The following is a 57,671-nucleotide window of genomic DNA, read 5'->3' on the forward strand; positions in this document are numbered from 1 at the left end:
GACTCGCTCAAGAGCGCCTCGACCTCAACCTCGACGGCCCGCTGGATCAGCTGGCGTGCACCACGGCGCACCAACTCTTCCAGGGTCGTCGTCGGCAGCAGGCTTGCGCTGTCCTTCGGCTTGCTCGTATCGTCTCTCATGGCGCACCTCTTCGTTGCTGTTGTGTGTCTTGAACAACCACATTGTCAGCAACGGTGCGCCGCCTTCCAAGCCCCGATCAGCCCGCGCTTATACACCAGAATTCAGCATAGCTCGCCGCGTCTTGACCAGCCGCTTCGGGCGTACCGGTCTGGTGGGCAGGGGCGTGGATTATCTGAGTTTTTATCTGAGCGCAGCTTGGAGGCTGCGGCGTCTGGTGCGTCCGGATGATCTGGTCGTGGCCATGACGGATCCGCCGCTGTTGTCTGTGCTGGTGCGCTGGGCGCTGGTCGGACGGCGGGTGACGCAGGTCAACTGGTTACAGGATCTCTTTCCGGAGGTCGCCTCGGCTTTGCAGCTGCGACTGGCGAGCGGCTCATTTGGACGGATGTTGCAGCGGTGGCGGGATGTTTCGTTGCGGGCGGCGGCGTTGAATGTCGTGATCGGCGAGCGGATGGCGGAGCGGGTGCGGGAGGCTGGGGTCACGCCCGAGCGGGTGCGGGTGATTCACAATTGGGCGGATGACGAGGCGATTCGCCCCCTCTCCCCGGCGGCGAACCCGCTGCGCCACGAGTGGGGGCTGACGGATGCCTTCGTGTTGGGTTACTCCGGCAATCTGGGGCGAGCACATGATGTTGCGACGGTGCTGGAAGCCGCCGAGGTACTGCACGCGGATCCGGGTGTTGACGGGCAACGGGTCGTCTTGCTCTTCATCGGGAGCGGTCATCAGCTCTTGGAGCTCCGTGCGGAGTCGGTGCGGCGGGGGCTCGACACGGTGCAGTTTCGTCCCTACCAGCCGCGGGAACGTCTGAGCGAGAGTCTGGGGGTCGCCGATGTGCATTGGATCTCACTGCGCCCGGCACTGGAAGGCTTGATCGTTCCGAGCAAATTCTATGGCATCGCCGCCGCGGGGCGACCGGTGCTGTTCGTAGGCGATCACGACGGCGAGATAGCGCGCTTGTTGCGCACCCATGACTGCGGCACGGCTGTGGCGGAGAGGGATGGGCAGGCGTTCGCAGCAGCGGTGCGGCGACTGCGCGACGATCCAGGGTTGCGGCAGCGTCAGGGAGACAATGCCCGGCGGTTGCTGGAGGAGGGCTTCAAGCAGCGGTTGGCGTTAGGTGCGTGGGGGGGGATCGTCAGGGCATTATCGACGGGGGCGCAGTGATTCGCCGATATTGGTTGTTACCTCGAAGCAGGAACTGGCCCTATGCAGCAGCCAATTGCTCGATGTCGTCAACATTGAAGCGACCGGCGAAACGGCGAAACGTGGCCCAGCCCCCGGGCAACCCAGCCCCCCCTCGAACACTTCGCGATGCGACGCCCTCACCAATGCTCAAGCCGACGAATGTCGGTCCGGGCTCGGCGCAGATGCTGAACGAGGGATCGCGCGAGTCTGAGCACCAGGGCGAGGGCGGCGGCATCCGTGGTGCGGTCGGCGAGATCCCCGATTGCCGCGCGACTCAGCACCAGCAGCTCGGCGTCGCGGATGACCACGGCATCGGCCGAGCGGGGGCCTGGTTCGATGAAGGCGGTCTCGCCGAAATAGCCGCCGGGCCCGATGCTGCTCAGGCGCTTGTAATGGTAGTCGCCGCTCGGCAGGCGCAGATCGATCACGCCCTGGATGACGAAATAGACGGCATCGCCGGGGGCGCCAACCTCGAATGGCCTGGCCTTGCGCGGGAGTTGCAGCTCCAGCATCAGCGGGCGCAGGGTCTCCAACACGCTGGCCTCGATACCGCGGAAGAGCGCGTTGTCTGCGATCTCGATCCGCGTATCCATCGGCGTGGGCGGTCGGCCGAGCGCGCTCAAGAGCAAGTCTTCCGCGGCCTCTAGCGCCTTGTCGGTGCTCTTGAAGCTCGTCTTGATGTCAGGCTGGCTGTAGCCGAACGCAAATGCGCGCAGAAGCTTGTCCATCTTGTGAGCCTGCGCGGCGCCGCGATGGATGTTCGCGAACAGCATGTGGCCGCCATGGGCGCGCAGGCGCAGCTTCATCTGACGAAAGAGGTCAAGCGCTGTCAAATCGACGGATTGCACACGGCGCATATTGATGACGATCCAGACGGGGCGCTCGAGCAGCGTGGCTAGCTCGGTGAAGAGGCGATCGACCGTGCCAAAGAACAAGTGGCCGCGCAGCTCGATGTAGACGATGCGATCGCCGTGCTCGTCCAGCAGCGCATGGTCCTCCTTGCTGCGCAGGCGCAGTGAGCGCAGCTCGCGGCCGGTGCTGCGGGTATGGATCGTATGGGCGCGGATCTGGTCGCGGAGAAAGAGCACCATGGCCCCAAGTGCCCCGACGCCGACGCCGATGATCAGGTCGAAGTAAAGCGTAGAGGCAACGACCACCAGGGCGAGGAAGCCGTCGATGCGGGTTCTGGGCTGGCGCAGCCAAAGCAGCACCCGCCACTCCAACATGGTGAAGCCAACGTAGATGATGACGCCGGCGAGCACGCTGATGGGTAGGTAGCGACCGATCGGTCCGGCCACCGCGAGCAGTAAGATGAAACCGAGACTGGCGACCACGGCTGGCCAGCGCCGCCCCCCGGCGCCGATTGCCACCAGGGTTGATCCTTTGGTCCCGCCGCCACCAATTCCGCCGAGCAAGCCGGCAAGAATCTGGCCCACCCCCTGGCAGGCCAGCTCACCACGCGCCTTGTGACGGCATCCCGTTGCCGAATCTGCCACCACTGCCGTGACCAGACAGTCGATTGAGGCCAGCACCGCCAGTGCGATGGCGGCAGGGAAGAGCAGATCCCAGCGCAGTGCAGTCAGCGCAGCCCAACTCAGATCGAGATGGATGCCCTCAAGCTCTGGTATGGCGCCTACCATCCAGGCGTCCGGTAGCGGAACGGGCGCGAGCGCGGCCGCCGAATGAAAGGCGACCAATCCGACGATCAGCCCTCCGATGATGGCCGGCATCCGGGGTAGGAGCCGAGGCGTTAGCTTGATGGCGGCGAAGGTCACAATGGCGGTCGCTGCAGGCAGCCAGCTCCAGATCTCTGGGATCGCGTCGCCGGGTCTCGCCAACAAGGGCGAGAGCTGCGAGCGCATCATGAGGATCCCGATGGCGGTCACGAGACCGGCCACCATGGGGTAGGGGATGAACTTGATCAATTGTCCGCCACCGCTCAGCGCGATGACGAGTTGAATCAATCCGGCGAGCACGACCAGCACGGCGAGCGCGACCACGGCGCTCCCACCCGAGATCCCCTCGGCGCTGAGCGTTGCCATCGACGCGATCAGCAGCATGGTTACCGGACCGTTCGGGGCGCTGATCATGCCACGGGTGTAGCCGCCGATCCCGGACACGAGCGACAAGGCTGCGGCGCCGATGAGTCCTGACAGCGCCCCGGCGGCGGCGCCCAGCCCCATGGCGCTGAAGAGCCCGACGCCCAGGCCCATGGATTGCGGGAGCGCGACCGCAGCGCCCGCCAAGCCGCCAAGCCAGTCGCCGATCGTTAGCCGATTCTCGGTGCCGTTTTTCAAGTCGCCTAGTCGTATGCGTGCAAGAGGGATCCTCCGATTGTTACCATAAGATGACAGTTATGTTACGAAACGTCTAGGCTCTCGCCGCCCGTTTCGTCCGCAGGCCGAAGGTGGCGTACAGCTAGATGCGCGTCATTCCGCCGAGCGCGGATTGCACCCCGCAGTTCGCCTACGAGGTCATGACCAAGGGGAATGCCGCGAGGTTCAGTGGCGATGAGTGTTCGGCCGTCGATCTGGCGTTGGACGTGGATGACTTCGCCCGGTCCGACAACCTTCGAGTAGCTTGAGGCGACGCCTCAGCGCTCCTCGATCGCATGGAGACTGTACCGCTTCGAGGCGCGGCTCGGCCGGTCTGGGGTGATTCGAGTCGGCAGTCCCATTGCCTGAAGATAGGCGTCCGTGCTGGCCTCGATCTCATAGCGACGGATCCCCGTCTGCAGGGCGTGTCCGGGAAGCGGGTCATCCAGTGTCGCCAGAATGGCGTGTGCCAGGGCCTCATCATCGCCAACTGGAACCAGGGGGCCGTAGCCTCCCTGATCGAGAATCTCCCGCGGACCGCTCGGGCAGTCGGTGGAGACGACTGGTGTTCCGACCGCCATGGCCTCGATCAGCACGAAGCCAAGTCCCTCCCATCGCGAGCTGAGGACGAAAAGCGCTGCATGGGCCATGTAGGCATAGGGTTGCGGGACATAGCCCAGCAGGTCGACGTCCTGCGCGACCCCGAGAGACTCGGCCTGATCGAGCAGCCGCTCGCGCGCGGCACCCTTGCCGATGATCATCAGGCGGCACGGTCGCGCGGCGCGGACGCGGGCGAAGGCGCGCAGCAGGGTCGCGAAATCCTTTCGCCCGCAGAGTTCGCCGACACCCAGGATGACCGGGATGCCGGGCTGTTCGAACCAGGGATGATCCGGGCGCGGCTGTTCGGCGTCGAAGAGGCTGGCTGGCGCCACGGGCGATGGCACCGACCGGATCCGTTCACGGGCCAGCCCGGTGTAGGCGGCCATGTCGTCCGCGACGCCGTCGCTGGTGACGATGACCTGATCGGCCATCGGGTAGAGGTGTCCCATCGAATTGCGCTGGATCCAGCGCTCCAGTGGGCCACGGGAGGCCAGGTCGATCGAGATGGTCGTCCCGGAACTCAGCACGAGACGCGTCGGCACGCGCGCCAGCGCCCGCGCGAGCAAGGCTGTGCGGTTGACGCGGTCTTTGTCCGAAAGCATCACCACGGGCTGGGCACGGCGCAGATAGCGGACGATCGCCGGCAAACAGGCGTATGTGTGACGCGAGCCAAGGTCGACGATGGAGACGCCCTCCGGGACCTCGTCGAGATCCGGCCCATGCCGCCGCACCTTCAGAAGATCCACCCGATAGCCGCGTCGGGCGAGGGCAGGGATGAGATGCGCCGCCGCGCGGTCGACCCCGCTGTGCCCCGAGGTCGAGAAGAAGCAGGCAATGCGGTTCGGGTCCGACATCGCGGAGGAGGTTAGGGGTCGCTGCAACCACTGTGTCATGACGGCTGCCTCACTCAATGCCCCGACACGAACTTGAGACCGACGATGCCGACGACGATCAGCCCAACGAAGAAGAAACGCGCCAAGGTCGCGGGCTCATGGAACAGCAGGATCCCCAGCACGAAGGTGCCGACGGCGCCGATGCCGGTCCAGACGGCGTAGGCCGTCCCCATGGGGATGGTCTTCTGGGCGATCAGCAGCAAGGCGCCGCTGGCGACCATGCAGAGGCCGGCGAAGCCGATCCAGCCCCAACGCAGGCCGGACTCCGCCAGCCCGAGCTTGAGTCCGACCGGCCAGCCCCACTCGAACAGACCCGCGATCACCAGGTACAGCCAGGCCATGTTGTCCTCCGAATCGTGATGTCGAGAGACCCAGGCCGGCGTGATAGACGCCAAATAGGGTCGCTGATGTGGATGCTAGGCCGAGCTGGACGCGGAGGGCGTTGCCGCCGGCGGCGCAGACCAATGCCCCCTCGGCGACGGACTTGGGCTCGGGCGGATCGGCCGCATCGCCCGGTGTCATCATGGCCACGCCGTATTCGTTGAAGACGTCCAGGATGTTGCGGTTCAGCGCCGAGTAGACCCGTGGTGCGCTCGGCGGCCTGTTTCAGCATGGCTTTTACCCGGCGCCACGGGTCTCTTGGCCGATACCCGCGGTCGTATGCAGGATCAAGTCCCTGCCGGCTCGCCAACGCAGTGTAATTGATCACCTCGCTGGGCGGCACCATGGTATTCGGCCTCACTGACAAGGAACGACTGAGTCCTCCCAGGTTCCTTGGCGACTCGTGCGTGCATGTCCTGCTCTCAGACCCCGGCGGAGTTTCCCTGTGCAGGCTTCGCAGGCGAGATCGCTCCCGCACCAAGCAACACTCGGTTGCGCTGGATGGCCAGTCCTTTCCGGCTCGGGACTTGCCCCCGCCGGGTCGGTCGCAAGAAGGAGTTTCCGATTCGCTTATCCGTTCGCTATCTTCCTCTCCTTCCAGGCGTTGCCTGGCGCAACGAAACGACGACCAAGGCCCGATTTCTCGAAATTGATGAAATCCCCACGGCAAGATACAAAATGAAAAGGCCGCATTTCCGTCTGGATGCGGTTTAGGAGCCTCGCCATGTACGCAGACCTCACCATCGTCGGCCTGTTTGTCTTCATCTACAGTGCCATTGCTGGCGGTGTGGAGCGCACGCCACTCACCGGCCCCATCGTCTTCACCGCCTTTGGCCTGGCGCTCGGGCCCGTCGGGCTCGGCTGGCTGCATCTGGGTATCGACCGCGAAGGTCTGCGTACCCTGGCGGAGCTGACCCTCGCCCTGGTCCTGTTCACGGACGCGGCCAATGCGAATCTCTCGGTCCTGGGCAAGAGCTGGCGCATCCCTGAGCGACTGCTCGGCATGGGTTTGCCGCTGACCATCCTGCTGGGATTCGCGGTCGGGGTGCTGTTGTTCCCTGAACTCGGGTGGTTTGAGATCGCGATCCTCGCGACCATGCTCGCCCCAACCGATGCCGCGCTCGGCAAGGCCGTCGTCACCAATGCGTCCGTCCCGCCAGACGTGCGCGAGGGGCTCAACGTGGAGAGCGGCCTCAACGACGGCATCTGCGTGCCCATCTTGCTCGCCTTGCTGGCCCTGGCGACCGGCGTCGAGCAGTATCGGCTGGGGTTCAGTCTGGGGTATTTCGCCGAGGCGATCGGCATCGGCGTTGCCGTGGGCGTCGCGGTCACCTTGACCGCGATCGGGCTCTTGCGTCTCAGCACCCGTCACGGCTGGATCACCGAGACCTGGCGGCAGCTCCCCGTGGTGGCGCTCGCCTTGTCTTGCTTCGCCTTGGCCCAGTTGCTGGGCGGCAGCGGCTTCATCGCCGCCTTCGCGGGCGGCCTCCTGTTCGGCGCCTTGGCGAAGCAGGAGAAGCATGCATTGCTGCTCGCCGCCGAGGGCACCGGCGACACCCTGGCCCTTATGACCTGGGTGGTCTTCGGTGCCGGGGTGGTGGGCCAAACGGTGGGTTACTTCAGCTGGTCCGTGCTCCTCTATGCAATGCTCAGCCTCACCCTGATCCGGATGCTGCCGGTCTACCTTTCCCTGCGGGGGCTGCCGTTGCGGGCTAACGCCAAGCTCTTTATCGGCTGGTTCGGGCCTCGCGGCCTGGCCAGCATCGTGTTCGGCATCATGGTGTTCAGCGCCGACCTGCCCGGCGGCGACACCCTGAGCGTGGCCCTGGTCTGCACCATCCTGTTGAGCATCCTGCTACACGGCCTAACCGCCAATCCGCTGGTTGCCTTACTCGCCCGGGCCTCGCGCCGCGACGGGGAGATCCGATGAGCAAAGGGGATGGCCGCTACCAATTGTCATACTGCACGGGCGCCCGGACATGCGCTTCCAGCAGTTGCGGTTCCTGGCTCGCGGGTCCGTCACTCACCTGCTCAACGGTGAGTTCGAATCGCCATCTATCGCCAAAGTCGAACAGGAAGTCGATCCGCATCCCTGCGCGAAGCGCAAGGTCGCCGACCTTGATCTCATCGGCGACGTATTCGGACTCGCCCGCCAAATTGGGGTGATCGATCGCGATGGTGCGGCCGAAGCGGCCCTGATAGCTGAAGCGATACAGATGGTCACTGTCATCGAAGTCGAAGGCGGCGAGAATGGTGTCCGCGAGGTCGTCGACATCGGTCTCGCCCCCAATGGCGATCCGCCGCCAGCAATCCGCTCCCAGCGACACCTTGAACAGATGTTGGCCGGCTTGGAAAGGGGGCTCGGGGATCTCCAGTTCCTGGCGCCAGTCGGGGATCTGCGGGCGCACGAGCTGGCTCCAATGCTCGAAACGCGCCAGGGAGTCGAAAAAGTCTGCGGTGTCGAGGATTGGCATGTCCGATTCAGCCTCGGGCACCAGAGATTGTTGGCGCATGAAGGCCGCAAAGTGGCCCAGCAAGGCGCGTCCCCACGCGCTGAGGTCGACCCGCTCGGGCTGCCAGCCCTTGCCTTCCATCGGCGGCATGGCCCGCAGTTCGACCAAGCCGAAGAGATCCAGCAACGCCAGATGGTGGATGCCGGGAGAATACCGGAGCAGTTCCGCGTCCTGAGGTGTCTCGAACGTCAGGGGACCCCTGTTCGGCAACATCTTAAGAAATTGGACGACTCTCATCGACGCATCTCCGCCCCAGCTTTCGCGCTCGCCGATCATCTCCTCACTGGAGCGGCCCCACCAGGCCTTCAGCAAGGCAAAATAGCGCTCGGCCGCGTTGAGGGAGCACCAGGAGGCGAGGACGGCGGGGTCGAGATGCAGACGTGGTTTCTTGGATGCCGTGTCGATCCACGCCAGTCCACTGGCGCGCAGCACCAGATAGAGACCATTGATGTGCGGATAGGATTTCTGCATGGCGCGCTTCAACCCCAGTTCCAGTGGGTGCGTGAGATGCTGATTGATCGACTCCAGGGTCTTCATGGCGAATTGATGGCCGGGGGTAACCGGCAGCCCCTGATCGCCAATCAGGCCAAGCAGGGCCTCGAAGTCGTGCAGGATGCTTCCCGGCGGCTGCCGTTCGAAATCCGGTGTATCGAGCTGGTGGCCGGGTGTCAATGTGCGTGCGGGAGTCTGGGGTTTGGTCATGAGATCACCATGGTCTTTGATCCGTGTCGTCCTCTAAGAAAGTGTCCATCAACGGCTTCCCCCCTTTCGCAAAGGGGGGCCAGGGGGGATTTCGGGCGGGATCGCTCGCATCGGGAAATAATTGATGGGCGCTCTCTAAACGACGCTCAGCGTGATCTCTCGACTTTGGCGTCGCAGGCTCTGCAGTGAGCGGACTCCGACGGGTGTGAGACGCTGATATCGAGCAGTCCTGGTTGATCGACAACCAGAGTCGATGCCTAGCTTACAGGGAAGGCTCAGAATCATCCGCGCAGAATGATTGGTTCATCGCCCTTGCGCTGACCGCTGCGACCCGGCGAGCGCCTCGAAGCCGGCGATGACATCGAACAGCTCCTCGTCGATACCGCTTTGGCGCAGCCGGTGGAAGGTTCCGTTCAGCGTCTCCAGCAGGTCTTCGATGTTCTTGTCGGCGCGCTGCATCGCGGCGAGTCGGCTGGCGTTTTCGCTGGCCAGGGATTCGGCGCAGGCGCGAAAGAGCGACACGAACAGATGCTCGCGGATGAGCGCCCGCAGGGTCCCGGAGTCGGCGCCGCTGTCGCCCCCGATGACCTCGGGCAGGTTGTTGGTCGGCCAAGGGGCCTCGGCCAGCGAGCGCCGCCAAGGCGCGTCCAAGGGCAGTAGCCGCTGATCGACGGGCGTATAGACGGCTGCGGAGCTGGGTCTGTTGTAGAAGAGGTGGAGCGCGCTTAGCTCACCCTGACGCTGGTGCGCCTCGGTCGCCACCAGGATCTCCCCGACCAATGCGGTGATCGCCGCGACGGAGCTGGGGACGGTGAAGCTGCCGGCTAGCGTCAGACCGGCGTCCGTCAAAGGCGCTTGCACCCGCTCGCCGACAGCCCAGACCCGCAGCTGCTTCCCGGCGCGGTCCTTGGGCGGGTCAGTCAGCCGTTCCAGTGTCTTCACGGCATGATCGGCCACCAGATCATTGAACTGGCCCACCAGCCCCTGATCGGAGCCGAAGACGATCGCGCCAATCACGTCCGCCTCGGCGCCCCTGACGTCGCCAGCCGCTGTATCCGCGTGGCCGATGCCCCGGAAGCAGACGCTCAACCCCAGCTCCACGGTGCGCGCATAGTCGCCCAGCGCAAGAACAGACTGCTCATACTGGACGATGCTCGACGCGGCCAGCGATTTCATGGTGCGGACGACGGACTGGAGGTCACCGGCGCTCTGGATCTTGTGGCGCAGGCTGGCGGTGGTGTCGCTCACGACGCCATCCTCATGTCGAGCGCTTCGTGCACCCGCATCAACCGCTTTGCAAGCCGGTTGCGGTCATGCGGGGACGCAATACTGCGCTCGGCCGTCTCGGCGATCTCCTCGACTTTTTGTTGGAGCATCCACCGCCGGTTGAGGCTGGCGGTCTGGCCGGCGATGCTTTGCAGCGCACCGAGCAGGCGCAACAGAATGGCGACATTGCCTTCGGCGTTCTGCCGGATCTGGTCGAAGGCCTCGCTCAAGAGGCCCTCGAAGCTCGAGCCTCGGACGATCACGCGCAAGGCGCCCTGATCCAGCCAATGGGGCGTCGCAATCCGGCGCGTCGCCAGTCGGATCAGGATCGCCGCCAGATGGTCCACGCACATCACCGCGGTCGTGGTGTCGTTGATGCCGGGCGACAGGGCCTTCATGGCGATATCGACGATCTGGCGGATGCCGAAGGCGACATCCTGCTGCACCGTGCGCTGGCGGCTGATGACGTAGACGGGGTTCAGTCTGGCCGTCGTCGCCTCGTCCAGGTCACCCGGGTCGAGCAGCGAGACCAGGGGTGTGCCCGCGACGACGAAATCCCCAACACCATGCTCCATTCGCAAGAGGGTCTCTAGGGTTCGGGCGACGTCCATCAGCGCGGCGGCGTCGAGGCTTTCGATGTAACCGGTCTTGCTGGCTGGGACGGCCAACCAGGGCTGACTGGCGAGCGCGCTCTCCAGGTCGCCGTCGGCGTTTTCATCGTCGTCCTCTCCCAAGGCATCGGGGAACAGATGGTCCACGGCGGCGAGCGTTTCCTGCGCGGCGGTCGCCACGATGCTCGACGCCTGGATGGAGGTCGCAATGTGATGGATGAAGTGGATCAGCACCGCGATCCCGACGAAGGCGAGGATCAGGCCGGCCAGGACCGCCAGCGTCGGGACGAAGGCCCCCTCGCCACCCTCGCGAATCGTCCGCAGGACCACCAGGCAGTAGGCGAAGATGCCGAGGAAGACGCCGAGCACCCACTGGTTGACGCGGTCGCGCATAAAGTTGCGAATGACGCGCGAGCTGTACTGACTGGAGGTCAGGGAGAGGGCCACCAGGGTGATCGAGAACACCAGTCCGGCCACCGTGATCATGGAGCTGGCGACGGTCGTGAGCAGGCCACGGGCGCCGGACGCGCCGGCGCCGAAGAGCAGCGGCCAGCGCGTCGCCAGATGCAAATCGACGCTCATTTCTAGGGTGATCAGGAGGATGGCCAGCACCACGGCATCCACCACCATCAGGGCGGGGACGAACCAGAAGCTCGACCGCATCGATTGCCAGCCATGGCGGAGTTTGGTGATCACGTTGCGCGACCCGTCGGCGTGGGGCCGGCTTGGGGCTGGAATGCGCCGAGCGCCGCGCGGGCAAGATCGACGATGGCTTGACGATCCGCATCGCTCAATGAATCGGCGCTCACCAGCCGCGCGCTGACATCCTCCGGGATCTTCCCCGCCGCCTCCTGCACCGCGCGCTCGGCGTTGGGCATTCGCTCCAGCGGTACCGCGTCGAAGAGCCCGGCGGTCAGGGCCAGCAGGATGGCGATCTGCGCGGGCATCGACACCGGGGCGAACTCCGGTTGTTTGAGACAGGCGCGGATGCGTCGCCCATGCGCGATGCGTTCCTGGGTGTCTTCATCGACTCGGGCGCCGAAGCGGGCAAAGGTCTCGAGCTCCTCGAACTGGGCGTAGGCCAGTTTCAGATCGCCCGCCACCGCGCGGTAAGCGGCCCGCTGCGCCTTGCCGCCGACGCGCGAGACGGATTGGCCGACATCGACCGCAGGCAGCACGCCCAACTCGAACAGCGACGGCGAGAGGTAGATCTGCCCGTCGGTGATGGAGATGAGATTGGTCGGGATGTAGGCGGAGAGGTTCTGCGCCTCGGTCTCGATGATCGGCAGCGCGGTGAGCGAGCCCCCGCCAAGGTCCTCGCGCAGGCGCGTGGCGCGCTCCAGCAGGCGCGAGTGGATGTAGAAGATATCGCCGGGGAAGGCCTCGCGGCCCGGCGGGCGGCGCAGCAGCAGCGACAGCTCGCGATAGGCGCGGGCGTGGTGGGTAAGGTCGTCATAGACGATCAAGACGTCGCGGCCGTGTTCCATGAAGTGCTCGGCGATGCTGGTCGCGGCATAGGGGGCGATGTAGGTGAGCCCTGGCGCGTCGTTGCCCTCGGTCACAACGGTCAGGGTGTAGTCCAGCGCGCCTTGGTCCCGGAAGGTCGCCAGCGTCTTGGCGATCGCGGACGCCCGCTGGCCGATGGCGCAATAGACACAGAGGACGTCTTTGCCGCGCTGGTTGAGGATGGTGTCGATCGCAATGGCCGTCTTGCCGGTCTGCCGATCACCCAGGATCAGCTCGCGCTGGCCACGCCCGATGGGGATGAGGGCGTCGATGACCTTGAGCCCGGTCTGCAAGGGCACGGTGACGGGCGCGCGGTCCATGATGGGTGCGGCGGGGCGCTCGATCGGCAGGCGCTTGCTGGTGGCCAGCGGCCCCAGGCCATCAAGCGGTCGCCCGAGCGGGTCGATGACGCGGCCCAGCAGGGCATCGCCGACCGCCACGTCCATGACACGGCCGGTGCGCTCGACCGCATCGCCGGCGTGCAATTGCCAGTAGTCGCCGAGCAGCACCACGCCGATCTCGTCCGGATCCAGGTTGAAGGCGATGCCGAAGACCTCGCCGGGAAAGGCCAGCAGTTCCTCGAAGCCGACGCTGGGTAGGCCAGAGACCTTGGCGATGCCGGTGGAGACCATCTTGATGGTGCCGATTTCCCGTGGCTTGAGTCGAGGCACAAAGGTGTCTCTTGCCTGGCTGATGGCGGTGAAGGTTTGGTCGAAGAGGGGTTGGAGGGTTTGTGGCATGGTTGGCTCTTAGGGACTTCAAGGACTAAAGGACTTCAGAGACCCCAAGGACATCAAGGACCGCTGGACTCGATGTCTTTGTTGTCCTTGAAGTCTTTGTCGTCTTTAAGAGGGTTAAGGACTGCAACGACAACTGAGCCAAGCGGTCCTTGGAGTCCTTGGAGTCTTTGTTGTCTTCAAGGTCTTTGTTGTCCTTGCAGTCCTCAAACCTCACCGCCCCCTCCCACGCTGTCGATCACGCTCATCAAGTCGCGCCCTGGTCATGCGTTCACGCATCCCACCTTCCTCAAGAAACGCCTTTTCAAGCGACTGAATCTGCCGACTCAAGAGCACACTCGTCACTCGAATCAACCCGATGATGACGTTGGCGCAGATCGCCGGATCGGGATGCTCCACGCCCTTGCGAAAGGTCTCATAGGTGGCGCCACGAATCCGGTTCAGCTCACGCAGCCGAAGCGCGTAGGGATGCTCCTTGGACCACTCCGCAATCCCGCGCACACGCAGGAAATCGCGGTAGTCGGCCAGCAGCTCCTCCAGACTGGCGCGGGCGACATTGGTCAGCTTGATCTCCATTTCCTTCGAGGTACCGGATGCCATGCTGCCCTCGATGATGTTCTGCTTGCCGGACCGGGCGGCCTGCACCATCTGGTCGTAGGTACGGTCGCGTTTTTCGACGAATCGTTGACAGAAATGGACCGTGGCGTCGTAGACGATCTCGGCTTTTTGATAGGAGAGCAGGTTTTTGTAGCCGCCGTGGGTTGGGATGAAGCCGGTGGGCATGGGGTTGCTCCTTGGTTTAAGGACTTCAAGGACTTCAATGACTGCAAAGAGAAGACTTCAAGGACATCAAGGACGACAACGACAACTGAGTCAATCGGTCCTTGATGTCCTTGGTGTCCTTGCAGTCCTTAAAGTCTTTGTAGTCTCTGGAGTCCTTGAAGTCATCAAGAGCCACTCAGCAACTCAGTCACGCTCTGTTCCAGTGACCCCAGATAATCCTGAATACTCCAGCCAATCCGTTGCCCATTCGCGGTCAGCTCGATCCCGCCAACCAGATCCGGCCCAGCGTCAAACTGGACCGAAACCTCGGTTTCAAAAGTGCCATTAAGCGCCGCTTGAATCCGCTCACGTTGCGCCGGCGGCAGCTCAAAGGCACTGCGCACACGCACCGGGTCAGAGTTCGCCTTCAGCGCCTCGGCAAACAGGGCATGCGCCTCGCCATCCATCGTCCGAAGGCGCTCAATAAACACCGCGACCAGACGCTCCTCCAGACTGGCCCCAGCGAGATCCGTCAACGTCTTACGCGCAATCGCGAAGACCTCCCGCTGCGTCCTGCTCGATAGGGCCTGGTTGAGCTGCTCGGCTTCCTGGCGCAACGCCTCCTGCCGCTTGTCACGCAAGGCGTCGGCAGCCTGCCGGGCCTCGTCGAGCAACCGCTGGCGTTCGGCCTTCGCCGCGTCCGTCGCCTCGGCCAAGAGCGTCGCACGCTGCTCGTCGAAGGCCTGGTTTTTCTGTTGGAAGGTCTCGCGCTCTTGCTTGGCCTCGGCGCGTTTCGCGTCGGCGTCAGCCAGCTCGGCGGCGATTCGCTGCTCGCGCGCGTCGATGGCGTCGAGGATCGGCCGATACAGAAAGCGCTTCAGCAACCACACCAGGACGAGAAAGTTGATCACCTGCGCGCCGACGGTGAACCAGTCGATGAGCATGGCCTACTTCCCGGCGGACTGGGCGATGGCGAGGTTCCAGAAGGGATTGGCGAAGATGAGGATCATCGAGACCACGAAGCAGTAGATGGCTGTGGATTCGATCATCGCCAGCCCGACGAACAGGGTGCGGGTGATGGTGGCCGAGGCGTCGGGCTGCTGTGCCAGCGCGGTGAGTGCGGTCGCCACCGCCCGGCCTTCCGCGAGCGCCGGTCCCATGGTGCCGAAGCCCGTGGTGAGGCCGGCCATGACGATCGATATCACTGCGATTAGGGTCAGGCTATCCATGGTGTGTCCTCCGCTGAGTCTGTGGGTGTCTCATGGCTTGGCCGCCGGCTTTGGTTTGCGTGTCTGCGTGGCAGCCGCGATATAGACGGCGGCCAGAATGCTGAAGATGTACGCCTGCACCATCCCGGTGAGCAGGCCGAGCGCCGTCATGAGAATGGGAAAGAGGAAGGGTGTGATGGTGAGCAGGATGGCGATGATCATCGCCCCGCTCATCATGTTGCCGAACAGCCGTACCGCCAGGGCCAGGGTGCGGGAGACCTCGCTAATGATGTTGAAGGGCAGCATCATGAAGGTCGGCTCCATGTAGGACTTGAGATAGCCGCCGAGTCCCTGGTCCGCGATGCCGAAAAAGGGCACGGCCACCAGCACACACAGCGCCAGCGCCGTCGTGGTCGAGAGCGAACCCGTCGGCGGCTCATAGCCGGGGATGATGGTGGCCAGGCTGGCCGAGGCGACGAACAGGAAGAGGGTGCCGAGAAAGCCGAGATAGGTCCGCACGTCGCTCAGTCCGACCTCCGCGATCTGCTTTTCGATGCCGGTGACGAGGATCTCCAGCAGGTTCTGCCAGCGCGAACGGGTGAGATCCCGCGACAGTTTGCGCGTCACGAGCAGCGAGCCGACCACCAGCACGAGCATCAGCGCCCAAGTGAAGACGATGGTTGCGTTGAGCTTGATCAACCCGTATTCCCAGAAGATGATCTCATCGGGACTCAGGCGCATGATCGACCTCCTTCGCGACCACTGATGGGCTGGTCAATCGCAAGACGACAAAGCGCGCCCCGATGACGCCGACGAGCCCAGCCAGCAGGCGCTCCCAATGACCGCCGGAGACCAGGTACAAGCCGACCAGAAGCAGGCTCATCCGCACCAGCAGGCTGCCTAGAAGCCAAAGCGCCGGCTTGGTGGACGCCAGGCTCTTGCGCAGCGTCCACCAGAGCCCGCCGAAGAACATGGCCCCGAGGCCCAGTCCCGCGACCCCGGAGAGCACCAGGCCCGGCGTGTCAGTCATCGTCATCCTCCTGCTCTTCGCGCATCGCCCGCTCTTCCTTGGCGACCCAATGCCAGGCATTGAAACAGCCGAGCGTGAGCCCGCCGACCAGCAGCGCCAGGGTCCAGGAATGGGTGCCCGGATGCTGTTCGTCGAGCCAGAGGCCCAGCGCCGCGCCAAGCAGCGTCGGCACGACCACCGACCAGCCGATCAGCCCCATCATGCCGAGGCCGAACCAGACCCCCGGCGTGGGGTTGCGACGTGCCTTGAGCTTGCGCGCGGCCTTGTCGCCGATCTGACCAACGAGGCTCGGCGCCCTGTCCGAGGTCTTTCTGTCTGGAGGCTCAGTCATGTTGCAGGCTCACGAAACGGTGCAGAAATCCGGATTCCAGTTTCGCCATCACCGCGCGCATCTCCTGCTCGTGCTCATCCAGGATCAGAAACTCCTGCTCCACCGTCGCGCGCAGCTGGCCGAGGTCGCTACCGCGAATCGCCCGACGCACCGACACCAGCACCTCGGCGCCGGTCTTGACCAGCACCCCTTCATCCACGGCCAGATAGACCTCGCCCTCGGCGGCGGATTCGTAGATCAGAATCCCCGGCGCGAGCGCCGCGACACAATCCAAGCGACGCGGCAGGAGCCCAAAGGCGCCGTCGGGCGTCTCGGCGACGATGCGCGTCACCTCGGCGACCTCTGCAAAGACGCGAAATGGCAACAGAACCTTCAGATTCATCACGTCTCCTCCTTGTCCCTGATGTCCCTGTTGTCCTTGTCGTCCTTAACCTTCACCACCGCCTCATCCACCCCCCCAATCATATAAAGCGCCCCCTCAGGCACATCCTTGAACTCATCCCCCAAAATGCGCTCACAGCCATCCAGCGCATCGGCCAGGCTCACAAGCTTGCCGGTCAGGCTAGTAAAGCGTTCAGTGGTAAAAAAAGGCTGAGTCAGAAAACGTTCCAGCCGCCGAGCACGCGCAACCAGATTGCGATCCTCCGGCGAGAGCTGCTCCAGACCCAGCATCGCAATGATGTCCTTGAGTTCCGCGTATTGGGCCAGGGTGCGCCGGATCTCCTGAGCCAGTGCGTAGTGCCGCTCGCCGACAATGCCCGGCGTCGCCATCCGCGAACTCGATTGCAGCGGGTCGATGGCCGGATACAGTCCTTCGCCCGCCCGTTTGCGCGAGAGCACGATGGAGGCGGAGAGATGGGAGAAGGTATGGACCGCCGCCGGGTCGGTGAAATCGTCCGCCGGCACATAGACTGCCTGGATGGAGGTGATGGCCCCGGCATCGGTGTTGGCGATACGCTCCTCCAGCCCCGACAGTTCCGTCCCCATGGTCGGCTGATAGCCGAGGCGCGAGGGCATCTGACCCATGAGGCCGGAGACCTCCATGCCGGCCTGGATGAAGCGGAAGATATTGTCGATCAGCAGCAGGACATCGCGCTGCTCGTCGTCGCGAAAATACTCGGCCATCGTCAGCGCGGCGTGCCCGACGCGAAAGCGACTGCCCGGCGGCTCGTTCATCTGCCCGAAGACCATCACCATGTTCGGCAAGACGCCGGCGTCCTTCATCTCACGATAGAGCTCCTCGCCCTCGCGGCAGCGCTCGCCAATGCCGCAGAAAAGGCTGACCCCGGCATGGTGCCCGATCATGTTGTGGATCATCTCGGTGAGCAGCACGGTCTTGCCCACGCCCGCCCCACCGAACAGCCCCGCCTTGCCACCGCGCTCCAGCGGGACCAGGACATCGATGAGCTTGATCCCGGTCTCGAAGACCTCGGACTGGGTCGAACGCCGCGCCAGGGGTGGCGGGGCGTTGTGCACAGAACGCCATTGGATCTCAGTGGGCGGCGGCTGGCGGTCGATGGCGTTGCCGAAGACGTCGAACATGCGCCCGAGGATGCCTTTGCCCACAGGTGCCATCAGCGGTCCGCCGCTGTCCTCCACCCACATGCCGCGCGCCAGCCCCTGCGTGGGTGTCAGGGCGATGCCGCGCACATGATGGTCATCCAACTGCGCCAGCACCTCGATGCGGATCTGGCCTTCCGACCCCGCGCGCAGCAGCCGATAGATCGGCGGCAGATGCGTCTCGAAGCGCAGATCCACCACGCTACCGCGCACCGCGACGACGAGGCCGCGATTGGCTGAAGGGGTGCTTAGGTCTTTGCGCTGGTCCACACCGGCTCCCGATGCTCGCGCCTCAAGCGGCGCATGCCGTTATCTGGCCCGATTGAAACCGGATCCCTGCCCGTAGCCCGGACCCTGATCGTATCCAGGACCATAGCCATTCATCATGCCCTGACCCTGACCATATCCAGGCCCGTAGCCGTTCATCATGCCCGGACCCATGCCGTAGCCTGGACCCTGACCGTATCCAGGCCCGTAGCCATCCATCATGCCGGGACCCATGCCATAGCCCTGCCCCTGACCATATCCAGGACCGGGGCCACCCATCATGCCGGGACCCATGCCGTAGCCAGGACCGTAAGCGCCTTGAGGCGGTTGGGCGAATGCGCCGGCGGCCAGGACCGTTCCGGCGAGAAAGAGGGCAGCGCGCGAAGTCGTGCGAAGGCTCATGCGTTTCATGTTCAAACTCCAGTCAGGATTTGGTTCGATGTTTGTTTCCGCAATCAATCGTCCAAAACGCTCATCTGGCAGCGCCCGACTGAACCATTGCGACAATCCCTTTATAGGCGCACTGGCGATGGCTGTCGGTACGCTGCCGCACATAAGCGCCCTGCTGAAGGTGCCGATGCCCCGTGACCGCCCCCCCGCACACATCCAACCCATCTCGTCGGACCAACGTCAGTCCACCGGCGCACAGGGTCCTGCCTTCTCCGCCGGATGATCACTGCCGCAAGTGGCCAACGTCTTGCCGTCGGGATCCAGCAAGCCTCCCGTCCAGCCGGCTTCACCGCGCGGCTGAAGCTCCATGTAGCCGAAGGCGTGGAGACCCAAACCGGCCCAGCCGATCTCGCCGAAGGCAAAGGAGAAGGGCATCCTGTCCTGGCCCGGATCGAGTTCGATCCCGCTATTGCCGATGACGAGTTGATCGGGACCGGCGGGCATGCCGTCGCGCGTGCGCCCGATGGCCTCGAAGGTGTGCATGTGACCCGAGAGAATGAGCTCGAAGGCACCCGCGATGGGGTGTCGCTGATCGGACCTCTGCAAGGTCTGGTTGATGAGCGCAAACCGGCCGGAGGGGTCGGTCTGGTTGGAAGCGGTCGAGGTGTCCGCCGCACGCACCGCCCAGATCGGCCGATGCGTCAACAGCCAGCGCGGGGACTGCTCCGGGGCAGCATCCACGAGGGTTCGGAGCGCCTGGAACTGTCGGTCGAAATGCCCCTGGTGCAGGGAGCCTCGGTCACAGGCATTGGCGGAGTCCATGACGACGATGGAGAGCCCGGCCAGATCCAAGCGATAGGGACGGCCGAAGACCTGAGGTTCGGTGCTCTCCGCGGGCGGGCAGGTGCCTTGACCGGTGGCGACATCCGGCAGGTCGGAGCCGGGATCGAGCAGATAGAACCAGCCCGGCCCCGCGCGGCTGCACAACTCGTGATTGCCTCGGGCGACGATCCAGGGCGCCGCGGCCAGCAACGCCGTCGCGGGCTTGAAGAAATCCAGCCACCAGTTCGTCCATTGGTCCGGTTGGTCGCTGCCGGGGCTGTTCTGGCCAAGGTAGGGGCCCGGCAGCGTGCAACTAATGGCGTCGGTGTTGTCTCCGGCATCGTAGACGTGCTCCTGCTTGCCATTGATCGCGACCTTGCCGGGGGTTCCGCGATAGTTGTAGTCCCCCATGTGCAGCACGATATCCGGATCTGCGCGCGCGGCAGTGTTGGCGATGTCGAGCAGGGGCCAGGCCGAACTCCCTGGCTGACATCCCCCTTGGGATCCAGGGCGACACCCAGAATCGCCGATGACCGCCAGATGCGCTGCCGCGACGGGTGGACCGGGCAGCCGTCGATCACTGCCTTGGACTTGCATCTCTCTGGTCACGACCGCTTCGCAGACCTGGATGTCGAAATGAGCGGGGTCCGGATTCGTGCGGGCTTGTGTGGCAATGGCCGCTCCGCCGCCGCTTGCGGGTACCAGCCTTGGACACGCCGACGCGGCCCCTTGCAGAATCACCCGTGCGATGGTGACCTGACCGCCGTGGCTGGTGGGTGCCAGAATGCTGTAGGCGGACAGGACCTCGCCGGACGTCGGATCACACCGCGCCGCCGGCGCGCCGAGGACGGCGAAACACGAGAACATGGAAAACATGGTAAGAAGAGGGACATTCGATCGCATCGGAGGCTCCGTGTGGTGAATGCCGCAGGACTGCGACGGTGTGTGTCGAGTGAGTGCGTTGGGCGCCTTGTCACCAATCCCTCAGACGCCTTGAATAGGCGCTGCGATCATGGCGAATCGAGCGTCAATTGAACCCATCTGAAACAGAGGATCGCCCATGGACGCCAAGCCTGCCACGACCGATTTCCCGATCGTCTGTGTCGGCGGCTCGGCCGGTGGTCTCGATGCCTATACCCGGTTGCTGCGCCATTTGCCGAATGACATGGGAGTGGCAATCGTCATCGTGAATCACCTGAGAACCGTCGCGACCCATCTCCACGAGATTCTCCCCGCTCATACCAAGATGCCGGTGGAGTTGATCACGGAACGTTTGCTCATCCGGCCGAACCAGGTGTTCATCATCCCGGCGCAGCGTGACCTTCACGTCTTCAATGGCGAGTTCCGGTTGAAGCCGATCTCAAAGCCGAGGGGATGGCCGGACGTGATCACCGTCTTTCTGCGTTCACTTACCCAGCATTGGGACGGCAAGCTGATCGCGGTCATCGTCTCCGGCTACGATGGCGATGGCGCCGAGGCGCTGTGTGGGATCAAAGCGGGCGGCGGAATCACCATCGCGCAGGCACCCGACACCGCTGGGCAGCCAGACATGCCGGAGAGCGCCATCGCAAGCGGCTGTATCGACTTCATCCTGTCGCCGGAAGCGATCGCGCAAAAAATCGCCAGCATTGCCCGAGGAGATGATCAGGGCCCTGGTTCAATCGCCGCCGAGGCGCTGCAGCCGTGATCGGAGCGCGTCGATCTCATCGAGCAGATCCAGCACAAGCGCCGTGCTGGTCGCGATCAGGGTCCCTCCGAGGGCGGTCGCTCGAGCTGCAAGACAGCCAGCGCGGCTTCGAAATCAAAGGCTTCAAGACGCTCCATGAGTGTGCCAAACCCTTCACCGAGGATTCCCCTGAGCAAGGGGGCATTGGTCTCGCACAGCTGCTGGGCCGCCGTGTCCGCCTCCGCGACCAGCGTGGTGAGTTCACTCAGGATCGCCGCGGCTGTCGACGGGTCGCTCGGCGCCTCGACCGGCTCGGTCAAGGGCCTCGCCTGGGTCGGCTGTAACGCGGCAGAGAGCACCTCAAGCATCTGCTCCATCTCCTCGATCAATGGCGTGACCAAGGCTGGATCGGGAACTTCCGCCTGACGCAGAATTTCATCAAGACGTGTGGCTGCCTGCTCCATTGCCGTGATGCCGAGGTTGCCCGCCACGCCCTTGAGGCTGTGCGCAAGCCGACGCACCGACTCCTGCTCACCGGCCTGGAGGTGGGCCGAGATCGCGGCTGGCTGCTCCCGATAGCTGCTGATGAAGCGTCGCAGCAAGGCAAGATACTTGTCCGCATTCCCGTTGAGCGCGGCGAGTCCGCGAGACAGATTGAGGTCAGAAAGGCCAGCCAATCGGTCTAGCTCGGACGCGGCCGAGTCCGGCGGCGCGGTCGCGGTCTCCGAGACGGCATCGCGCATCTCGGCGAGAGATTCCAGGGACGTGCCCGACGTCCGCGGCAGCCAGTGAAGCAGCGCCGCATAGAGCGCCTGCGGCTCCACCGGCTTGGGGATGAAGTCGTTCATACCCGCTTGCAGACAGGCCCGACGATCCTCGTCGAAGGCATTGGCCGTCAGGGCGAGAATTGGCAACTGTTCGCGCCCCGGCAAGGCGCGGATCGCGCGCGTCGCCTCCAGCCCATCGAGCACAGGCATCTGTACGTCCATCAGAACCAGGTCATAGCGCTTGGAACCCACCCGCTCCAGCGCCTCGCGACCATCGCCGGCGGTCTCGGTACTCAGGTTGACGGCTTTGAGAATCTCGACCGCGACCTCCTGGTTGATCGGGTTGTCTTCCACCAGGAGGATGCGCGCGCCGCTGTAGCTGCTTGCGATCTCGGCGGCCACCTCGCGGGAGGGCGTCGCGCGCGATTCCGGATGCACGGCCGCCCCCGGCCGCAGGCGTGCGGTGAACCAGAAGCAGCTGCCCTTGCCGGGCTCGCTCAGGGCGCCAGCGTCACCGCCCATCAGACAAGCCAAACGGCCCGTGATCGCGAGTCCCAGTCCGGTTCCGCCATACTTGCGCGAGACGGATTCATCGGCTTGCTCGAAGGCCTCGAACAAGCGCGCCAGCATTGAGGGCTCGATGCCGATTCCGCTGTCCTCAACCTCGAAGCGCACGAGCAGCTGCCCATCGTCTTCGTGCTCCAAGAACGCTCGGAGGACAATCCGGCCGCGCTCAGTGAACTTGACGGCATTGGCGGCGAGATTGAGCAGGCACTGACGCAAGCGCATCAGATCGCCGCGCAGCCACCGAGGGAGACCACGTTCTTCGACATCCACCCGCAGCCCCTTGGCGGCTGCCGACTCCGCGATCAGGAAGCGGGTGTGCTCCAGGATCTCCGGCAGCGCGAAATCACGCGCTTCGACCTGCATCCGCCCGGCCTCGATCTTGGACAGATCGAGGATGTCGTTGATCACGCCCAAGAGGTGATGGGCCGATGCATCGATCTTACCCAGGCGCTCCTGCTGCGCCTCGGTCAGTGGCGACTGCTGGAGCAGATGCGTCAGCCCGATGATGGCATTCATGGGCGTGCGGATCTCATGACTCATGTTCGCCAGGAAGCGGCTCTTGGCCTGGCTGGCGGCTTCCGCCTCTTCCTTGGCGGCCGCGAGCTGGATCTCGGCGCGGCGGCGGCCGTAGATCCGCCAGAGGTCGTTGCCGATGGCCTGGAGTTCTCGCACATCGGATTCGTCGTAATCCCTGGACTTGTTGCCGACCCCAAGCAGGGCGCGTACCTGCCCGTTGTCGATCACGGGAACCCCCAGGTGGCGAACGAACTCGATCTGGCCTTGAGGTTGACCCCGTCGGCCGTTCAACCGCTGACAATCGTTGTGGATGACGGGACGTGCGAGACGTACGGCATCGGCCCAAGCACCGGCCTCGCTGATGGGAGCCTGCGGTTGAGGGTCGGCGCCGCAACGGGCCGGCGTCCCGCTCGACCAGGTCATCAACCGGATGGTCTCCTGCTCATCGTCGAGGAAATACAGAGAGCCGACCTCGCTCGCGGTCAGGCGTACCGCCGCGTCGATCCCTTGCCGCAGCAGATCGTGCTCGTCCAGTGTGTTGGCCGACTGGCTGATCTCGAACATGGCCCTGAATCGCTCGTCGGTGCGCGACAAGACGGCGTTGGCTCGCTCCAGCTCGCGCGTGCGCTCGCCGACCAGCTGTTCCAAGTCCTGCTGGTGGCGCTCCAGCTCGGCCTCCGCCCGCTTGCGGGCGGTGATGTCCTGATGCAAACAGAACAGATAGCGCTGTCCCATCGCTTCCACGCAGTTCACGCTCACCTCGACGTCGTACTCAGTCCCGTCCTTACGGCGGTGACGTGTCTCGACGATGCGGTGTGCTACATCGGTACGCCGGAAGTCCTCCTCCATGCGCGCGCGCGGGATGCCGACGTCCCAGTCCCAGACATGCAGCCCCATCAGCTCGTCCAGCGCATAGCCCAACATGGCGGCAAAGGCCGGATTGGCCTCAACCATGGATGCGTCCGGGCGGAATACCGCGATGCCGTCTCTTGACTGCTCGAAAAGGATGCGACGTCGTTGTGCCTCATCCCGCAGTGCTTGCTGGGTCCACAGCCGTTCGACCGACTCGGCTACGGTCATCAGTGCCTCTTTCACACGCGACATCTCCGAGCGATGACGGGTGTCGGCGAGCAGTAAGATGCCGGCTGTGTCGAGTCCTAGCTGCAGCGGCACACTGATGCAGGTGACGACGCCCAGCGCAGACAAAGGTGCCGGAATGGATCGGGGCTGCGGTTTGCCGTTTTGCTTCCCGGACGACTGGACGCCGATGTCCGCCGATTCGATCTCGCTCGCCACCACGGGTGCCAGCCGACTCAGGACAACTTCGGGCAGTCCGACGCTGCTCAGAAAGGTCATGTCGTCGTGGTCCGGATCCAGGCGCGCAATGGCGGCGATGGGAAATGCCAGCCGGGTCGCCAGCAGCGGCGGCAGCGCCTGATGGAAGCCATCCAAGGTGTTGCAGGTGCTGGCGAGCTGCATGACGGCGTTCACCGTCTCGCGCGCCCGTTCGCGATCGACCCGTGCGCTGATGTCGCCGTAGGTGACGACGACCCCGCCGCTCGGGGGCGGCAGGGCCGCCGCGATGACCTCAAGCCAGGTGACCTCCGTATCGGCCCGCACGAAGCCGATCTCCCCGCTGTGCGGCCCGCCGCCTTCCCGGAGCGCGCGCACGCTGGGGAATTCCTCGGACGGCATGGGCGTACCGTCGCGTCGCAGCACCTGCCAAACAGCGTCATCCAGCGTGTGGCTCAGATGCGACTCGCGCGGAAGACCCAGCAGGCGCTCGGCGGCCGGGTTGGTCTCGAGGATTTGCCCCTGAGCGTCGGACACCGTGATTCCGAGCGGAAAGTGCTCGAACAGGACGCGATACTTGGCGAGGGCGAGGTCGCGCGCCTGTTCGATACGCCGGGACTCGGTGATGTCGATGTTGAGGCCGAAGATGCCCAGCACGCGCTCCCCTTGGCGGATCGGGGCAACGATATTCCGGAAGAACCGCGTTTCACCCTCCCGCACATAAGAAACCTCTTCGTCCACCACCTCTTCCGCCATGACACGCGCGTTGGTGTCCAGCCAGAGGCGCAGCACCTCCTCGGAGATGGCATGGTCCTGCGGGCGCTTGCCGAGCAGGCTGCCCCAATGCCGCACCAGCACCGCGTTCTCCATGAAGCAGTACCCATCAAGGTCGCGCGCCCAGAATTCGAAGGGGACGTTGTCGATCACGGCCTGCAGCTCGGCCGTGCGCTCATCCACTTTGCGCTCGAGCCTGGTGTTGAGTTCGCGGATCTCGTCTTCGATGCGCCGGCGTTCAGTGATCTCCGACTCCAAGGCTTGAGTGCGCTCGGCGATCCGCTGCTCCAGCACGGCATTCATCTGCTGGACTTCATCCTCCGCTCGCAGCCTGGCGGACAGTTCTTGCCTGAGCCGAATGGCGCGCTCGCTTGATCTGCCCAGCGCCCGCAGCAGACCGGTCAGGAGCAGGCTGATGAGGCTGCCGCTGATGGCCACCAGCAGCACGGGAAAGGCCATGATGGTCGAGGGCGCATTGGCCATGGGCGCAACCTGGAGCGTCCAGCGCTGCCCATTGAAGTCCACGGGCAGCTCGATCGCTTGATCCGACGTCTCTTCCAGGCCGTCAACGCCACTGGGGTATGCATACAAGAGGCTCTCAGCACCGATTTGGGCACCCTCGTAGACCGTGAACTGAACCTGAAGGGGGGCAGGTCGATCCCAGTCGTTCAGAATGCCCCGCATGAAATCGGGCATCCGATAGGTGCTGTAGATCCAGCCCCTGAGAGCCGACTGGCGCTCCGCCACGTCGGCGATTGGCGGACCGACCCGATAGACGGGGACGAACATCAGAAGATTGGCCGCTGGCGCGTCCGTCTTGGTCTCCCGATCCAAGAGGACATTGCTGGCAAGCGCGACGATGTCCTGATCGCGCGCTTGCTCCATGGCGACCCGGCATCGCGGGTTGGTGAGCAGGTCATAGCCGAACCTGCCCTGGCTGCTGGCGGAGACGGGCGCCTGATCGACAATCGCGGAATACAGCGTCCGCCGCCCCGGTGGCCAGACCCGATAATCTGGGAAGCCCTCGGCGCGGAACGCCTGCTGATGCGCATCGAGCTGGTCCGGCTGGATGCGCAGGGCGAAGCCAGCTTCTTGGATGGCGAGGAAATCCTTGTGCGCCTTGCTCTGCGCGATGAAGGTCTGCCACTCCTGCTGCGTCACCTCCGATGAAGCGGCAAAGAAGGCGGCGGCAGCGCGGAGAAAAAGTGCGTGTGCATGGAGCCGCTGGTGAAGCTCATGGACGAGGTCATGACCAATGAGCAGCAGTGCTCGGTCGCGTTCGGCTTCCTCGTCGGAGCGCACATGGAGGGTCGCGAGCAGGGTCAGGAGCAGCCCCATCCCCAGTGCGATCCAGCTGAGCCAAGGGGAAGGCCGCGCGTTCATGCTTGCCATGGGTGGTTCCCTATGCAAGAACGTCTCTGTTTGACAGCGTACGCAATAAGCACTGCAGATCCGTTGACGACCAAGGCTTTTCTAGGCGACCTGTCAAAGCGGCTCATATCACCCTATCAAGGATAGGGTTACACAGACATTGGCATATTCGAGCAAACAAGTGGGCGTGGTCAAGCCAAGGGGGCAGGTCACCTCAACACCTATCGGTTTCCCGAAATCAACCGGAACAGCCGCTCCAAGCCTGCGTAGCCAGGCCATCCTGGCCTGGTTTGCCAGGGCTGGAAGCCCTGGCTACATAAAACCGATAGGTGGTGAGGGCAGGTCACAAGGCCAACGCACTCGGTCAAGACAAGCAAGGGGGCAGGTTTCAAGCACCAGCAACGCAAGCAGTGGGGACGGGGCTTGAAATCTACTATCTGCTCCCAATCCGGCGCTTGGAAGCTAGAGGACGTCCCCTGTCAGGCCCTGATTACCCCCTCTGAAAAACCGTCCCTCGCATAGGCGGTGAGATAGACGTAGCAGGTTCGCGGATCCTCGGCCAGATCGAGGAAACTCAAGCGGCGGCCCGGCCAAGACGTGTAATCCGACTCGTTCGGACCGGGTGTCAGATCGCGCACCAGCATGCCCCAATCCAGGAAGACGCGCCGTCGCGCCGGACCCTCGATGACGATGCGCATGTCACGGCGACGCGGTTCGCTCCTGACCTTGTCCATCAGAAGCGGTCACGACCTCCCGCTGGCCTTCGAGCATCTGCATGAATAGGCCGTCCTGGTAAAGCAGGCAGCCGGTGCGGCCGGTCGAGCGATTGTAGCTAACGAATTGTGTTCGAAGGACGTCGAGCGCCGCCCCTGTCATCGGCGGCGTAGAGCCGAATACCCCGCTCGCGCAACTCGTCGACGACCTCTTGCAGGACGGCGTCCGCCGTCGGGACGAGGAGCGCCACCAGGACGAGGCCCAGGGTGACGGCAGTCAGCCTGCGAAAGACGATGGATAGGGTCGCCTTGATAGGGCTCGCCTCCGGCTTCGCGAGCGCGGGACGCTTGCGGTGCCTGCTCCCATCAGTCGGATGACAGCTGTGTTGGTCGGCGTGCGACCAAGGCCGTTTCGCGCTGCGCCGGTGAGCCGCGGCTCAGCTCGAACACCGCCACGGTGCGGCTGAGGGTCTCGGCCTGATCTTCCAGGCTTTCTGCCGCCGCGGCGGCCTGCTCAACCAGTGCGGCGTTGCGCTGGGTCATCTCATCCATCTGGGCGATTGCCTGGGTCACTTGTCCGATGCCCTGGCCCTGGTCACGGCTTGCGGTCGCGATCTCGGTCACCAGCTGCACCACCTGCTGGAAGGAGCCGACGATGGATGCCATGGTCTTGCCGGTGTCGTCGACGACCTTGGCACCGCTCTCGACCTGGGCCACTGAACCGTCGATCAAGCCCTTGATCTCCTTGGCGGCCTGGGCGCTGCGCTGGGCCAGACTCCGGACCTCCGAGGCGACCACCGCAAAGCCGCGCCCTTGCTCACCAGCGCGCGCGGCCTCGACGGCCGCGTTCAGCGCCAGGATATTGGTCTGGAAGGCAATGCCCTCGATCACCTCGATGATGTCGACGACCTGCCTGCTCGATGCCTGAATCCCGTGCATGGTTTCAGTCAGTTGCTTGACCAGCGTGTTGCCCGCCTCGGCCTGATAGTTAGCCATGTTCGCCAGGTCGCTGGCGCTACAGGCACTGACGGTGTTCTGCTGGGCGGCGGTATTGATCTGCTCCATGGAGCTGGTCGTCTGCTCCAGGCTGCTGGCTTGTGATTCGGTGCGCTCGGACAGATCCGCATTGCCTGCGGCGATTTCCGCAGCCGCGGTGCCAATGGCGTCCGTTGCTTTCAGAATCCTGCCGACCAGGTCACGCAGTTGATCGACGGAGGCATTGGTGTCCTCCTTCAGCTGACCGAAGGTCCCTTGATAGTCGTCCTCGACGCGTTGACTCAGGTCGCCGCGCGCGAGTGCGTTGAGTACGCTGGAGGTGGTCTCCAGCGCGCCCTCTGTGTTGTCGAGCAGGGTGTTGATGTCACGGCCCAGCGCGGCGATGAAGCCCTGTTTGTCGGTGAGGTCGATACGTGCATCGAGCACCCCCACGGCTGCGCTCTGCACGATGGTGCCAACCTCCTTCTCGACACGGACCTCGCCAGTGCGATCGCGCCACTCTTCGACCACGCCGAGACGCTCGCCTTGGGCGTTGAGCACCGGGCTTGCGGTCACCACTAGATGGTGATCGCCGAGGGCGAGTGCCGTCTCCTCGGGCGCCGCGAGCTGGTCCAGGAGGGCCGCCCGCTGCTGGGGATCGGCATGCAGGGCCTCCATGGCCGTGCCTTCCGGACGGTCCGCGCTGAAGGCTGGGATGCGCTGGCGCACCGCGCCTTCGACGTTCTTCAAGATGCGCTGCGCGGCTGGGTTGCTGTAGATCACAGCGCGGTTGGGCTCCGCGATCATGACCCCGGTACTGACGTTGTCCAGGGCGATGCGGATGCGCAGGTTCTCCTCCGCGACGCGGCGATCGGCCTCGATGCGGGCGCGCAGTTGATCCTGCATGCGCTTCATGTTGGCCAGCAGGCTGGTGTCGTCGCCGGCACGCAGCGCGATGGCGTTGTTCAGGTCTCCCTCGGCGATCGCCCGGGTGATGGCGACGGCCGCGGCCGGCTCGCCGCCCAAACGGCGGATCAGGGAACGAAAGATCCAGACCAGGATCAGCACGGTCGGGACCAGCACGCCGATGATGGCCGCCGCCATGCTGAGCAGGGTCTCATCGCGCTGCTGGGCGAAGGGCTGGGTATCCAGACGCACGCGCAGATAGCCGCCGTCTTCACCGACACGCCAGTGGGTATGACAGACGACGCACTCCCCCTCGACCGCTAGGGCGTAGTAGAAATCCCGGTAGCCAGGACCCGTCAGCGTCGCGCTGCGTGAATCGGATGCGAACTTCAGCCCTTCGTCCATGACGAAGTGGCAATCGGCGCAGGACTGGCCGCTGCCCTGGTACTCGGCGACGTGCTTTTTCGCCGTCGGTGTGTCGATGACGTCGCGCAGGGTCCAATCGGCACGCTGGAAGCGGCCCTTGGTCTCGCCATAGCGCGGCTCGTTGATGTTGTTGGTCAGTTGACCCTCGGCCTGCACGAAGGGCAGGCCCAAGCTGGTTAGCCCGGAGCGATAGACCATCTGCTTGAAGCGCGCGTAGAGGGCGACATCCATGACCCCGTCGAGTTCGGCGAAGTCGTCGATGGCGCGCTGAAAGCTCTGTCGCTGTCCCTTGTTGATCGACTCATGGGTGTTCTTGACCAAGGTCGCCAGCAGGTGATCCCCGGTCTGTTCGACCCGCGCCTCGGACTGCGCGTTGAGATAGAGCCAGGCAAGCGTGAGCGCAATGGTTGCGACCAGCGCTACACCCAGACCCATCGCGATCAAGGTCCGCGCCAGGATCGATTCGCGCCCCCCACCACCGTTTTTCTTTGAGCCCCTGGACATGCCTATGCCTCGAATTCGTTCATGATGGAGCGGCGGTCGCCATAGGCATGCAGCATGATCTGGCGCGGGAAGCGCTCGCCGGCGCAACCGACGCAGCGGCCGACGATGAGATTGCGCAGGCGCTGGCCGTTGGCGTTTGGCTTGAGCCCCATCGCATTTTCGAGCGCGAGCGAGGCGGCCTCCGCATGGGCGTAGGGGCAGACCCCGCAGACACGTTGGGTCACCTGCTGGGCGACCCGCGCATCGTGACCGATCAGGGCCTTCTCGATGCCGCGGAACATGTCCGCCGTGCAGTGTGCGTCGGTGACGACTTGGTCTTCAAGGCGGATGACGAAGCGGAGATGACCCTCAATACGGGTCATGGGATCGACGACGATACTGGCAGTCATGAGCGTCCGCGAAAAGGATTGTTTTCTGTGAGCCTGACTATAAGCAGGCGAGCAGTCAGCTCATGTGATGAGTTTCTCGGATCGGCCCCGAAAATGAGCGACGGAACCTGTGGTTGACGAAGATCACCGTGAGGGAAACCCTGTGCCAGAGAACATTGACTACTCCCTGGTGGCCTTGGCCCGTGGGATCCCAGAACAGCCGGAACTGCTCGTCGGCTATCTTGACGATGCCACGCACGATCTCGATCTCGACGATGATGAGCTATCGGAACTCTGGGCGCGCGCCACATCGGGCGATTGGGATTAGGACCTGATATTGACGCGCATTCGGCACAACCGTAGGTCGGTTTTTTGTCGCGGACCTTGAGACGGCGCGCACAGCAACGATCTCCTACAATAGTTAGCATTGGCTCGCGATTCTGCGTCCGACCCTCAGATTCGCCCGCATTCGGCGCGCACCTCCCCCCTTTGCGAGCCGCATGGTGCTTGGGCTGATCCGACCTTCGTCGAGCCTCGTCCCTCGGTCCAACCGACGCCAGGTATCGGTTGTGGCCACAGCCGTTTTTCGGTGTTCCCTTGCAGATCTGAGACAACAGCGCCGTCAGCGCTGCTGCAATCAAAAGGAGGTTTGAACATGACTCGGTATCGCCTGCTCTCGCTCCCAATGCTCCTGGTCTGCTGGGTTCTTGCGAGCCCGATTGCATCCGCCGCCGATCTGCCCGAGATCCAGGCTCGCGGCGAGCTGCGCCACTTGGGTATTCGCTACGCCAACTTCGTCACTGGCACCGGCGATGGCTTCGACGTCGAGTTGATCCAGGGCTTTGCCGGCTACCTCGGCGTCGCCTACAGGCTGGTCTACAGCGATTTCTATTCGGTGATCCGCGACCTGCTCGGCAAGAATGTGGTGCGCTCAGGCGACAGGGTCACCCTTGAAGGCGACTACCCGGTCAAGGGCGACATGATCGCAACCGGTTTCACCGTCCTACCCTGGCGCGAGCAGGTCCTGCTCTATTCCGAGCCAACCTTCCCCTCGCAGGTCATGCTGATCGCCCGCGCCGACTCGCCGATTCAGCCCATCAAAGGCAGCGACGACCTCCTCAAAGACATCCAAGAGACCAAGGAACTCATCGGCAAGCGCAGTCTGCTGGTCATGGAGAAGACCTGTCTCGACCCCGCCAACTATGGCCTGAAGGGCCGAGGGATCGAGCTGCGCGCCTATACCAAGAGCACCAACATCAACGAGATGGTGCCGGCCTTGCTCCACCTGGATGCGGATCTATCGCTCCTGGACGTCCCGGACCTCATGCTTGACATGCAGAAGTGGTCCGGCACCTTCAAGGTCATCGGCCCGATCTCCGAAGAGCAGGCCCTGGCAGCCGCCTTCCCCAAGGATGCGCCCCAGTTGCGTGATGCCTTCAACGTCTATTTGCAGCAGATCAAGACGGATGGCACCTACGACAGGCTGGTGAACAAGTACTATCCCGGTGTGAAGCGCTACTTCCCGGCGTTCTTCGCTGAACAGGACTGAAGCGGAGGGGAGACGATGGTGTTATTCAGAACAACACCTCTACGCTGGCTGCTGCTCCTCGTCGCCGTCGTCTTCTCCTTCTATCTGCTGCTGCTCCTGACCAACGTCTATCACTCCCAGAGACAGTTGCGTGCCGCCGCCGAGGCACGCCTGCTCGCAGAGTCCCAACAGACCGCAACGCTGATAGGGGACTTGCTGGCGGATCAGGAAAGCTTCGTGATCGACCTCGCCAAGATCCACGAGATCGGGACATTTCTCGTGAACAACGCCCTTGGCATGTCGATGCGCTACGGTCTGAGCACCAACCTCGCCGCGATCGAAGAGCGCTTTCGCAGCAAACTTACTCAGAAGCGCTTGCTCGGCGCTGACATCTATGAGCGCATCCTCTATGTCGACGAGGCACAAGCCACACTCGTCGACACCGACCCGGATGCAGCCCTCGATCCGCAAATCCGCAGCAGCGATCAGGAGCCGCACCTCATGATCGACGAAGCCCACGGCAAGATTATCGCGAGCGCCCCTGTTCGCTATCGGGACAAGCCTGGCGGGTTCGTCATCACGGTCTCCAGTCTCGATCTACTCTCTCGCTATCTGACATCGTCCAGAGTCGATCTGGGCTTCCGACAGTTTCTTGTCGCTGGCTCGGGACAGTCACTGACGGATGCCAGCCGAACCCTGCTCGATGCGACACAAACTCGGCATCTCGCGGCTCTCCCTCCCAGGAGGCTCATCCACGTCAGCGAGCTGCCCAGTCTCGCGACAGCCCCGCTGGCCAAGGATTACGATCTGGTGCTGCGCATGCCGGTGGCGCACAGCGACCTGTCTGTCATCACCGTGCTGCCCGCCTCACTGCTCTATGGGCACATCACGTCGCGCGGATTCCTCTTCTTCGCGAGCAGCGTTCCCCTGATCCTGCTCTTCGCGGCGCTCTGGCTCGGGCGCATGCGTCAGCGTGCCCAACGCCTTGAGGCCGATGTGCTGGAGTCGAACCGCAACCGTGCCGAGCTGCAAGACCGCAACGACGCCTTGACCGCCGAGATCTTCCGACGCAAGACCTTGGAGCATCAGTTACGCGAAAGCGAGGAACGCTATCGCACCTACATCGAGCACGCCCCAGAAGGCATTTTCGTCTCCGACAATCTCGGCCGCCTCGTGGACGTCAACCCCTCAGCCTGCGTCATGGTTGGCTACACGCGCGCCGAACTCTTGACGATGGCGGTGACCGACCTGTCACCCCCGGACATGGTCCGCACACATGCTGACGCACTCGAGCAGGTGCTGGCCAATGGAAGACACGAGCTGGAGATTGGTCTGCGTCGCAAGGATGGCACCGACATTGTCGGCAGCCTGCGCGCGATCACCTTGCCCGACGACCTCGTGATGGGCTTTTGTGTCGACATCACCGAGCGCAAGCGCGCCGAAGAGCAGATTCATAGCCTGGCCTATTTCGACCCCCTGACCGGGTTGCCGAACCGCCGTCTGCTCCACGACCGCCTGCGTCAATTGATGGCCGGCAGCGACCGCAATCGTGAGTACGGTGCCGTGATGATGCTGGATCTGGATCGCTTCAAGGATCTCAACGACACCCAAGGACATGACATCGGGGATCGCCTGTTGGCCGAGGTGGCACTGCGCCTCGTCGCAAGCGTGAGGCGAGAGGACACCGTCGCACGCCTGGGCGGGGACGAGTATGTCATCATCGCCGGCGAACTTGGCACAGAGGAATCGGCAGCCGCGCTGCAGGCCGAGCACATCGCCGAGAAGGTTCACCGTGCGCTCGACCAGCCCTACGCCCTGGCGGAAGGACGGCCTGCCCATCACAGCTCGGTCAGTATTGGCGTGGCCCTTTTCTGCGGTCGAGATCTCGGCGTCGAACTGCTCCTCAAGCAGGCGGATGTGGCCCTCTACCAGGCCAAGAATGCGGGACGCAACACCATCCGCTTTTTCAATCCGGAGATGCAGGCGGCCATCGACGCCCGTGCAACGCTGGAGACCGCCTTGCGACGGGCCATCGAACACGAGGAGCTGCGCCTCTACTTCCAGCCGCAGGTGGATCAAGACGGACGCGTGATCGGGGCTGAGGCGCTGCTGCGCTGGTTGCCACCTGGCTCCGCGCCAGTCTCCCCGGCGCGCTTCATCCCTCTGGCCGAAGAGACTGGACTCATTATCCCGATCGGCATCTGGGTGCTCGAGCATGCCTGCGAGCAGCTGCGCGCCTGGCAGGCAAATCCTCAGACAGGGGATCTGGTGCTCTCGATCAATGTGAGCGCCCGTCAGTTTCACCAACCGGACTTCGTTGACCTCGTGCGCGACACGATCGCTGCGTCCCGCGTCGACGCAAGGGGCTTGAAGCTTGAGCTGACCGAGAGTCTGGTGCTCGACCGCGTCGACCAGGTCATCGGCCGCATGCAAACGCTCAAGGCGCTCGGACTCGGCTTCTCCCTAGATGATTTCGGGACCGGCTACTCGTCACTGTCCTATCTCAAGCGCTTGCCGCTCGATCAGGTCAAGATCGACCAGTCCTTTGTGCGCGACCTCGCGCATGATCAGAACGATGCTGCCATCGTCAAAGCCGTGCTGGCGATGAGTCAGTCGCTCGGATTAGATGCCGTTGCTGAAGGTGTCGAAACGGAGGACCAGCGGGCCTTTCTAGTCAAACATGGCTGTCAGCAGTTTCAGGGCTTTCTTTTCGGTAAACCCGTGCCTATCGAAGATTTTCCAGCACCTGAGAGATTGCAGCCGGCCCCAGGGGTTGTGCTAGAGTTTCCTGAGTTTGGCCGGAATAAGCACGCCTAAGAAGCTGTCTGGAATCTCGTAGGCGTGACTTAAATCGCACTCGATACCTATGCTGGTGGGCGACTGAAGTCGCCCCGTTCATCAATGCCGGCTCTTCTTCCGAATCGGTCAACCGATCACAGAGCACAGCCCCCCGACGCTCTGAATTCTGTGAAGCGCCGACCAGCTTAACCCCTCGGAAATCCTATAGCCAACGCCAGAGCTTCACAGAATTCGGACCTTCACATAAACGCGGCCAGCCGAAGGCGGTCCGCTTCCACTGCGCTTCGGCAAGAGCATTCAGCGCATCGAGCGGGCGCTGCAGCAGAATGAGGACTCCTCTCTGAAGAACGTCGGCAAGCTCGAGACCGCGCAGCAGATGGCCAACCATGAGCGCGCGCGGACCACTGGCCTCTACGATCGGCGCAACGAACAGATCAATTTGGATGAGGTGGAGCGGATCATTATAGCCATCCTGGGTGATATCCATACAAGCCCTTTCGGTTGTGGTACGGAAATACAAGGCTCAAATCAAAGGGTCAGTCCGAGCATCACGTCCGATGGCTATATTTGCAGCGCTGATCGTCTGCAATGTGACAGATGACCAATACATCGAATCCTTGAAAGACTAAATTCCGGAGGCAAACTCTGGATCATCTTGTGGCTGGCAGGTCTTCGGCGTTGCCAAGAAATAGATGACTGTCGAGACCACTAAAGCTGTTAGGACACCTGGCCCCTAAGATGACGAATCCTTGTCTGATCCCATGGTATGCGTCGTTTGTGTATTGGTTGGGCCTCGCCCGAACTCACAAGCGCCGCCGCTGACGCAGTTCGGCCTTGATCATCGTCTCGCCCAAGACCGATAAAAGCACTCAACTAAAGCAATTGTTACCCGAAAAATCAGAGTCTTACTTGAACGACCGAGGTTGCATCACGGCAGGTGGACCGAACGATGATCAAGGCCCGCAGTTCAACTTGGCGAGGCCATCGCCACGAGGCGCCTCCACCCCGCCGTGAATGGCGGGGTGGAGGCGCAAGGAGATTTAGGATGCACGCAACGCTTGCTTCTGCTCTGGCGTCTTCCCCTGTGGCGGTCAGTCAGGTCCGCCAGGCCGATGCCTTCACCGCCGCGCGGGAGGCAGCTCGCCAGGCGCGGGATCAACTTCCGGCGGACGCGGAACTCGGATGGTTGTTGACCTTCGCCGGAGGCCAGCACGATCCCGCCGCGCTCCTCGCGGGTTTTCGGGCCGAACTGGGCGACCTGCCGGTGGTGGGCGGATGTGGCACGGGGGTCATCACGGCGGCGGCGGCCAGCGGCACGGGTTATGAATGCGGCGTCCTGCTGTTCCCCGCGTCACTGACGCCGACCGCCATCCTGAGCGCGACGGGTCTGGATCAGGATGAAGTCGCGGTGGGCCGACGGCTCGGCGCCGAACTGTGCGCCCTCGATCTGCCGGCGGCATCCACCGTCCTGCTGTTTTACGACTCGGTCAAGAGTGCCCCACCGCCGGTTCTGCACCTCGGCAGCCGCCTGCTGGATGGACTCTATGAAGGCTTGGCCGACGCGCATCCACAGGTGATTGGCGCGGGGATGCTGACCGATTTCGACCTATCGAGCGGCTATGTGTTCGATGGCCGAGAAGTCCGTCGACACGCAGCGGTTGCCGTGGTTCTGCCACCGGGGTTGGTGGGGCGGGTGGCGATCATGCACGGCTGTCTGCCGGCCAGTCCTTTTCTGGAAATCACCCGCATTGAGGGCGCCCGGGTGTTAGAACTGGACGGTCGCCCGGCACTGTCGGTCGTCGAAGAGCGCCTGGGCGTCTCGCGCGAAGACCTGCTGGCCCGCCACCCCTTGCCAGCCTTGACCCTGGGCGAGAAGCACGGCGACCCTTTTGCCCCCTTCAACGATGGTCAGTACGTCAATCGGCTGGTGATCGCCGTGGATCCGGCCGATGACGCCTTGGTCCTGTTCGAGGCCGATTTTCAGGTCGGCTCCAAGATCCAACTGATGGCCTACGAACCCTGGCGCATGATCGACTCCGCCCGGGAGCAGACGCTGTCCCTGCTGGCCAGTCTTGAGCAACGACCGCCCTTGTTCGGTCTCTATATCGACTGCGCTGGCCGTTCCATGGCCTTCAGCGGTATGGACGAAGACGAAACCGCACCGGTCCGCCAGGAGGTGGGGGCTCTCTGCCCCTTGCTGGGGTTTTATTCCGGCGTGGAGATCGCCCCCTTCATGGGGCGGGCGCGACCTTTGGATTGGACCGGTGTCCTGGCACTCTTCACCCTGACCACCTGACCTTGCCGTCATGGATGAGCGGCTGAACGAACTCGACTACTACCGCAGCCAGTGCGACGAGCTCGGCGGCCGGGTGTTGCGCTTGCAGGAGGACGTCACCCAGGCGCGTCGCGAGGCGCAGCGCCATCGCACCCTGGCCATGATCGTGCAGGAACTCTATACCTTTGCCCATGACGCAGAGTGCCTCGACTCGCCCTCAGGGACCTTGGAAGACGCATTCTTGATGTTGATGGTGGAGCGGCTGCAGGTGGATTGCGCGGCACTCCTGCGCTGGCAGCCAGATTCCTCCGGGTTTCGGGTGGAGTTCGGTCTAGGCGTGGCCTCTGGCCTCTGGTTACCCGCTCCGCCCCCCGCGGAGGCTGGCGGGACCACTGAACTCCCCGCGACGACCTTGAGCGCCGCCGGTCTGGCAACTGGCTTGTGGGTCGTGGCCCCGCCTTCATCCTTGAGCCTGCTCTTGGGCCATCGTCAGCTGCGCACGCCTCAGCGAAAACGGCTCGAAGACGGGAATCGCCCCATCGCCGAGACCGCGCTCAAGGTCTACAACGGTCTGCTGGAACAACACCAGGCCGCCCTGGCGTTGCGGGCCTCGGAAGCCAATTACCGCACCCTGTTCGAGGGTGCCCAGGACGCTATCCTGGTACTGGATAGCAGGGATCGCAGCCTGCTGGATGCCAACCAGCGGGCACTCGAACTCTTGGCCTGTCCGCTCGATGAATTGCGTCGCCAAGCGCCCAGCGCCTGGTTGGTTCCCGCCGATCTGGCGCGCTGGAAAAGCGTCTGGGAAGCCGCGCTCGCCGGACATCCGCAGCGGGTTGAGACCCGCATCCGTCCCGCGTCTGGTCGTCTCCTCTGGACCGAGATCAACGTCAAGCGGATTGACACGGATCGGCGCCTGCTGTTGGCGGTCGTGCGGGATATCTCGGCGCGAAAGCAGTCCGAGGAGGCTCTGAAACGGGTCCAGGAACGTCTGGATCTGGCCCTTGAGGGGGCCGAGGTCGGGCTCTACGATGTCAACCTGGAAACCGGTGAACTGGTCGTGGATGAACGCTATCTGCGCATGGTGGGCGGCGATCCGCAGCTGATTGCGACGACTCTGGAAGACTGGTTGAAGCGCATTCACCCGGATGATCGCCCCACCGTGCAGCGCCTGCGTGACGAAGCCCTGACGGGGCACCGGCAGAAAATCGAACTGGAATACCGGGTCCGTCATCAGTCCGGTGCCTGGATCTGGATACTGGATCGCGGCAAGGGATTCGACTGGGACGAAGCGGGCCGCCCGCGCCGCGCCGCAGGCACCTGTGTCGACATCACCGCGCGCAAGACCAATGAGGCGTCCATCCATCGCCTGGCGTTCTATGATTCGCTCACCGACCTGCCCAATCGGCGACTATTTCTCGATCGTCTGAGCAATGCGCATGCCGCCGCGCGACGCGGGGGGTATCACGGCGCGGTGCTCTTCCTGGACCTAGATCATTTCAAGCAAGTCAATGACGCCCGCGGTCATGAAGCCGGCGATCACCTGCTCCAGGAGGTGGCGGCGCGGCTGACTCCGCTCCTGCGGACCGAAGACACGGTGGCGCGGTTCGGGGGCGACGAGTTCGTGATCCTACTGGTCAATTTGACCCGTTCGGCGCAAGAAGCGCCCGCTTTTGCCCGCAGCGTGGCGGAGAAGGTGCGCCAGGCCCTGGCCTCCCCCTTTCAATTGCAGGAGGGCGAATTCGTGCTGGGTGCCAGCATTGGCGTCACGCTCTTTTGTGGGACCGAGCGCAGCGTTCACGACATCCTCCGAGAGGCGGATACCGCCCTTTATCAGGCGAAGGCGAGCGGGCGCAACAGCGTGCATTTCTTCGAGTCATCGATGCAGGTCGCCGTGGAGGCACGCTTCGACCTGGAGGGCGAATTGCGTCATGCCGTGGACCGCGAGCAACTGCGCCTCTTCCTCCAGCCCCAGGTCGACGCGGCCGGCCACATCGTCGGCGCCGAGGCGCTGCTGCGCTGGCAACATCCCTCGAAAGGGCTGATCTCGCCGGCTGTCTTCATCCCCTTGGCGGAGGAAACCGGTCTGATCGTGCCGGTCGGCCAGTGGGTGTTGAACCAAGCTTGTCAGATCCTGGCGGGGATTGCCGGGCGTGGTCAGTCGTTGCGGATATCGGTCAACGTCAGTCCCCGGCAGTTTCGTCAGGCGGACTTCGTGGCCAGCGTGCGGGAGGTGCTCGCCCGCACCGGGGTTGCTCCGGCCTGCCTCGTCCTGGAAATCACCGAAGGCCTGGTGATCGAGGATCTCCAGCACACCATTGACAAGATGCATGAACTCAAGGCCTGCGGGGTGCGCCTGTCGCTCGACGATTTCGGCACCGGCTATTCCTCCTTGACCTATCTCAAACGCATGCCCATCGACGAGCTGAAGATCGACCGCAGTTTCGTGCGCGATGCTCCCGTCAATGACAACGACGCTGCCCTGGTCGAGGTCATGCTGTCGGTGAGCCGACATTTTCATCTAGAGGTCGTTGCGGAAGGCGTGGAAACACTCGATCAGTTGAATTTCCTCAAGGCACATGGCTGCCGCTGTTTTCAGGGCTACCTCCTCGGAAGGCCCATGCCGGCGGAAACCTTTCTCTCCCTGATGGATGACGGGTCTGATCAGGGCAGGCTTAGCGACCTGCAAACATCCGGCGCCTGACTTGCAAACATGGGGTAGAAGAAGCGGTCGTGTCCTGTAATCGTGGAATTCTGCGTCGCCCGGTCGTAGTCCTCCGGCGCGAACTGGATCGCGACCGTCACTCATGGACCCTGAGGTGTGGAATTGACGCCATCTGCACCGCCGGGATTCCTATGAGCAAAATCGCTATGAGCAAAATCGGGAAAGCGGTCTTCTGAGTCGGCGCGAATCCTGATGGTATGGCTGGTTGCAACCTTTGCTCCGAGTGACCTATTGCCCGACATCGAAGGTCCGGACGCTCTCCTGCCAGGCATCGGCCCGTGCCTAAGGGGGCGCTCACTCTCCCGAGGCGAGGGTGCAGCGGGTAGAGCCGCGGGCGGGAGGCGGGGGCGGTTGAGGGATAGCGACCGGCGATGGGCGCTCATGCCTCGCCGGCCCAAATTCGGATCAGAGCAGGATCAAGGTGGCCAGACCCAGGAAGGCGAAAAAGCCGACGATGTCGGTGACCGTGGTCAGCACCACGCTGCCGGCCAGGGCGGGGTCGATGCCGAGCCGGCGCATGAGCAGCGGAATGGCGACCCCGGCGACGGCCGCGCAGAGCAGGTTGAGCAGGATCGCCACGGCAATGATGCCGCCGATGGCCCAGTTGCCGAACCAGAGGATGGCCAGTGCGGCGACCACCAACGCCCAGAGCAGGCCGTTCAAGAGCCCGATTCCGGCCTCCTTGAGCAGCAGGATGCGGGTGTTGCCGCCGGCGAGCTGGCCGGTCGCCAGCCCGCGGATGACGAGGGTGAGCGTCTGGCTGCCGGCGATGCCTCCCATGCTGGCGACGATCGGCATGAGTACCGCGAGCGCCACCACCTGCTGGAGGGTGCCTTCGAAGAGGCCGATGACCCAGGCGGCAAGGAAGGCGGTGATGAGATTGATGCCGAGCCAGACCGCGCGCCGCCGGCTGCTGGCCAGCACCGGGGCGAACATGTCCGTCTCCTCGTCCAGACCCGCCATGCCCATCATGGCGTGTGCGGCCTGCTCGCGGATGACATCGACCACGTCATCGATGGTGATGCGCCCCAGCAGACGGCCGTCCGCATCGACCACTGGGGCCGAGCTGAGATCCTGCTCTTCAAAGCGGCGCGCCACCGCGTCGCTCGGCTGGTCCGCAAGCACCGGCTCGAAGTCGGTCTCCATCAGGTCCGAGACCATCGTTTCGGGTCGCGCGGTCAGCACACGGCGCGTCCGCAGGATGCCCTGATAGTGATGCTTGCGGTCGATGACGAAGAACTTATCCGTGTTCGACGGCAGGTCTTCGCGCAGCCGCAGATAGCGCAGCAGGGTGCCGATCTTGATGTTGGCGCGCACCGCGATCTGGTCCATGTTCATGAGGCCACCGGCGCTGTCCTCGGGATAGGACAGCATCGACTGCAGCCGCTCGCGCTCGCGACGGTCCATGGCCTCCAGGATCTGGCGGCCGGTGGCCACCGGCAGATCCTGGATGAGGTCGACCAGGTCATCGGCCTCGAGCCCGCGCGCGGCCTCGACCAGATGCTCCAGGTCCATCTCCGTAGCGAGGCGCCGGCGCACCTCCTGGTGCAGGTGGCGCAGAACCTTGCTGGTGCGTTCGCCCTCCACCATGTCCCACGCGGCGGCCCGCTCGGTCGCCGGCAGCGACTCCAGCAGCCCGGCGATGCGCGCCGGATGGAGCTTGCTGAACAGACGTGAGATCCGCTTGAGCTTGCCCTGATCCAGCGCATCCAGGACCAGATGCAACTGGGTTTCCGGCGCGTCGTCGATCGGGGAGTCCGCCGTGGACAGGGCGCTGTCGGAGGGTGGCGCGTCGACCTCGAGGTCGCGGGCAAGCTGCGCCCGCATCGCAGCGGAGAGATGCGCCAGCACCTTCGGCTCGGTGCGCGCATCGACCTGATGCCAGGCGGCGATCCGCTGCTGTGGTGTCAGCGTCTCCAGTAGGCTCGCGACCTTCGCGGGATGCATCGCCTTGAGGAGGCGGCGGGCACGCTTGCCCTGATCGTGCGCGATCATCGCGCGCAGGTGAGCGATGTCAGTCGCGGTCAGGTCGGGTTGGTCCTGCTGTGGGTGTCCGGTCAAGGGCCTCTTCCAATTCGGATTATGGTTGACTTCGCCAGCCTCACGGAATGGCTGGCGGGCGCCTTACCACTGCCGTCGGATCGCGTGACTTGAGTGGGCGGTGCAATTCAATGCAAAGCGCTTTGGTGCCTTTGGCCCATCCGAGGGGTGAAAAGCCCCGATTGACCGTCTTTGGCCGTAAGCGCTGTGCGAGCCTCACTGACGTCTGAGCGCTCTACCTCGGCGCCCTCGTCGGCGGGCTGCAGACCCGGTTGGCCAATCGCGACATCATGCCCCAGTCTGCGGCCCTGCGCAGCGGCGAACTGCTGCTCGTCCTCGAACTCGATCATCGCGACATCGGACGGGTCGAGGATCGGATCAAGGCGCGCCATCCAGAGGTCGCGGTGCTGGGTACCGATGCCGCCGGGACCACGCCCTTTCCCTGAGGCCATTCAAATGATGCTAATCCATCAGCACCGGATGTGCCCGCGCCGCAGGGCGTCCAACGCCCCAGAGCCCGCGACGTCCGCCCACCGACCACCGACCACCGACCGCCGACCACTTCAGGAGCCGCACTGATGACCGCGAGGCTCGGAACATTCCCGGAAAAGTCATCTCGCAGCGGACAGGATTGACCTTCGGGGCCAGGAATGAGGTGGCAATTTGCATAAAACCGACTAGATTGATCAGAGATCGCTTCTGTTGACCGAATGCCGAGCATGGCGACAGACCGCCCGATGAGGAGGTGAGTCACAATGAACGAGGGCTATGCACTCTCGATCGACCAGGGCACCACGGGATCGACGGTGCTCATCTTCGACCATGAGGGTCAGGTGCGCAGCCGCGCCTACTCCGAATTCACTCAGCACTATCCCAAGCCCGGCTGGGTCGAGCACGATGCCGAGGAGATTGTCCTGGTCACCTTCAAGGTGATCGCCGAGGCCATCCGCAATTCAGACATCCGTGCCAGCGACATCCAGGCAATCGGCATCACCAATCAGCGCGAGACGGTCGTCCTCTGGGACCGCAAGACCGGGCGGTCGGTTGCGCATGCCATCGTCTGGCAGGACCGCCGCACGGCCCGCTATTGCGACCAGCTCAAGGAGCAGGGCCATGAGGAGATGTTTCGACGCAAGACCGGGCTCGTCATCGACCCCTACTTCTCCGGCACCAAGGTCAAGAGGCGTACATGCACCAGGCGATGCTCATGGCCCTCGACAGCTACACCTCGCCCGAGTCGATCGAGCAGCTCTCCAGCCGACTCTGGCGCCGCTATGACCAGCAGGCCTTCGAGCTGCTCGCCCAGATTCGCGAGGACCCGCGCCAGACCGAGGTCCTGATCAAGGGCACCGATTACCTTCGCTGCGAGATCCAGCTCGCCCGCCGCCCGGAGATGATCGTCCGGCTCGAAGACTTTCTGCGTCGGCGCTCCAGGATCGCGCTGGTGGTGCGGCACGAGGTCATCCGTAGATGCCGAGGGGCTGATGGATGCCTGCCAGATCCTCTTCGGCGACGCGGCCCAGGCAAGGTACAACGAGTATTTCGGCGCTCGGGAGCAGGCGGGCGATCAGGAGCTGCGTCGCTACGGATAGCGGCTGGAGTGGCAGACAGGCATCCGCAGCGCGCTGATGCGCACGACCCAAAGAGAGAAAGGGGAGGGCTCTACGCATGAATCCATTCCTCGGCGAGCTGATCGGCACCGCGCTCTTCATCCTGCTCGGCAATGGGCGCCCCGGCCGACTGGCTCTCGCGTCCGGGCGCGCCCAAGCCCAAACTGGCCGACGAGGAAGGGCAGGGCAGGACGGTCGCTTACGCAACCCTTCTGCAGGCCTGGCGGGATGGCAAGACCAGTGTCTGATGACGAATGGAGCGCATCGCTCCGACCGCAACGCCGGGTCGGGCGCAATGATCATCTGGCCGCGCGAGAATCTGGCCCCTGTGCTCGCGACTATGCTGCCCAGGATCATCGTGCTCGGCGGCTTCCTCTATCTGAGCCAGGGTCATCTCTCAACTTCCCCCCTTTGGCAAAGGGGGGCTAGGGGGGATTTCGGGCGGCAGCGCTCGTATCAGAAAACAATTGATGGACACTTGCTTACTCGATGAGGCGCTGGATGCCATGCTCACTGATAAATGCTGGATCGCCCCGCTGAGCCGCGGTTCGAGCGCATCCTCTGGAGCTGCCTGGATGGGTTAGCCACCTCCGGACGCATTGAGCGCATGCACGGCATTGGGCGCAGAGATCAGGAGGCAGTTTGACTGAGCTTTCACTCACCGCGACCTTGACCATCTTCTTTCTCGGTGCCGCCGTCATTGCGGCCGTCGGGGTAAGGCTCACACGGTTCGCAGATGAACTCGCGGACCTGACCGGACTCGGGGAGGCCGTCTTCGGGGCCGTCTTGCTCGGTGCGAGCACCTCCTTTCCCGGGATCGTCGCCTCGGTCACCGCGGCTGCATCCGGGCATGCGGAGCTGGCCGTCGGCAATGCCGTTGGCGGCATCGCCGTGCAGACGGTATTTCTCGTGGCCGCCGACCTCGCGTACCGGCGCGCGAACCTGGAGCACGCGGCGGCCTCGCTGCCGAATCTGATCAGCGCCGCCTTGCTGTGTGGTCTCCTGGCCTTGCCGCTCATGGCCTCCAACGGGCCGAACTTCACCCTGCTTGGCATGCACCCCGTCTCCTTCCTGCTGCTCGCGATCTACATTTTCGGTCTGCGCATCGCCTCAGAAAGCCGCGATACGCCTGGCTGGCGACCCGTTCGGACCCGAGACACGCTGGAGGACAATCCCAAGACGCCCTTGGCGAGAAAGGGCGGCGCGCGGCGGCTCTGGGCGGGATTCGCGGCCAGCGTTGCCCTGGTTGGCGTCGCCGGCTGGCTGGTCGGGATCGCGGGCCTAGCGCTGGTCCAGCACACGGGTCTCTCTGAGACGCTGGTCGGGAGTCTCTTCACTGCGACGGCGACCTCGCTGCCGGAGTTGGTCACTGCGGTCGCGGCGGTTCGTCAGGGGGCTTTGACGCTGGCCGTGGCCGGCATCATCGGGGGCAATACCTTCGACGTGCTCTTCCTGGTCTTTGCCGACGCAGCCTATCGCGAGGGCTCCATCTATCATGCGATGGGGACGCAGTCTCAGTTCCTTATCAGTCTTTCGATTCTGCTGACAGCCATCCTGCTGCTGGGGCTGATCCGCCGCGAGCGGCGCGGTGTCGCCAACATCGGTTTCGAGAGCGTCGCCGTGCTCTGCTTCTATCTTCTCGGGCTCGCTGTCCTCGTCTTCGGGCGATAGCGACAGCTGGGAGTCGTGTGCGCTCCACCGGACGCACGCAACAGCCCTGTGGCGGACGCGCTCTGGCTGACGCCTCGGTCGAGGTCCAGCGCCAAGCCGGATAGCGCCGAGGGTCATTCAATGTGAGGCGTGCCGTCATGCGCAGCCTGCTCGTCGAAGCATGGTTGGCCTTGTTCAGCGGGTACCACCGTCGATCTGGGTGGCGGTCCAGTCGAGCACCGGACGCCGGAAGAGCGAACGCCGGGCGACGGCGAATCCAACGCCGTCCCAGTGCATGGCGTCGATCTGAATCCGATGCGGGGATGCCTCGATGCGATTGAATGCGTTCGGCTCACCCTTGTGGCGGCTGGAGATGGCGGTGCCAGCCTGGGCGACGACCATGCCGCCGGCGATGCCGGCATAGCCCTGATGCAGGTGGCCGCCGAGAATGAGGTCGATCCGCGCCGAGCGCAGCCCGCTCAGGGCGCGGTTGGCGCGACCCACTAGGCCGCGTCGGCGCATGGCGGCGGACAGCAAGAAGGGGTGATGGGCGATCAGGATGCGGAGCGCGTTCGGGTCAGCGCCGCTTGCGAGCCGCGCGATGCGGGCCAACTGATCCGGGTTGATCCGGCCCCGCGACCAGTCGAGATGCAGGCCCCAGCGTCGTGCCGTCTTGACCCCGATCGCGATGAAATCCTGTTCTGCGATGCAGGGCTCCAGCTCGCTTGATAGGTGGCGCCGCCAATCGCGCCAGGGATGTAGGAAGCGTCGCAGCGGGTGCCAGCCGGGGAGATCGTGATTGCCCGGCACCACCAGCACCGGTTCGGGCAGCCTGCGCAGGAACTCCGCCGCGGCGGCGAATTCTCGCGGCCGGGCGCGTTGGGTCAGATCGCCGCTCAGTGCGACCAGCGCCGGTTGCATCCGGAGGATCTCCTCGCTCAAGGCGTCGGCGAGTCGAGGCAGATGGGCTCCGAAATGCAGATCGGAGATATGGGCGATGCGAATCATTGCGTCGCGCCCTCTCATGTCGGTGAGGTCACGGGCACGAGCATCGCGACGGCGTCTGGTTTGATCGAGAAGCGCAGCGGCGTCTTGAGCCGTCGGATTTCGCCATCCAGCATGACCGTGATCGCACCGCGCCCGGAGACCGCGAGGCTCGCCTCGGAGGTGGTCGCGGTTAGCAAGGCGTCGTCGGCCTGCCAACTGCCCAGCATGAGCCGGGTGAGCAGACGCGCGAGTTCGCGGGCCGACGTCTTGCGCACCGCGTAGATGCCGAGGACGCCGCCATCGAGACGCATGCGGCGGGGCAGGGGCCCGAAGGAGGCGTCGAGCAGATTGCTGGTGACCACGACCGTGCGCGAGCGCAGTCGCTCTCGGCCCGCCCCAGTGACCAGCGTCATGCGCCGATGCGGGTAGCTCCGCAGCAACCTCAGGGCGCGCCAAAGCAGCTTGGGCCAGCGTTGCCAGGGGGGCGTCCGCCGCTCGCGCTCGCGCCAGCGTGCCACCAGGGGGCCGACGCCGACCATGCAGGCGCAGAGAAAGGACTCGCCGTTGACGCAGCCAATGTCGACGGTCTGGACGCGAGCATCCAACAGGGCAGTGACCGCATCCTCCAGATCGAGCGGGATGCCGAGGTCCTTGGCCATCCAGTTCATGGTGCCGCGCGGGATGATCCCGATGGGCACGCGATGTCCGTCCAGTGCCTCGACGACACTGAGCAGCGTGCCGTCGCCTCCTGCCACATAGATCGCGCGCACATCCTCCCCGAGGGCGTCGTGCAGCGACTCGGCGAGGGTATCTGGCGCGAATGCAATGACCTGGACCTCGATATCACGCTCGCCCAGGCGCTGATTCAAGAGACCCAGCACTGGATCAACAGCGTTCGGATCGGCGTTTCCAGACGCTGAGTTGATCACCGCCAAGACGCGTGAGCCTGTCTGTGTTGAGCCTGTCTGCGTTGAGACTGCAGGCTTGGCCGGGAGCGATTCAGGTGGAGGCATGGGCGGGCTGGCTCCGGTGGCGAAGGAATTGAGTTGTTGCGGCACAGCATCTGTCATGGCGCGTCAGTCTGAGGCGTGGAAGCAGGTCATGAGATGTCGTCTCGGGAGGACGGTGCACAGGGGGCCAGTGTTCGTCTCGGCATGTCTCATCGCCTTCTCGTTTCACTTGATTGATCATAGTGATAGCAATCGCTGGGCCAGCCTTTTCAGCAATAAGACTGACTTTGATTTGCCGGTCCCGCGACCTGCGGGAGATGCCCCGCTCAATGGTGCTAATCCCCCATCCTTGAGGTGGACGCACTACTCTGGTGAAACAGCCGCACTCAACGCCTGCTCAGTGACCGCGAGATTCAGGTTCTGGGTGTCGCGGTTCAGCCAATCAGTCTGGCGCCGCCTAGAGCCGGTGAGATCCCTCTCCGAGCGCGGTCCAGCGGTGCAATTGAACCGCGAGTGGTTGCAATGGCCCGATCGGCTGCACTGTCGCTGGTCCTATCCACCGTCTCTTCCCACTTGAGGGGAGCCTTGAGTCTTGCCAAGGTAGGCATCGACGTCCAGCTGCTCATGCGGGGCATCCTGGCATCCAGGATGCTTAAGTCGAAGTTCGCAGGGTTTCCGCGGACCGTCGCAATCACCACTTTCGTTGGCGTCGGCTGCCGCCGCTGAGCGGCTGCCTCTCATGGCTTTTGTCTGCGCCCTATCCATCACAAGTCTTGGAGATCGCTGATGTATCCTCACCGCGTTGCCTTCTGGTTGCTCTCCATCGCCCTTGCCCTGTTCATGATGGCTCCCGAGCTGCATGCCCAGGCCACCGCGACGACGCCCAAGGATAGCGGCGTCGAGACGAGCGCCGAGGCGACACCCTCCGCGCCAGAGGCGACACCCCCGCAGCCAGACGCGGCCGGATCCCAAACCGGGGTCGATCCGGCGCGCGTCGGTCTGGCGGGTCTTGGTGTTCCGCTCGTGACCGCAGAGGACTTCGAGCGCGCCTCCACGTTGATCGACGCGCGCATCACGGACATCGAGAAGACCGATCACAGCGATGCGCAGGCCCCTGTCTCGGCTGCGCAGGGTGAAGCCGTTACGGCCGATCCCAGAATCGCGCCCCTGCAGGCATTGAGACTCGAGGTTCAGCGTCGGGCCGCCCTGGTTGGTCGGCTTCAGGAGGCGCAGGACGCGCTGACGGACCTGCAAGAGCAGCGCGCGACACTCAAGAAAGCGGGGCTTGCGACCAAACCGCCCTACGGCATCACGCTCTTGGACCAATTTCGCTCCGAGCAGCGTTCGAGCGAGCACGATGCCGAAGCGGCTGAGCGGGCCGTCGCCATGGCAAAACAGCAGATCGCCGCCGCCGAGGCGAAGGTCGCGCAGGCCAATGAAAGGCGACGGCGCATCCGCGACCAAGTCGAGCAGGCCGAGGCCGGTGCGGATTCAGGGGCGCTGGCGCGTCAGTTGGAGGCCGCCAGGCTGAGCGCTCTCGCCGCGTATTTCCGTCAAGAGGCAGCGAGCAGGGAGCTGGAGTTGGCGCAGCGGCAAGACGACCTGGCACGCCAACGCCTGAGCCTGCTGGCGTCCAAGGTCGAGCGCGTGAAGGCGCATCTGGTCTTCACCCAGGCGGCCTTGGATGAGCAGCTCAAGGCGCTCGATGGGCGGGAGAAGGACGCCCGTGAACGCATCAGCGCCCTCGAAGAGGCGAGCAATACGGCCGAGGGGGCCTTGTTCGAGGCGCGGCGACGCCTGCGGCACACCACAGCCGAGCAGGACAAGGACCTCCTTCAGGCGCGGGTTGCGGCGCGTGAGGCGGAGCTGGCGGCCGCGCGCCAAGGGATCGAATACCTCAATCAGATCGTCACTGACATCGCCGCGGCGCGAACCCTCTGGCAGCGGCGCTATGCCTTGATGCAGGACGACGCGCCGGCGGCGCCCGCCAGTTGGCTGAGCGGCACAGACGCCATCCTCGACGCGATCACGGAAGAAACCCAATACATCCAGGCCAGGATCGCCTCGCTGCGATCCATACAGCTGACATTGACGCAGCGCCTTGGCGAGCCGCGCCTCGACCCGGAGATGCGCACGGCCATTCAACAGCGCCAGGCGGCCCTCGACCAGCAGGAAGGGCTGGCCGAGCAGCTGCTGGCCTTCGAGGATCAGCTGCGCGCCTTGGCCCAGCAATTCAGGGCTGAGCTGACGGCCGCGGCGCGCGCGCGCACCTTTGCTCAGCGCCTGGACGCGCTCGTGGTGCGTCTGAGCGGCTGGTGGAATCAAGAACTCTTCGTCTTCCAGGACCAGGGTTTCTATCTGCGCGACATGGTCACGGGCGGGCTGGTGTTCGTGCTCGTCCTCGCCATCGTCTCCTTCCTCAAGACCCTGTTGCGTCGCACCGTCCTGCCGCGTCTGAACAACGCGGCGCGCGGGGACGAGCGGGCGCCGCGCGCGCTGGTGCTGGCGTTCATCCGCAACACCAGCCAGCTCTTCGTCCTGGCCGTTGCCTTTTATGCGGCGATGGCGACCTCCGGCTTGGCACAGGGTCAGCTTCAGGGCTGGCTCTGGTCGGTGCTGGTGGTGGTGACCTGGCTCCAGGTCGGTCTCTGGGCCAGCGCCGGCGCGGTCGATCTCATCCAGCGCCAACGCAGCCACCGCGAGCGGATCGATCCATCGGCGGTCACCGGCTTCGGCCTCATGCTCTTCTTCGCCCGGGTCGGTATCTGGATGCTGGTGCTGGTCTCGGTGCTCTCCCATTTCGACTATCCCATCACCGGGTTGATCGGGGCGCTTGGCGTGAGCGGCATCGCCATCGCCTTTGCCGTGCAGAACATCCTGGCCGACGTCTTCAGCTCCATGGCCATCATTCTCGACAAGCCCTTTCGGGTCGGCGACTTCATCGTCACCGGCGAGACCCTGGGCGTGATCGAGCAGATTGGCGTCAAGACCACCCAGATCCGCAGCCTCTCGGGCGAGCAGGTCATCATGTCCAATACCGAGCTGCTCAACAGCCGCATTCACAACTTCAAGCGCATGCGCGAGCGCCGCGTGGTCTTCAAACTTGGCGTCGTCTACCAGACCCCGCCGGAGATGCTCGAGCGCATCCCGGCGATGATCGAGGCGATCGTGCGGGGCCAGGCGCGCGCCCGTTTCGATCGCGCACACTTCTTCGAGTACGCCGATTTCGCACTCACGTTTGAGGTCGTCTATTACGTTCAGGGGGCCGACTACAACCTCTACATGGATATCCAGCAGGCGATCAATCTGGCCATCTACCGGGCCTTCCGTGAAGCCGGCGTGGAGTTCGCCTATCCGACGCAGGAGCTTATCCTGCGGCGCGGGCAGGGGATGGCGAAACCTGCGTTTGACGAGGGGCGTTAGAGTGCCTGCGGTTGCCCTGGCGTCCGACGGTGCGGCCGGTCCGTTTGTCCCCATTTCCCCTTGGATTGTCCGCCATACTGCCTCTTGCGAAAATTCGGGCAACCCCACGAGCCATAGGTCGATCTCCATGCAGATCGAAGTCGATGTTTCCGCAGATGGTGTGCTTACGGCGCGCCTGCCGCAGCGTTTTCGCGGCAAGCATGTCCGTGTCCGCATTGAGGAGGAGGTCCTGCCGCGACGCCGCGACATGGGGCGGGCGGCACGCCGCCACCTGATGGATGCCTGCTATGAGTTGGATACCAGCTTCGAGACGCTCTTCAATCGCTACCAAAAGAGTCTGAGTCAGTGAGCGGACTCCGAGACATCTGCCACCACCGAACTCGGCCGTATCCTCAGCTACACCGATACCCTGGACGAGGAAACCGAGGCTCCTTACCCAAGCGTCCATGATCCAAGGCCATCGGCATCGCGTCGTTCAAGATGGAAAGACCTTGAACGCCTTACCCTCAATGCCCTCCCGCCGAAGGTCAGTGCTTACCGATTTCCACATCTCTTCGCACCAGCGCTGCAAATCGGCACCTAGTTCTGCGGAGATGAAGTCGCGCTGAGCGAGGTACTCGCCAAACCAGTACATGGCGTTGATCGAGCCCAGTGCCTTCGTTGGATCCATTGAGAAGATAAACTGGGCATTTTGGGCCAGGGTTTGGTCAACAAGCTGTTTGGTGAAGGTGAATGGCTGCCGTGGTCGCTTGCCGCGTGGAGTGCTTCTCAACAAGTACCACAACACCTGCTGACGGTAGAACTGGGCCTTCATCCAACTGAAACCCTTTTCTCTGTGCAGCCATCCCATGAAGTTGAGGGTGGCGGTGCTGTGGAACTGGGCAACATCCTTCGTCGTGCGAAAGCTGTCGAGGAAGCTCGCGTCGAGATCACCGACGATCTGATCGAGTCTCGTCTCCAGACTCTTGGGGTCGTACCAATGCTCACGCAGCGGCGTCCGCAGTGCCTTGAGTCGTTCGATGAGTGGCTCTGGGTTGGCGCGATCACCGCCCCTGTCGAGGTAGTCCGTGCAATAGGCATAGACCAGAATGTCCAGTGCCTCGTCCCCTCCGATAACCTGGGTTGATCGTATAAGTGGGTCATAGATCGCTTCCAGGAGATCCACGAGCGTCTCGTCGCGCTCGCTCACCATGAGGAAATTGATCACTCCGAACAGGAAGTCCGGGTCGGCATCTGGATATTCCTTGAACAACTCCAGATAGACCTGGATGTCGGCGCCGGAGCCCTGCTCGATGAGGCTGTAGGCGATGATGTCCCGATCGAAGTAGGCGAAGTGCTTGAGGTAGGTCGCCGGAAAGGTCTGGCGGAGATGCTTCAGGAACTCGATGTAGTCGCCGGTTCGGTCGAGCCTGATAAGCTTTGCGCCCAGCTCGAAGAGGGCCTCTTCCACCCCAAGGTTCTCGACCAGATCCGGGTGGGCTTGGAAAAACGCGTGCAGATGATGGAGAACCTGGTCCGGATCCTTCGCCATCTCATCGTATTCGGACCACCATGCCTCGACCAGGGCTTGCTCTTCCTCGTCGATCTCCGGCATCTCCTTGTCGATGGTCTTGGAGACATAGGGCTCCACGTCGCTTCCGGGCGATTCCTCGAAATCTTCGATTAAATCAATCTCATCGAATGCGTCATCGACGATGGGGGAGTCTTCGAACAGCGCCCCGATATCATCCGTTTTTGTATTTTCGAGGTGCTTTTTCTCGTCTTTCGCGAGGCAGCATTTCTTGTATTTCTTGCCGCTGCCACAGGGGCAGGGGTCATTTCTTCCAACTTTGCTCATGAGTAGGATAGGTTCTCGCTGTCGATTTTTTGCTATTAAACCGCGTCCAACGCGAATTGAGTAATCTTCATTAGTTCGGAGCGACCGTCCGCTCAGGAGTCGCGGCGGCGCTTCGGCGGGCATCTTAGTCGGTCGATCAGCGCATAACATCGCGCCGGGCAGGCTGCGGGCGGGCTCGGCGTGAGCCAGGGTCGGTCCTGTTTCCAGAGATGGAACCGATCACGAGACACTCCGTCACCGATGGTCGCACACAGCATTGTGTTCGACCGTCGAATACATAGACGCACCTGCCGAAGACCCAAGGGTCTCCAGCGAGGAGGTGATGTTCATTAACGCAGCCTTTGAGACCGCCAAGGAGGAGAAGCCGCTAGTGCTCAACGAAGCCCTGGTCGCCATGAACGCTCAGCTTACGGAAAAGATCCGCGCGCTGGAAGAGATCAACGACGATCTCAACAACCTCCTGGTGAGCAGTGGGATGCCCACCCTGTTTCTCGATCCGCGCCTGCGCTACCGGATCCAGAAATACGGATTCAAGGGTCATGAGCCACAGGGCGAGGACGTCAAGGCAAAGCGGCGTGGGAGGGGCGGTCCGCCGGGATCTCCGCCATCGATCCGGCCGTCTCTTGCGTGATCGCTGTCGCCGAGCCGGCTTGGTCGACGTCCATGGTCGCTCCCCGGGCGTTTGCCGCGAGTCCAAACATCGCGATTAGGCCGACGATCAAGGCTCGGTTCAGGAAGGTGTTCATCTCGGTTCTCCTCAGGGTCTTGGGGTGAGTCTCGAGCGAATGCGCATCGCGGCTCGGCCGGGAACCCGGTCCTCCGGTTGCGTTGTTGGAAGAAGCTGTGAACGTAAAGCAAAAAACAAGCCAATATTAGCGGAGCGCCGTCTAGCGCTGGTCGGCGCGGGAAACAAGGGGGCGTGGGAAACGGGGAAAGAGGCCGCCGCGCGCGGGGCGGTGGTTGTTAACAACCATAAGAGTGGGTAATAACCACCGTGCCTTTCTGTCGTGCATCGCCCATCTCAAGATCGGCAATCGACCGTTGGGCGGCATGCTGAAAGGTCGGGTCACGGCTGCCATTGCCGCGATATGGGTGACGGTCGCGGTCGGCATCTCGCTTGTTGCTCTGACAGGGGGCGCGGGTGGTCCGAACCGGGTCGAGACTCATCATCCGCTCCCTCTGACTCACCCTCGACGAACTCGACCGGATGTGGATTCCGGTGGTCCGGGATTGGCGGTTGAACGAGCGCCACTAGGGCGCGTTGCAGGGTCTCGGCAAGACCGAAACGGCCACGCGATAGGGTGGGGCGCAGGTCCACCGCTGGCGTCGCGGCTTCGCGATCGCCGCCGCCGAGGATGACGCCGCCTGCTGGCATGCGCGTCTCGCAACCAGGATCTGGAAGGCTTCTTGGGGCTTGGAATTGCTGGCGATCCGGACAGGTCGCGGGGCGGCTGGGGGGTGAGAAACAGTGCTCAGACTGTTAGGCTGTCCGCAATCCCGACAGATGACAGGCTGCCCTTAGCCGAGCTAAACCACAGATCCGAATCAGGTACGAGACCATGCGCGACAACGAAACAAGCCCCGCCGATGAACGCCAAACGGGGCTTTTCAAGCTCGACGTCCATCCCTGGGTGTTCTTCAGCTCCGCAGCGATCATCGTGCTCTTTGTCGGCCTGACCATCTTTTTCGAGAGTACCGTCGACAACCTGTTCAACCTGGTCCAGGGGGCGGTGTCGAAATACGCCGGTTGGTTCTTCGTCGGCACCATGAACCTGATCCTGATCTACGTGGTTTCCTTGCTGTTCGGGCGCTTCGGCGACATCCGCCTCGGCGGCGAGGGCGCCAAGCCGGAGTTCTCGACGATCGGCTGGTTCGCCATGCTCTTCAGTGCCGGCATGGGCATCGGACTGTTGTTCTACGGCGTCGCCGAGCCGATGTTCCATTACGTCGCCTCGCCGATGGCCGAGCCCGGCACGCCCAAGGCGGCGCGCGTCGCGATGGACTTCACCTTTCTGCACTGGGGCCTGCACCCCTGGTCGATCTACGCCCTGGTCGGGCTCGCGCTCGGGTTCTTCGCCTTCAACAAGGGGCTCCCGCTGTCGATCCGCTCGGTGTTCTATCCGCTGCTCGGCGAGCGTATCTATGGACCGATCGGCAATGTGATCGACATCATGGCCACGGTCGCGACCATGTTCGGTGTGGCGACCTCGCTGGGGCTCGGGGTGCAGCAGGTCAACGCCGGTTTGAGTCATCTGCTCGACTTCATCCCTCAGAATGCCAGTGTGCAACTGGTCCTCATTGCCGGAATCACCACGATTGCGACCTGGTCGGTGGTGCGCGGACTGGATTCCGGCATCAAGTTCCTGAGTCAGCTCAACGTGGTGGTCGCCGCCGTGCTGATGTTCTTCGTGCTCTTGTTCGGGCCGACGCTGTTCATCCTCAATGCCTTCATCGAGAACCTCGGCGTCTACGTCCAGAACTTCGCCTCCCTGAGCACCTGGAACGAGACCTACAACGACACCGATTGGCAAAACGGCTGGACCGTCTTCTACTGGGGATGGTGGATCGCCTGGTCCCCGTTCGTGGGGATGTTCATCGCCCGCGTCTCCTACGGGCGCACCATCCGCGAGTTCATCAAGGGGGTGTTGCTGGTGCCGACCCTGGTGACCTTCCTGTGGGTCACCGTCTTCGGCGATACCGCGCTGCACATCGAGATGTTCGGCGACGGCGGACTGGCCAAGGCGGTGCAGGAGAACATCCCGGTCTCGCTGTTCGTGATGCTCGAGGACCTGCCGCTGAGCGAGATCTCATCGGTGGTCGCCATCATCGTGATCATCACCTTCTTCGTCACCTCGTCCGACTCCGGCTCGCTGGTCATCGACATCATCACCGCCGGCGGCAATACCGAGCCACCCGTGATTCAGCGCGTGTTCTGGGCCGTTCTGGAGGGTGCCGTCGCTGCCGCGCTCCTGCTGGGCGGCGGCCTGGTCGCACTGCAGACCGCCGCGATCTCCACCGGGCTTCCGTTCGCCATCATCCTGCTCGGCATGTGCTGGTCGCTGCACCTAGGGCTGGTTCACTACAAGACAGGGCAGGGCTTCGAACTCGGGGTTCAAGGCTATCAGGGACCCGAGTTCAAGACCCATGCCACGCGCAAGATGCCGACCTTCGGCCGGCGTCAGTTCTGGTTGACCGAGGCGCTGCATCGCCGCACCGGGGTGGCGATGCGTCCTCGACTCAGCCCCAGCCCCAGCGCCGCTTTCCAGATCGAGGGCGCCGGCGCTCGAAGCGAATCGATCCACCCCACCGAGACGCGGACGGGAGGCAAGGCATGATCGTCAGGACGATTCACCGGCTCGGCGACACCCTGAGCCGCTGGAAACGCGCGGGCCTGCTCGCGGCCCTGATGTCGGCCGCCGCCTGCGCGCCCGCCGCCGACGTGCCGACCCTGCGTATCGCCTATGTGGACTGGTCCTCGTCCGTGGCGAGCGCCAATGTGGTCTGCGCGGTCCTTCGCGAACGGCTCGGCCATCCGTGCGAGCTGATCGAGACGACCGCCGATGCCATGTGGCGCATGGTGGCCGACGGCGAGGCCGATGCGTTGCTGTCCGCCTGGCTGCCCGCGACCCATGCCGGGTACTTCGCCGAGTACGGAGATCGGCTCGCGGATCTCGGTCCCAATCTTGTCGGAACACGAACCGGACTCGTCATCCCCGCCGTCGGCGTTGGGCGTCAGACCGGCGGTCGCGGCGAGCGCACCCAGCCGGCGCTGGACATCGACAGCATTGCCCAGTTGGCCGATCACCGGCAGGCGCTCGGCGGGCGCATCGTCGGGATCGATCCGGAGGCCGGCATCATGTCCGCGACCGAGCGCGCGCTCGATGCCTACGACCTCCAAGGCTTCCGGCTGATCAAGGGCTCGGAGACGGCGATGACCCAGGCGCTCGCGGACGCCATCGCGCGCAATGCCCCCATCGTCGTCACTGGCTGGGAGCCGCATTGGATGCTCGGACGCTGGTCGCTGAAGTTTCTGGATGATTCCAAGAATGTCTATGGCGGGCGCGGGAGCATCCATACGCTGGTGCGCCCAGGCCTGGCGCAGCATGACCCCCAAGCCGAGGGCGTCTTGGACCGCTTCGAGTGGGACTCGCGGGCCATGGAGCAGCTGTTGGTCTGGATTCATCAGGACGACGGACGAGACCCTTATGCACAGGCGTTGCGGTGGATAGGGACCAATCCTCGGCGCGTGCAAGCCTGGATCGGCACCGACCTGGCCGATTGACGTCCGACTCGCGATCAGGAGCAATCCAAATGCTGCAAGGCACTAGCCAGAAATTTCGCGGAGGCTGTCTCATGCTGGTCCGCGACACCGAGGGAGCCGTGGGCTTTCTCGGAACCGCGTTTCTCGTCCATGGAAGTGGTTACCTGCTGACCGCCGCTCATCTGGTCTCCAAACCCGAGGGGCTGCTGGTCGTTGCGACCGCGAGCGGCGGCGAGTATCAGCCCATGACCTTCGATCGGGTCGCGGCCATCCCGGTCTCGATCGTCCAGCAGGACATCGCGCACGACGTGGCGCTGCTCAAGATGGAGCAGGAGATCGCGATCGGAGTTCCAGACGATTTCCTGGGCAGTGGCGCCAATGTGCGGCCCGGCGCCTCGCTCATGAGCCTCGGCTACGCCTTCGGGCACGAGCAATTGCATACGGCGCTCAGCGTCGGCAGCTTCGCGTCCGCCAAGATCCGTTCCCCGAACGACACGCAGCTCATTCTGTTCGACACCATGGTGCAGGACGGCGATACCGGAGGTCCGCTGATTCACGTCAGTGACGGCCACATCGTCGGCATCGTCAGCGGTCGCTTCGAGCCGGCCGAGGTCGTTCGCGGCAGCGCCGATTGGGAGCGACGCCCGGCGCGCGACACCAACATCTCGTTCGCTGTCGATATCGACTATGGCGTTGAGCTGATGCGTGCGGAGGGACTTTTCGAGCACGACTGAAAGCTGCTCCATCCGCCGATAGCCCCCTGGTTACACGTCGATTGAGCGCAGCCGCAGTGCGTTCGTGATGACCGAGACAGAGCTGAAGCTCATCGCGGCCGCGGCAATGATCGGCGAGAGCAGCAGACCAAAGACGGGATAGGGCACAGCGGCCGCGATGGGCACGCCGATGGCGTTGTAGACGAAGGCGAAGAACAGATTCTGGCGGATGTTGCGCATGACCGCGCGGCTCAGCCGTCGGGCGCCCAGGATGCCGCGCAGATCGCCCTTGACCAGGGTGACACCCGCGCTCTCCATGGCGACGTCGGCTCCGGCGCCCATGGCGATGGCGATGGCGATGGCGATGGCGACAAGCATGACCGTCCGGCCCTCGGCGCGCTGCGACTCGGCCTCCAGCGTGCCGGGCTCGATCCCGATCGAAGCGAGATAGCGACTGGTGCCGATGGCCATGCGGCGGCCCGCGACGAGGCCGCTGACGCCCCTTGCCGGTGCCGGACTCGAAGGTCTCGGTCTCGGCAAGCTTGAGGTCCTTGTCTTCAGCCCCCCGCACGATGGCCTCGGCCAAGGGGTGCTCACTGGCGCGCTCCAGGGATGAGTCATTGCTGGAGCCTGTCTCATCTCGGCCTCCTCGGCTGGTTGGATCATCGGTCTGGTCGCCCGGCCCCTCGCGCGGGCTCCTTCGCGGGGCGGGCGGTTGGGGCTGATGGGTCAAGTCACCTCAAGCAGGCGCAAGGGCGTCACGGACCCGTTCCATCCGTCCCTTGACCTCCGAGGCGAGTTCGGCG

General features: G+C 63.9%; 47 protein-coding genes and 2 pseudogenes (1 of these 49 running past the window's edge). 19 read left to right on the top strand and 30 right to left on the bottom strand.

Translation table 11 applies throughout. The features are described 5' to 3' along the window. A pseudogene (locus tag G3480_RS03880) lies at window positions 1-140 on the bottom strand (IS256 family transposase); the annotation flags it as partial. A 122-nt stretch (window positions 141-262) separates the two neighbouring features. Between G3480_RS03880 and G3480_RS03885 the strand changes: the two are divergent. After that, on the top strand, window positions 263-1,306 hold the full coding sequence (locus G3480_RS03885) for a glycosyltransferase family 4 protein (RefSeq protein ID WP_206171483.1): 1,044 nt from the start codon (window positions 263-265) through the stop codon (window positions 1,304-1,306). A 158-nt stretch (window positions 1,307-1,464) separates the two neighbouring features. On the opposite strand, the gene G3480_RS03890 is transcribed toward G3480_RS03885, so the two are convergent. Next, complete coding sequence (locus G3480_RS03890; protein WP_164652365.1) at window positions 1,465-3,624, bottom strand: SLC26A/SulP transporter family protein; 2,160 nt, start codon at window positions 3,622-3,624, stop codon at window positions 1,465-1,467. A 125-nt stretch (window positions 3,625-3,749) separates the two neighbouring features. Here G3480_RS03890 and G3480_RS03895 point away from each other — a divergent pair, with 125 nt between their 5' ends. Beyond that, a complete protein-coding gene (locus tag G3480_RS03895; protein WP_164652366.1) occupies window positions 3,750-3,911 on the top strand; it encodes a hypothetical protein in 162 nt (53 codons plus the stop codon). Window positions 3,912-3,920: 9 nt separating this feature from the next. On the opposite strand, the gene G3480_RS03900 is transcribed toward G3480_RS03895, so the two are convergent. Further along, window positions 3,921-5,096, bottom strand: coding sequence for a glycosyltransferase (locus G3480_RS03900; RefSeq protein WP_164652419.1), 1,176 nt, complete (start codon window positions 5,094-5,096; stop codon window positions 3,921-3,923). Window positions 5,097-5,149: 53 nt separating this feature from the next. Further along, a complete protein-coding gene (locus tag G3480_RS03905; protein ID WP_164652367.1) occupies window positions 5,150-5,476 on the bottom strand; it encodes a DMT family transporter in 327 nt (108 codons plus the stop codon). 764 nt (window positions 5,477-6,240) lie between these two features. Between G3480_RS03905 and G3480_RS03910 the strand changes: the two genes are divergently transcribed. After that, window positions 6,241-7,446: a cation:proton antiporter gene (locus G3480_RS03910; protein ID WP_164652368.1), complete on the top strand. Its 1,206-nt coding sequence runs from the start codon at window positions 6,241-6,243 to the stop codon at window positions 7,444-7,446. Window positions 7,447-7,462: 16 nt separating this feature from the next. Here the strand turns inward: G3480_RS03910 and G3480_RS03915 are convergent, their stop codons facing one another. The 14 genes from G3480_RS03915 to G3480_RS03980 all read right to left on the bottom strand — a co-directional run bounded on the left by G3480_RS03915 (window position 7,463) and on the right by G3480_RS03980 (window position 20,088). Beyond that, entirely contained in the window at window positions 7,463-8,731 is a 1,269-nt protein-coding gene (locus G3480_RS03915) for a plasmid pRiA4b ORF-3 family protein (protein ID WP_164652369.1), read from the bottom strand. A gap of 303 nt (window positions 8,732-9,034) precedes the next feature. Next, window positions 9,035-9,979 (bottom strand): F0F1 ATP synthase subunit gamma, encoded by a 945-nt coding sequence (locus tag G3480_RS03920; protein WP_164652370.1) that lies wholly within the window; start codon window positions 9,977-9,979, stop codon window positions 9,035-9,037. After that, complete coding sequence (locus G3480_RS03925) at window positions 9,976-11,304, bottom strand: DUF2254 family protein (protein ID WP_164652371.1); 1,329 nt, start codon at window positions 11,302-11,304, stop codon at window positions 9,976-9,978. Before G3480_RS03925 ends, G3480_RS03920 begins: the two co-directional genes overlap by 4 nt. Beyond that, the gene (locus G3480_RS03930) at window positions 11,301-12,854 is read right to left on the bottom strand and encodes an alternate F1F0 ATPase, F1 subunit alpha (protein WP_164652372.1); all 1,554 of its coding nucleotides are present in this window, start codon (window positions 12,852-12,854) and stop codon (window positions 11,301-11,303) included. The genes G3480_RS03925 and G3480_RS03930 overlap by 4 nt, the downstream gene beginning before the upstream one ends. Before the next feature lie 210 nt (window positions 12,855-13,064). Further along, the gene (locus tag G3480_RS03935) at window positions 13,065-13,634 is read right to left on the bottom strand and encodes a four helix bundle suffix domain-containing protein (RefSeq protein WP_164652373.1); all 570 of its coding nucleotides are present in this window, start codon (window positions 13,632-13,634) and stop codon (window positions 13,065-13,067) included. A gap of 164 nt (window positions 13,635-13,798) precedes the next feature. Then, a complete protein-coding gene (locus G3480_RS03940) occupies window positions 13,799-14,557 on the bottom strand; it encodes a F0F1 ATP synthase subunit delta (RefSeq protein WP_164652374.1) in 759 nt (252 codons plus the stop codon). A gap of 3 nt (window positions 14,558-14,560) precedes the next feature. After that, on the bottom strand, window positions 14,561-14,842 hold the full coding sequence (locus tag G3480_RS03945; RefSeq protein ID WP_164652375.1) for a F0F1 ATP synthase subunit C: 282 nt from the start codon (window positions 14,840-14,842) through the stop codon (window positions 14,561-14,563). A 30-nt stretch (window positions 14,843-14,872) separates the two neighbouring features. After that, the gene (locus G3480_RS03950; RefSeq protein ID WP_164652376.1) at window positions 14,873-15,562 is read right to left on the bottom strand and encodes a F0F1 ATP synthase subunit A; all 690 of its coding nucleotides are present in this window, start codon (window positions 15,560-15,562) and stop codon (window positions 14,873-14,875) included. Further along, window positions 15,543-15,851 carry an ATP synthase subunit I gene (locus tag G3480_RS03955; protein WP_167752453.1) on the bottom strand — a complete coding sequence of 103 codons (309 nt, stop codon included), beginning with the start codon at window positions 15,849-15,851 and terminating at the stop codon, window positions 15,543-15,545. The genes G3480_RS03950 and G3480_RS03955 overlap by 20 nt, the downstream gene beginning before the upstream one ends. Then, entirely contained in the window at window positions 15,844-16,182 is a 339-nt protein-coding gene (locus tag G3480_RS03960; RefSeq protein WP_164652378.1) for an AtpZ/AtpI family protein, read from the bottom strand. Before G3480_RS03960 ends, G3480_RS03955 begins: the two co-directional genes overlap by 8 nt. Then, the gene (locus tag G3480_RS03965; protein ID WP_164652379.1) at window positions 16,175-16,564 is read right to left on the bottom strand and encodes a F0F1 ATP synthase subunit epsilon; all 390 of its coding nucleotides are present in this window, start codon (window positions 16,562-16,564) and stop codon (window positions 16,175-16,177) included. The genes G3480_RS03960 and G3480_RS03965 overlap by 8 nt, the downstream gene beginning before the upstream one ends. Further along, complete coding sequence (gene atpD, locus G3480_RS03970; protein WP_164652380.1) at window positions 16,564-18,012, bottom strand: F0F1 ATP synthase subunit beta; 1,449 nt, start codon at window positions 18,010-18,012, stop codon at window positions 16,564-16,566. The genes G3480_RS03965 and atpD overlap by 1 nt, the downstream gene beginning before the upstream one ends. A 39-nt stretch (window positions 18,013-18,051) precedes the next feature. Beyond that, on the bottom strand, window positions 18,052-18,420 hold the full coding sequence (locus tag G3480_RS03975) for a hypothetical protein (RefSeq protein ID WP_206171484.1): 369 nt from the start codon (window positions 18,418-18,420) through the stop codon (window positions 18,052-18,054). 219 nt (window positions 18,421-18,639) lie between these two features. Next, window positions 18,640-20,088 (bottom strand): metallophosphoesterase, encoded by a 1,449-nt coding sequence (locus tag G3480_RS03980; RefSeq protein ID WP_164652381.1) that lies wholly within the window; start codon window positions 20,086-20,088, stop codon window positions 18,640-18,642. 193 nt (window positions 20,089-20,281) lie between these two features. Between G3480_RS03980 and G3480_RS03985 the strand changes: the two genes are divergently transcribed. Next, complete coding sequence (locus G3480_RS03985; protein ID WP_164652382.1) at window positions 20,282-20,908, top strand: chemotaxis protein CheB; 627 nt, start codon at window positions 20,282-20,284, stop codon at window positions 20,906-20,908. Between the two features lie 56 nt (window positions 20,909-20,964). On the opposite strand, the gene G3480_RS03990 is transcribed toward G3480_RS03985, so the two are convergent. From G3480_RS03990 to G3480_RS04010, 5 genes are all read right to left on the bottom strand, one after another. Further along, complete coding sequence (locus G3480_RS03990) at window positions 20,965-26,196, bottom strand: CHASE domain-containing protein (protein ID WP_164652383.1); 5,232 nt, start codon at window positions 26,194-26,196, stop codon at window positions 20,965-20,967. Between the two features lie 458 nt (window positions 26,197-26,654). Beyond that, window positions 26,655-26,909: a BLUF domain-containing protein gene (locus G3480_RS03995; RefSeq protein WP_164652363.1), complete on the bottom strand. Its 255-nt coding sequence runs from the start codon at window positions 26,907-26,909 to the stop codon at window positions 26,655-26,657. Next, the gene (locus G3480_RS04000; protein WP_164652384.1) at window positions 26,875-27,051 is read right to left on the bottom strand and encodes a BLUF domain-containing protein; all 177 of its coding nucleotides are present in this window, start codon (window positions 27,049-27,051) and stop codon (window positions 26,875-26,877) included. Before G3480_RS04000 ends, G3480_RS03995 begins: the two co-directional genes overlap by 35 nt. Before the next feature lie 203 nt (window positions 27,052-27,254). Then, entirely contained in the window at window positions 27,255-29,699 is a 2,445-nt protein-coding gene (locus tag G3480_RS04005; protein WP_164652385.1) for a methyl-accepting chemotaxis protein, read from the bottom strand. Window positions 29,700-29,701: 2 nt separating this feature from the next. Continuing rightward, a complete protein-coding gene (locus G3480_RS04010; protein ID WP_164652386.1) occupies window positions 29,702-30,088 on the bottom strand; it encodes a nickel-dependent hydrogenase large subunit in 387 nt (128 codons plus the stop codon). Window positions 30,089-30,230: 142 nt separating this feature from the next. Between G3480_RS04010 and G3480_RS04015 the strand changes: the two genes are divergently transcribed. The 3 genes from G3480_RS04015 (at window position 30,231) to G3480_RS04025 (ending at window position 34,412) form a co-directional block, all read left to right on the top strand. Continuing rightward, window positions 30,231-30,395, top strand: coding sequence for a hypothetical protein (locus G3480_RS04015; RefSeq protein WP_164652387.1), 165 nt, complete (start codon window positions 30,231-30,233; stop codon window positions 30,393-30,395). Between the two features lie 327 nt (window positions 30,396-30,722). Next, window positions 30,723-31,616, top strand: coding sequence for a transporter substrate-binding domain-containing protein (locus tag G3480_RS04020; RefSeq protein ID WP_164652388.1), 894 nt, complete (start codon window positions 30,723-30,725; stop codon window positions 31,614-31,616). Window positions 31,617-31,631: 15 nt separating this feature from the next. Then, a complete protein-coding gene (locus G3480_RS04025; protein WP_164652389.1) occupies window positions 31,632-34,412 on the top strand; it encodes a putative bifunctional diguanylate cyclase/phosphodiesterase in 2,781 nt (926 codons plus the stop codon). Window positions 34,413-34,596: 184 nt separating this feature from the next. Here the strand turns inward: G3480_RS04025 and G3480_RS04030 are convergent, their stop codons facing one another. Then, window positions 34,597-34,881, bottom strand: a complete 285-nt coding sequence (locus G3480_RS04030; RefSeq protein ID WP_164652390.1) for a hypothetical protein — start codon at window positions 34,879-34,881, stop codon at window positions 34,597-34,599. Window positions 34,882-35,439: 558 nt separating this feature from the next. Here G3480_RS04030 and G3480_RS04035 point away from each other — a divergent pair. Beyond that, window positions 35,440-36,690, top strand: a complete 1,251-nt coding sequence (locus G3480_RS04035) for an FIST signal transduction protein (RefSeq protein WP_164652391.1) — start codon at window positions 35,440-35,442, stop codon at window positions 36,688-36,690. A 10-nt stretch (window positions 36,691-36,700) separates the two neighbouring features. Continuing rightward, window positions 36,701-39,373, top strand: coding sequence for a putative bifunctional diguanylate cyclase/phosphodiesterase (locus G3480_RS04040; protein WP_164652392.1), 2,673 nt, complete (start codon window positions 36,701-36,703; stop codon window positions 39,371-39,373). Window positions 39,374-39,799: 426 nt separating this feature from the next. Here the strand turns inward: G3480_RS04040 and mgtE are convergent, their stop codons facing one another. Beyond that, on the bottom strand, window positions 39,800-41,455 hold the full coding sequence (gene mgtE / locus G3480_RS04045) for a magnesium transporter (RefSeq protein ID WP_164652393.1): 1,656 nt from the start codon (window positions 41,453-41,455) through the stop codon (window positions 39,800-39,802). 251 nt (window positions 41,456-41,706) lie between these two features. Between mgtE and G3480_RS04050 the strand changes: the two genes are divergently transcribed. From G3480_RS04050 to G3480_RS04065, 4 genes and pseudogenes are all read left to right on the top strand, one after another. After that, a complete protein-coding gene (locus G3480_RS04050; RefSeq protein WP_164652394.1) occupies window positions 41,707-41,880 on the top strand; it encodes a hypothetical protein in 174 nt (57 codons plus the stop codon). 309 nt (window positions 41,881-42,189) lie between these two features. Beyond that, window positions 42,190-42,774 (top strand): FGGY family carbohydrate kinase, encoded by a 585-nt coding sequence (locus G3480_RS04055; RefSeq protein ID WP_164652395.1) that lies wholly within the window; start codon window positions 42,190-42,192, stop codon window positions 42,772-42,774. After that, window positions 42,729-42,836 (top strand): annotated as a pseudogene (locus G3480_RS28200) (hypothetical protein); the annotation flags it as partial. The gene G3480_RS04055 and the pseudogene G3480_RS28200, both read left to right, overlap by 46 nt. Window positions 42,837-43,686: 850 nt before the next feature. Further along, a complete protein-coding gene (locus tag G3480_RS04065) occupies window positions 43,687-44,715 on the top strand; it encodes a sodium:calcium antiporter (RefSeq protein ID WP_164652397.1) in 1,029 nt (342 codons plus the stop codon). A 174-nt stretch (window positions 44,716-44,889) separates the two neighbouring features. On the opposite strand, the gene G3480_RS04070 is transcribed toward G3480_RS04065, so the two are convergent. Beyond that, a complete protein-coding gene (locus G3480_RS04070) occupies window positions 44,890-45,702 on the bottom strand; it encodes a metallophosphoesterase family protein (RefSeq protein WP_164652398.1) in 813 nt (270 codons plus the stop codon). A gap of 14 nt (window positions 45,703-45,716) precedes the next feature. After that, the gene (locus G3480_RS04075; RefSeq protein WP_164652399.1) at window positions 45,717-46,694 is read right to left on the bottom strand and encodes a diacylglycerol/lipid kinase family protein; all 978 of its coding nucleotides are present in this window, start codon (window positions 46,692-46,694) and stop codon (window positions 45,717-45,719) included. Window positions 46,695-47,417: 723 nt separating this feature from the next. Here G3480_RS04075 and G3480_RS04080 point away from each other — a divergent pair. Next, the gene (locus tag G3480_RS04080) at window positions 47,418-50,054 is read left to right on the top strand and encodes a mechanosensitive ion channel domain-containing protein (protein ID WP_240905575.1); all 2,637 of its coding nucleotides are present in this window, start codon (window positions 47,418-47,420) and stop codon (window positions 50,052-50,054) included. A 127-nt stretch (window positions 50,055-50,181) separates the two neighbouring features. After that, the gene (locus tag G3480_RS04085; protein WP_164652400.1) at window positions 50,182-50,403 is read left to right on the top strand and encodes a hypothetical protein; all 222 of its coding nucleotides are present in this window, start codon (window positions 50,182-50,184) and stop codon (window positions 50,401-50,403) included. A gap of 126 nt (window positions 50,404-50,529) precedes the next feature. Here the strand turns inward: G3480_RS04085 and G3480_RS28890 are convergent, their stop codons facing one another. Next, window positions 50,530-51,891 (bottom strand): SEC-C metal-binding domain-containing protein, encoded by a 1,362-nt coding sequence (locus G3480_RS28890; protein WP_276611668.1) that lies wholly within the window; start codon window positions 51,889-51,891, stop codon window positions 50,530-50,532. Window positions 51,892-52,213: 322 nt separating this feature from the next. Between G3480_RS28890 and G3480_RS04095 the strand changes: the two genes are divergently transcribed. From G3480_RS04095 to G3480_RS04115, 4 genes are all read left to right on the top strand, one after another. After that, window positions 52,214-52,522, top strand: coding sequence for a hypothetical protein (locus G3480_RS04095; RefSeq protein WP_164652401.1), 309 nt, complete (start codon window positions 52,214-52,216; stop codon window positions 52,520-52,522). Between the two features lie 928 nt (window positions 52,523-53,450). Continuing rightward, the gene (locus tag G3480_RS04105) at window positions 53,451-55,226 is read left to right on the top strand and encodes a BCCT family transporter (protein ID WP_164652402.1); all 1,776 of its coding nucleotides are present in this window, start codon (window positions 53,451-53,453) and stop codon (window positions 55,224-55,226) included. Further along, complete coding sequence (locus tag G3480_RS04110) at window positions 55,223-56,173, top strand: glycine betaine ABC transporter substrate-binding protein (protein ID WP_164652403.1); 951 nt, start codon at window positions 55,223-55,225, stop codon at window positions 56,171-56,173. Before G3480_RS04105 ends, G3480_RS04110 begins: the two co-directional genes overlap by 4 nt. A 29-nt stretch (window positions 56,174-56,202) precedes the next feature. Continuing rightward, complete coding sequence (locus tag G3480_RS04115; RefSeq protein WP_164652404.1) at window positions 56,203-56,886, top strand: S1 family peptidase; 684 nt, start codon at window positions 56,203-56,205, stop codon at window positions 56,884-56,886. A gap of 30 nt (window positions 56,887-56,916) precedes the next feature. On the opposite strand, the gene G3480_RS04120 is transcribed toward G3480_RS04115, so the two are convergent. Together G3480_RS04120 and G3480_RS04125 are read right to left on the bottom strand one after the other, a co-directional pair. After that, window positions 56,917-57,405 carry a hypothetical protein gene (locus tag G3480_RS04120; RefSeq protein WP_206171485.1) on the bottom strand — a complete coding sequence of 163 codons (489 nt, stop codon included), beginning with the start codon at window positions 57,403-57,405 and terminating at the stop codon, window positions 56,917-56,919. Window positions 57,406-57,604: 199 nt separating this feature from the next. Then, on the bottom strand, window positions 57,605-57,671 hold the 3' end of the coding sequence (locus G3480_RS04125; RefSeq protein ID WP_164652405.1) for a DUF302 domain-containing protein. The gene runs 326 nt beyond the window's last position; 67 of the gene's 393 nt are visible here — the last part of the coding sequence; its start codon lies off the right edge, out of view; it ends in the stop codon at window positions 57,605-57,607.

Source organism: Thiorhodococcus mannitoliphagus, from assembly GCF_010915725.1.
GTDB lineage: Bacteria > Pseudomonadota > Gammaproteobacteria > Chromatiales > Chromatiaceae > Thiorhodococcus > Thiorhodococcus mannitoliphagus.

What these genes read in the sequence shown, in the direction of transcription:
- G3480_RS03895 (WP_164652366.1), top strand. Translation starts at nt 3,750, where the DNA reads ATGCGCGTCATTCCGCCGAGCGCGGATTGCACCCCGCAGTTCGCCTAC.
- G3480_RS03900 (WP_164652419.1), bottom strand. Translation starts at nt 5,096, where the DNA reads ATGTCGGACCCGAACCGCATTGCCTGCTTCTTCTCGACCTCGGGGCAC.
- G3480_RS03905 (WP_164652367.1), bottom strand. Translation starts at nt 5,476, where the DNA reads ATGGCCTGGCTGTACCTGGTGATCGCGGGTCTGTTCGAGTGGGGCTGG.
- G3480_RS03910 (WP_164652368.1), top strand. Translation starts at nt 6,241, where the DNA reads ATGTACGCAGACCTCACCATCGTCGGCCTGTTTGTCTTCATCTACAGT.
- G3480_RS03915 (WP_164652369.1), bottom strand. Translation starts at nt 8,731, where the DNA reads ATGACCAAACCCCAGACTCCCGCACGCACATTGACACCCGGCCACCAG.
- G3480_RS03930 (WP_164652372.1), bottom strand. Translation starts at nt 12,854, where the DNA reads ATGCCACAAACCCTCCAACCCCTCTTCGACCAAACCTTCACCGCCATC.
- G3480_RS03935 (WP_164652373.1), bottom strand. Translation starts at nt 13,634, where the DNA reads ATGCCCACCGGCTTCATCCCAACCCACGGCGGCTACAAAAACCTGCTC.
- G3480_RS03940 (WP_164652374.1), bottom strand. Translation starts at nt 14,557, where the DNA reads ATGCTCATCGACTGGTTCACCGTCGGCGCGCAGGTGATCAACTTTCTC.
- G3480_RS03945 (WP_164652375.1), bottom strand. Translation starts at nt 14,842, where the DNA reads ATGGATAGCCTGACCCTAATCGCAGTGATATCGATCGTCATGGCCGGC.
- G3480_RS03950 (WP_164652376.1), bottom strand. Translation starts at nt 15,562, where the DNA reads ATGCGCCTGAGTCCCGATGAGATCATCTTCTGGGAATACGGGTTGATC.
- G3480_RS03955 (WP_167752453.1), bottom strand. Translation starts at nt 15,851, where the DNA reads ATGACTGACACGCCGGGCCTGGTGCTCTCCGGGGTCGCGGGACTGGGC.
- G3480_RS03960 (WP_164652378.1), bottom strand. Translation starts at nt 16,182, where the DNA reads ATGACTGAGCCTCCAGACAGAAAGACCTCGGACAGGGCGCCGAGCCTC.
- G3480_RS03965 (WP_164652379.1), bottom strand. Translation starts at nt 16,564, where the DNA reads ATGAATCTGAAGGTTCTGTTGCCATTTCGCGTCTTTGCAGAGGTCGCC.
- G3480_RS03975 (WP_206171484.1), bottom strand. Translation starts at nt 18,420, where the DNA reads ATGAAACGCATGAGCCTTCGCACGACTTCGCGCGCTGCCCTCTTTCTC.
- G3480_RS03980 (WP_164652381.1), bottom strand. Translation starts at nt 20,088, where the DNA reads ATGTTCTCGTGTTTCGCCGTCCTCGGCGCGCCGGCGGCGCGGTGTGAT.
- G3480_RS03985 (WP_164652382.1), top strand. Translation starts at nt 20,282, where the DNA reads ATGGACGCCAAGCCTGCCACGACCGATTTCCCGATCGTCTGTGTCGGC.
- G3480_RS03990 (WP_164652383.1), bottom strand. Translation starts at nt 26,196, where the DNA reads ATGGCAAGCATGAACGCGCGGCCTTCCCCTTGGCTCAGCTGGATCGCA.
- G3480_RS03995 (WP_164652363.1), bottom strand. Translation starts at nt 26,909, where the DNA reads ATGGACAAGGTCAGGAGCGAACCGCGTCGCCGTGACATGCGCATCGTC.
- G3480_RS04000 (WP_164652384.1), bottom strand. Translation starts at nt 27,051, where the DNA reads ATGACAGGGGCGGCGCTCGACGTCCTTCGAACACAATTCGTTAGCTAC.
- G3480_RS04005 (WP_164652385.1), bottom strand. Translation starts at nt 29,699, where the DNA reads ATGTCCAGGGGCTCAAAGAAAAACGGTGGTGGGGGGCGCGAATCGATC.
- G3480_RS04010 (WP_164652386.1), bottom strand. Translation starts at nt 30,088, where the DNA reads ATGACTGCCAGTATCGTCGTCGATCCCATGACCCGTATTGAGGGTCAT.
- G3480_RS04020 (WP_164652388.1), top strand. Translation starts at nt 30,723, where the DNA reads ATGACTCGGTATCGCCTGCTCTCGCTCCCAATGCTCCTGGTCTGCTGG.
- G3480_RS04025 (WP_164652389.1), top strand. Translation starts at nt 31,632, where the DNA reads ATGGTGTTATTCAGAACAACACCTCTACGCTGGCTGCTGCTCCTCGTC.
- G3480_RS04030 (WP_164652390.1), bottom strand. Translation starts at nt 34,881, where the DNA reads ATGGATATCACCCAGGATGGCTATAATGATCCGCTCCACCTCATCCAA.
- G3480_RS04035 (WP_164652391.1), top strand. Translation starts at nt 35,440, where the DNA reads ATGCACGCAACGCTTGCTTCTGCTCTGGCGTCTTCCCCTGTGGCGGTC.
- G3480_RS04040 (WP_164652392.1), top strand. Translation starts at nt 36,701, where the DNA reads ATGGATGAGCGGCTGAACGAACTCGACTACTACCGCAGCCAGTGCGAC.
- G3480_RS04055 (WP_164652395.1), top strand. Translation starts at nt 42,190, where the DNA reads ATGAACGAGGGCTATGCACTCTCGATCGACCAGGGCACCACGGGATCG.
- G3480_RS04070 (WP_164652398.1), bottom strand. Translation starts at nt 45,702, where the DNA reads ATGATTCGCATCGCCCATATCTCCGATCTGCATTTCGGAGCCCATCTG.
- G3480_RS04075 (WP_164652399.1), bottom strand. Translation starts at nt 46,694, where the DNA reads ATGCCTCCACCTGAATCGCTCCCGGCCAAGCCTGCAGTCTCAACGCAG.
- G3480_RS04080 (WP_240905575.1), top strand. Translation starts at nt 47,418, where the DNA reads ATGTATCCTCACCGCGTTGCCTTCTGGTTGCTCTCCATCGCCCTTGCC.
- G3480_RS04085 (WP_164652400.1), top strand. Translation starts at nt 50,182, where the DNA reads ATGCAGATCGAAGTCGATGTTTCCGCAGATGGTGTGCTTACGGCGCGC.
- G3480_RS28890 (WP_276611668.1), bottom strand. Translation starts at nt 51,891, where the DNA reads ATGAGCAAAGTTGGAAGAAATGACCCCTGCCCCTGTGGCAGCGGCAAG.
- G3480_RS04095 (WP_164652401.1), top strand. Translation starts at nt 52,214, where the DNA reads ATGTTCATTAACGCAGCCTTTGAGACCGCCAAGGAGGAGAAGCCGCTA.
- G3480_RS04105 (WP_164652402.1), top strand. Translation starts at nt 53,451, where the DNA reads ATGCGCGACAACGAAACAAGCCCCGCCGATGAACGCCAAACGGGGCTT.
- G3480_RS04110 (WP_164652403.1), top strand. Translation starts at nt 55,223, where the DNA reads ATGATCGTCAGGACGATTCACCGGCTCGGCGACACCCTGAGCCGCTGG.
- G3480_RS04115 (WP_164652404.1), top strand. Translation starts at nt 56,203, where the DNA reads ATGCTGCAAGGCACTAGCCAGAAATTTCGCGGAGGCTGTCTCATGCTG.